We start from the raw sequence: 54,772 nt of genomic DNA on the forward strand, positions 1-54,772 counted from the left end.
CTCGGCAACAGCGCCTGGCAGACCCGGGAAGAGACCGCGCAGATCCTGCGGGCGCTGGCCGCTGCGCAGCCCTGAAAGCGCGGTTTTCACGGCATCACGCCCATTCAGCACGCTCGATTCCTGAACACTTTCCCCACCCGGCGGTGCAGGCTTTCAACAGGAAAGGAACGAGAAAGGCTGCCTGCCTACATTGAGCCTGCCCCGGCATCGTGCCGGACGTTTCTTTCATCGACGGACCTGCCCATGCACTGGAGCATCCTGTGTGACTTCGATGGCACCATCAGCCTCGAAGATGTCATCGACTCGCTGCTGGAGAAGTACGGCCAGCCGGGCTGGCAGCAACTGGAAGACCAGTGGAAGGCGGGAAAGATCGGCTCGCGTGAATGCATGCAGGGCCAGGTGCGGCTGTTGAAGCTGGACCCGGCCACGCTCGACGCGCACCTGGACCAGGTGCAGATCGATCCGGGCTTCGCCGCCTTTGTCAGCCGCGCCGAACAGCTGGGCGTGCCGCTGCGCATCGTCAGCGACGGGCTGGACTATGCGATCCACCGCATCCTCGCCAACCACGGCCTGTCGCGACTGCCGGTGGTGGCCAACCACCTGCGCTGGTGCGAAGACCATTGGGAACTGGAGTCGCCCTACCAGGCCGAAGGATGCCGCAGTGGTACCTGCAAGTGCACCTGCGCCGCGCAGGCGCGTGCCGACGAAGCACCACGCGTGCTGATGATCGGCGATGGCAGCTCGGATTTCTGCGTCTCCGAAGATGCCGACTTCGTGTTCGCCAAGCGCCGCCTGATCACCCATTGCACGAAGGCCGGCATCAAGCATGCCGCCATCGATACCTTCCACGATGCAATCGCACTGTTGCCGCGCTTGCTCGATGGCAGCCTGCTGCAGCCACGTCGCCTCGACGCCAGCCCGCAGCCCGCCGCACTGCCCCTGCTGCTGGCCACCGCCTGAGCACTCCCTTCCAGGCGCGCTCCCCCGTCACCCCTTTCGAACGTCCTTCACGGAACCGAACTGCATGAACATTTTTGACAAGAACGCCGACGCGGCTGCCTCCGACGCGCAGCTGCTGGCCGACGAAGCCCGCTACAGCTCCTTCGGCGACACCGTCCACTACGTCGACCCGCCGAAGATCTTCCAGCGCGGCGAAGGAAGCTACATGTTCGACGGTGCGGGCGTGCCCTACCTCGACCTGCAGATGTGGTACTCGGCCTGCAACTTCGGCTACAGCAACAAGCGCCTGAACGACGCGCTGAAGGACCAGATCGACACCCTGCCGCAGGTCGCCAGCCAGTACCTGCACCCGACCCGCGTGCAGCTGGCCAAGACCATTGCCGTGGACATGCACCAGAAGTTCGGCCTCGACGGCCGCGTGCACTTCAACGTCGGCGGCGCGCAGGCCATTGAAGATTCGCTGAAGATCGTGCGCAACGCGCGCGGCGGCAAGAGCCTGATGTTCGCCTTCGAGGGCGGCTACCACGGCCGCACCCTGGGTGCCTCGTCGATCACCTCCAGCTACCGCTACCGCCGCCGCTACGGCCACTTCGGCGAGCGCGCGATGTTCATCCCGTTCCCGTACCCGTTCCGTCGCCCGAAGGGCATGACCCCGGACGAGTATTCCGACCACTGCGTGTGGCAGTTCGAGCGCCTGTTCGAAAGCGAGTACAACGGCGTGTGGGATCCCAAGGTCGGCCAGGCCGAGTACGCCGCGTTCTACGTCGAGCCGATCCAGGGCACCGGCGGCTACGTCATCCCGCCGCGCAACTTCTTCACTGGCCTCAAGCGCGTGCTGGACAAGTACGGCATCCTGATGGTCGTCGATGAAATCCAGATGGGTTTCTGGCGCACCGGCAAGCTGTGGTCGATCGAGCACTTCGGCGTTACCCCGGACGTGCTGGTGTTCGGCAAGGCGCTGACCAACGGCCTGAACCCGCTGTCGGGCCTGTGGGCGCGCGAAGAACTGATCAACCCGACCGTGTTCCCGCCGGGCTCCACCCACTCCACCTTCAACTCCAATCCGCTGGGCACCCGCCTCGGCCTGGAAGTGCTGAAGCTGGGCAAGGAAATGGATTACGAGCGCACCGTGCCGGAGAAGGGCGCGTACTTCCTGGACGGCCTGCGTGGCCTGCAGAAGCGTCACCCGGAGATCGGCGACGTCGACGGCCTGGGCCTGGCCCTGCGCGCCGAGATCTGCCAGACCGACGGCTACACCCCCAACAAGGAACTGCTGGACCGCATGGTCGACATCGGCCTGGCCGGTGACCTCCTGCACGACGGCAAGCGCATGGGCCTCGTGCTCGACGTGGGTGGCTGGTACAAGAACGTGATCACCTTCGCGCCGTCGCTGGACATCAGCTACGAAGAGATCGACCTGGCGATCACCCTGCTCGACCAGGCGCTGACCAAGGCCAAGGGCTGAGGTCGATGCGCTGCCGGTTCCCGTGCCGATGGAGATGACGTCACGCGCATCCAGCACCGCGCTGGAACCGGCCGCGCTGCTGGAGGGCTTCCTGGCCCACCCGCCGCTTGGATTCGAGGCAGGCCTGCTTCCCAGCGGCCTGCCGACCTTCCGTGCGCCGCTCGACCTGACCACCACGATGGACGACGACCTGCGCGGCAAGCTGCTTGGCTTGCCGCTGTCGCGCCTGTGGCGGCCCTGGATTACCTGGAAGACCCGCTTCGTCGGTGCCACCAGCACCGAGTACACCCCGTTGCCCGCGCACGTCGCACCAGAGGCATTGGCCGAGGACGTGACGCGTCAGGCGATCGGCGATACCCGGCTGCTGGTGGTCAAGGACCTGGCAATCGATTCGCCGCTGCTGGACGACGCGGCCAATGCACACAGCAGCGCCTTCCTGCAGGCGCTGCTGGCACGCGGCTTCGTCGAACTGGAAGGCATGCCGCTGGCCTGGGTGGCGATCGATTTCGATTCGATCGATGGCTATCTCGGACGCCTGTCGTCCTCGCGCCGCAAGAACATCCGGCGCAAGCTGCGCTCGCGCGATGGCCTGCAGATCGACTGCATCGCCACCGGCGATCCGGCCCTCGCCGACCCGCAACTGCAGGCCGAACTGTACACGCTGTACCTGGGCGTGTTCGCGCAGAGCGCGGTGCATTTCGACCAGCTCGACCTGCCCTACTTCCAACACCTGCTGGCCGACAGCCAGGGCCAGGGACGGATGTTCCTGTATCGCCACCAGGGCCAGTTGATCGGCTGGAACCTGTGCTACATCCACGCCGGAAAGCTGGTGGACAAGTACATCGGCCTGGCCTACCCGCAATCACGCGAGCACAACCTGTATGCGGTCAGCTGGATGCACAACCTCGAGTACGCGCTGCTGCACGGCCTGAGCCACTACGTGGCCGGCTGGACCGACTCGCGGATCAAGGCCGAACTGGGCGCCCGCTTCACCTCCACCCGGCACGCGATCCACGCCCGCTCCCCGCTGCTGCGCGCTGCCCTGCGCAAGCTGGCACCGTACCTGCAGGGCGAACCTGATGGAGGCGGTTGAACGATGTCGTCGCGTTTTCCGCTGATCCTGGACCTGGACGGTGGCGTACTGCCGCTGCCACAGGCGCAGACCCTGGCGCTGCCGCAGTGGCACGATCCGCTGCGCTTCGCCTGCAGCACTTCAACCCTGGACCGTTTCGCCGCTGAAGTGCTGGCACCGCTGCCGGCCCAGCTCGGCACGGTGATGCTCGGCAGTGGCGACTTCCACCACCTCAGCCTGCCGCTGCTGCGTCGCATGCGCGCGCACCAGCCGTTCCAGCTGGTGGTGCTGGACAACCATCCGGACAACATGCGTTTCCCGTTCGGCATGCACTGCGGGTCGTGGGTGAACGCGGCCAGCAAGCTGCCGCAGATCTCGCACATCCATGTGCTCGGCATCACCTCCAGTGACATCGGCCTGGGCCACGCCTGGGAGAACCATTGGCGCCCGCTGATGGGCGGGCGCCTGACTTACTGGTGCATGGATGTGGACGTGGGCTGGGGCCACCGCCTCGGCAGCGGCCGTGCATTCCGACGGTTCGAGCACCCGGAGGCACTGGTTGCCGCGTTCGCCGCCGAGCAGGCCAAGTCGCCGCAACCGACCTACCTGTCGATCGACAAGGATGTGTTCGCCGAGGACGTCGCCCGCAGCAACTGGGACCAGGGCCGCTTCCAGCTGGAACACGCGCTGGTGGTGATCGAAGCGCTGCGCGCCGGCGGCCTGGTCGGCAGCGACATCACCGGCGAAGTGTCGCTGGCCAATTACCAGAGCCGCTTCAAGCGCTGGCTGTCGTCGCTGGATGGTCAACCTGACGTCAGCGCCGAGGATCTGCCGATGTGGCAGGCACGGCACCAGCAGGTGAATCGCGAACTGCTGGCGGCGATGGCCGCCGTGCCGACCGCCTGCTGACCGCGCCGGTCGTGCCGGCCGCTGGCCGGCGTGGCTTCGGTAGTGCCGGCCGCTGGCCGGCAACCTCATCGTTCCCAGGCTCGCCGGGATGCCGGCCAGCGGCCGGCACTACACTGGACTCCCGCCCCGGAGCCTGCGATGCCCCAGACCGTCATCCCGCAACTGCGCATGCGCCATGCCGACACCACCCTGCCGTTCTACGTGCAGGGGCTGGGTTTCGTGGTCGACTGGGAACACCGCTTCGAACCCGGCTTCCCGCTGTTCGCCCAGCTCACCCGCGACGGCCAGACGATCTTCCTCACCGAACACAGCGGCGACTGCGAGGTCGGCGGCGCAGTGTACTTCATCGTTGAAGACGTCGACGCCCTGCACCGCGCCTTCAGTGCCGCCAACGTACCGATCGAGCAGCCACCGCACGACACCGGATGGGGCAGCCGCGAGATGCTCCTGCGTGACCCGGACGGCAACCGACTGCGCTTTGCCACCCACGTGGACTGAACGATGCGGGCTTGAGGCGGATATACGGAACATATATGCTTCATATATCCATTCCGCCAGGACCGCCCATGGGCATCGTCAACATCGATGACACCCTGCACGACCAGCTGCGCCGTGCCTGCACCGTCTCCAGCCGTTCGATCAACGCCCAGGCCACCTTCTGGATCCGGGTCGGCATGCTGTGCGAGATGAACCCCACGCTGAGCTTCCAGGACATCGTCGCCAGCGAACTGCGGGCAGCCGGGGTGCAGCCGCAGGCGCTGGCGCCCGGGCGGGCCTGACATGACGATGATCAAGCAGCCGCACGAAATCGCGTTGCTGTCCGAATCCGGGCGCCTGCTGGCGCAGGTATTCGCCGCGCTCGACCAGCTGCCGCTGCAGGGACGCAGCACGATGGAGATCAACGACTTCGTCGAGCGCATGATCGTCGATGAGCTGCAGGCGCGGCCGGCCAGCAAGGGCCAGTACGGCTTCCCGTATGTGCTCAACACCTCGATCGACAACGTGGTCTGCCACGGCGTTCCCAGCACCACCGACGTGCTGCGCAATGGCCAGATCGTCAACCTCGACATCACCCTGGAGAAGAACGGCTACATCGCCGACTCCAGCACCACCTACCTGGTCGGTGAGGTCGACTACGCCGCGCGCAGGCTGGTGCAGGCCACCTACCAGGCGATGTGGAAAGGCATCGCTGCGGTGCGCCCGGGAGCGCGCCTGGGCGATATCGGCCACGCCATCGCCCGCCACGCGCGCAGCCACGGCTACAGCGTGGTGAAGGAATACTGCGGCCATGGCATCGGCCAGCAGATGCACGAGGAACCGCAGATCCTGCATTACGGCCATCCCAACACCGGCATGGTGCTGGAAGAAGGCATGGTGTTCACCATCGAGCCAATGCTCAACCAGGGCAAGCCGGCCATCCGTCAGCAGCCGGACCAATGGCCGGTCTACACCCGCGACGGCAGGCTGTCGGCGCAGTTCGAGCACACCGTGGCGGTCACCCGCAGCGGCGTGCGCGTGCTGACCCTGCGCCCCGGCGAAACCCCGCAGTGCGCGGTGGACGCGGCCTAGAGCGGGCGCAACAGCAGCAGCGTGGCGAGGCAGGACATGAAGACCGCCACGGCGGCATCCAGCACCCGCCAGGCGCCCGGCCTGCGGAACACCGGCTGCAACAGGCGCGCGCCATAGCCCAGCGTGCAGAACCAGGCCACGCTGGCGGCGCAGGCACCGGCGGCGAACGCCCAGCGCAGGTCACCGGGGTAGCGCGTGGACAGACTGCCCAGCAGCACCACCGTATCCAGATAGACGTGCGGGTTGAGCAGCGTGAACGCCAGGCAGGTCAGCAGTACCTGCCGTCCGCTGCCGCCCTGCGCCTCGGCGGCGGCCAGGGCACTGCCACCGCGCCACGCGCGCAGCCCCGCCCGCAGGCCATACCAGAACAGGAAGGCCGCACCACCGAAGCGCAGCACCTGCAGCAGCAGCGGCCACTGCAGCACCAGCGCGCCCATGCCGCCAACGCCAGCAAGGATCAGCGCGATATCCGCGCCGGCGCAGGCCAGCACTACCGTCCCCACATTGCGCTGCTGCAGGCCCTGGCGCAGCACGAAGGCATTCTGCGCGCCGATGGCGATGATCAGGCCGGCACCTGCGAACAGGCCGGCGGCGGTAGCGGCAATCCACATCGGGACAGGCCAGGCAGCGAGGGGACGCGCAGGGTGCGGCCAACAGCCTTGATTAGACAAACTGATTTTTCTTTATCCTGTGCAGGAAAACTGAAGAGGCACCGGCATGGACCTGGTACACCCGCAACTGGCCGCGTTTGCCGCGGTGCTGGAGGAAGGCAGCTTCGAGGCTGCGGCACGCCGCCTGTCGATCAGCCCGTCAGCACTGTCGCAGCGGATCAAAGCCCTGGAGGACAGGCTCGGGCAGGTACTGGTGGTGCGCCAGGCACCCTGCCGGCCGACCGCCGCGGGTGAAGCGCTGCTGCGCCGGGTGCGACCGATGCAGGCGCTGGAGGCCGAGGCATTGGCCGAGCTGCTACCCGAGCGTGGCAGCGACGCTGCGCGCACGCCGATCCCCCTGGCGGTCAACGATGACTCGCTTGATACCTGGTTCGTACCGGCCATCGCCGACCTGCACCAGCGCCACGGCTATCTGTTCGACCTGCGCATGGACGACCAGGACCACACCCTGCAGCTGCTGCGCGATGGCAGCGTGCTCGGCGCGGTCACCGCCGAAAGCCAACCGGTGAAGGGATGCAACGTGCACCCGCTCGGCGCGATGCGCTACCACGCCATCGCCTCGCCCGGCTTCGCCCGCCAGTACTTCCGCGATGGCATGCAGGCCGCAACCCTGGCGCACGCACCGATGCTGGTGTTCAACCGCAAAGATGAACTGCAGTGGCGCTTCGTGCGGCGCCTGACCCGCGCGCGGCTGCAGCCGCCGCTACACTACCTGCCCTCCTCCACCGGTTTCGTCGAAGCCGCCGCGTGCGGACTCGGCTGGGGCATGGCTCCGGAAACCCTGGTCGCGCCCGCCGTGCGCGCCGGCCGCGTGGTGGTACTGGAACCCCGCCGCTGGCTCGATGTGCCGCTGTACTGGCAGCATGCCGCCGTGCGCTCAAGCACGCTGCAGCACATCACCCAGGCGCTGCGCACTGCGGCCAGAGGCACCCTTCGTTGAGGACAAACCGATGATCGCAGACCCGGGCTTCACGCTGCACGCACTACCGTTTGCGCACTTCTTCACTACTGGGACGGCATGGGCGTGATCGGCCGACGCACAAGGATGCACCGCGCGAAGGCCGCGCTGGCGCTGGCAGCCTGCCTGCCATTCGCTGCCGACGCGCAGCCCACCAGCAACGCACCGGCATTGGACTGGGAACAGGCACGGCAACGCCTGGAGCAGGTCTCCGATGCGTTGGCCGCTGCCGACGCCGCCGTGCGCAACAAGCAGGACCTGCAGGACGCGACCCGCCTGCTGCGCCTGCCGGAGATCACCGGCGAAGTGCGCCGGCTGCAGTTCCAGAAGACGCTCACCCTGCCCCTGGGTTCGCTGGCTCCGGTGGCCGAGGCCTTTGGCATCGACTCGCCGCTGTCGTTCACCGAACGCGACTGGCGTACCCGCCCGGTGGTGACTGCAGTACTGCCGCTGTACACCGGCGGCGTGATTCCGGCCGCGCAACGTGCGGCCAGTGCCGCCCACGAACAGGCCAGCGCCGAGCGCGAAGCACAACGCCAATCGCTGACCGTGCAGCTGGCCCAGGCCTATTTCGGCCAGCGCCTGGCCGAGCAGGCGGTGGACGTGCGCCGCGATGTGCGCGATGGCCTCAACCGCCACCTGTCCGACGCAGAGAAGCTGGAACGCGAGGGCTTCGCCACCCGCGCGCAGCGCCTGCAGGCCACCGTGGCCCGCGACAAGGCCGAGCGCGAATACCAGAAGACAGTGAACGACCTGGCCACGCTGAAGGCCGCACTGGCCACGCTGCTGCGCAGTGGCGGCGAGGTGCAGCCGGTGTCGCCGCTGTTCGTGCAGCGCGTGCCACTGGAACCGGTGGCCAGCTTCGAACGCACCGCGCAGGCGCGGCAGCCGCAGATCGCGCGCCTGCGGGCGATGGTGGCGCAGGCCGAACAGGGCGTGCGCGTGCAGCAGGCCAAGCTGAAACCACAGATCTTCGCCTTCGGCCAGTACGACTTCCGTCGCCGCGACGAGATGCTGACCGATCCGGACTGGGCGTTCGGCATCGGCCTGAAGTACACCTTCCTGTCGCCGAACTCGCGGCCGGCGCAGATCAGCGCCGCGCGTGCGCAGCAGGACCAGGCCGAAGCGGGCCTGCGCGAGGCCGAGAACCAGGTCGCACTGGGTGTGCGCAAGGCCTGGAACGAGCTGGAAACCGCACGCCAGCAGTACGTGCTGCTCGACAGCAGCATTGCCCAGGCACAGGAAAACCTGCGCCTGCAGGAGCTGGCGTTCCGCGAAGGCCAGGCGACTTCGCTGGATGTGATCGACGCGCGGCTCGGCCTGGGTGGCGCCCGCGTCGAGCGCGCACAGGCCGCCTACCAATACGATATTGCGCTGGCACAGTTGCTGGAGATCAGTGGACAGATGGACCGTTTCGAAGAGTTCCGGCGGCGGGCGGACGAGGTGATCGACCATGAGTGATGTGCTGCACGACGATGCGACGACGCCCCCGGGCAAGCGCCGGTTGGGACCGATCCTGGTAGTGGTGCTGCTGGTCGTGGTGGTGCTCGGCCTGTGGCTGGCCTGGCGCAGCCCGGCCGACCAGATCCAGGGCATGGCCGATGCGGACACGATCAACGTGGCCGCCAAGATCACCGCGCGCGTGGCCGAACTGAAGGTGCGCGAGGGCGACCGCGTGCAGGCCGGGCAGGTGCTGTTCCTGCTCGACAGCCCCGAAGTGGCCGCCAAGGAACAGCAGGCGCACGGCGCTTTGGCCGCCGCACAGGCAGTGGCCGACAAGGCCGACGAAGGCGCGCGCAGCGAAGACATCCGCGCCGCCGAAGCGAACTGGAAGCGGGCCGAAGCCGGTGCGACGCTGGCTGAAGCCACTTACCAGCGCGTGCAGAACCTGTTCAACGAAGGGGTGATGACCCGGCAGAAGCGTGATGAAGCGCATGCCCAGGCCACCAGTTCGCGTGAACTGGCCCGTGCCGCGCGCGCGCAGTACGACATGGCCCTGGCCGGCGCGCGCGAGCAGGACAAGCGTGCCGCGCAGGGCCAGGTGCAACAGGCACAGGGCGCGGTGGCCGAGGTCAACGCCGCGCGTGTCGAAGTGGAAGGGCGCGCGCCGGTCGCCGGCGAAATCAACAAGCGCATGGCCGACCCCGGCGAACTGGTGCCGGCCGGCTACCCGGTGTTCACCTTGGTCGACATCGACCGCATGTGGGTCGCCATGAACCTGCGCGAATCGCAGATGCAGGGCCTGAAGGTCGGCAGCAAGCTGCAGGGCAGCGTGCCGGCGCTCGGCCTGGACGGCGAATTCGAGGTCTACTTCATCAATCCGGCCGGCGACTATGCAACCTGGCGTACCACCCGCCAGTCGTCCGGCTACGACGTCCGCAGCTTCGAGGTGCGGGTGCGCCCGGTACGCCGCATCGAGGGCTTCCGCCCCGGCATGAGCGTGCTGTTCGCATGGCCCCAGCACTGAGCCCCGGCCGCGGCGGCTTCGCCGCCAGCTGGCGGCGCGAGCTGCAGTCGCTGCGCGGCAACCGCGCCGACCTGCTGCTGGTCACCGTGCTGCCGCTGCTGATGCTGGTGGTGATGGCGTGGATGTTCACGCCTTCGGTGATGCGCGACATCCCGATCGCGGTGGTCGACCTCGACCACAGCAGTGACAGCCGCCTGCTGCTGCGCATGCTCGATGCCAGCCCCGGCGTGCGCGTCGCCAGCCAGCCGGTGGACCTGGAAGACGCACGTTCGCAGCTGCGTCGGCTGGATGTGTTCGCCATCGTACTGGTGCCGCGCGATGTCACCCGGCAGGCGTTGCGTGGACGCCAGGGCACGGTGTTTGCCTATTACAACGCCACCTACATGACCACCGGCCAGTCGGCGTCGCGCGACATCGGCGACGCGGTTTCCGCATGGAACGCGCGCCTGCTGCGCGAGCGCATCGGCCTGCAGGTCGGCCCGGGCAAGCTGCGCGCGGCACCCATCGCGGTGCAGTCGGACATTCTGTACAACCCGGCACGCAGCTACGAGCTGTTCCTGCTGCCGTTGATCTTCCCGGCGGTATTGTCGCTGGTACTGGCACTTGCAGTGGCCGGCAGTCTTGGCCGCGAGATCCGCGACGGCACCCTGCCCGCCTGGCTGGGCCGCGCGCCGTGGGCGGCGATTGCCGGCAAGGTCGCGCCGTACATCCTGCTGTTCTCGGTGTATGGCGCGCTCGGCATCGGCTACCTGGCCTGGCTGCGTGGCGATGGCGTGGCCGGCAGCGTATTCCTGCTGCTGCTCGCACAGCCGCTGTTCTACCTTGCCACGGCCGCCTACGCATTGTTCTTCGTCGGCGTCACCCGCGACATGGGTACCGCGCTGTCCGCAGTCGGCCTCAGCATCGGCACCGCGTTGGCCTTCTCCAGCGCCACCTTCCCGGTGCTGGACGGCCCTCTGTTCACCCGTATCTGGCATCAACTGCTGCCCCTCAGCGCCTACATCAAGCTGCAGACCCAGCAGCAGTTCATCGGTTCGCCGCTGCAGGTTTCGGTGTGGCCGCTGGCCACGCTGTTGTTGATGGCGGTGGTGGCAGGAGGCGTCGGCGGCCTGCGCCTGATCGCCTTTGCGCGCACACCTGCCGCCGCACAGCCCGCAGGGGCCGACGCATGAGCGCACTCTGGCGCAGCCTGCGGCAGACCCTGATGGCAGTGCTCTGCGACCGCTACGCGATCGTGGTGATGGTCGGGGCGGTGATTCTGTACTCGTTCTTCTATCCAGCCGCCTACCGGCACCAGGTGGCCGGCAACCTGCCGGTGCTGGTGGTGGACGAAGACCACAGCGCCACCAGCCGCGAGCTGCTGCGCAAGCTCGACGCACTGCGCGTTGCGCGTGTGGTCGGTCAACCCGCGGACGTCGACAGCGCACGCCGGCAGCTGGAAGCCGGCCATGCCGAGGGGATCGTCGTGATCCCGTCCAATCTGGAGCGCGACATCCTGCGCGGCCACCCGGCCAAGCTGGTACTGCTTGGCAACGGTGCCTACCTGGGCCGCGCCAGCTGGGTGCTGGGCAGCGTGGCTGACGCGCTGGGTGCGTTCGGGCGTGATGCCGTGGTCGGCCAGGCCGCCTTCATGGGCGCACCGCAGGCACCGCCGGTCACGCTTGTGCAGCGCCCCCTGTACAACACGCAGGAAGGCTATGGCAGCGCCATCGTTCCCGGCGTGGCCGAGCTGATCGTGCACCAGACGCTGCTGATGGGCATCGGCGTCCTGCTCGGCGGCCGCCGCCTCGCGCTCGGCCGGCGCCTGCGCTTCGACCTGCCGACCCTGGCCGGCATGGCACTGGGCTTCGGCCTGATCGGCCTGTTCGGTTTGTTCTGGTATGCCGGGTTCACTGCCTGGGTGCAGGACTATCCACGCGGAGGCAACCCGCTGGGCCAGCTGCTGGGTGGCACGCTTTTCATCGCGGCGACGGTGGCCTTCGGCCTGTTCGTCGGCAGCTTCTTCCGCACCCGCGAACGCGCCTTCCAGTACATCATCGCCACCTCGATCCCGCTGTTCTTCCTCGCCAACCTGTCGTGGCCCTCGGTGATGACGCCACAACCGCTGGTCTGGCTGGCGCAGCTGCTGCCGACCACCTCCGGCATCAACCTGATGGTGCGCCTGAACCAGATGGACGCCAGCCTGGCCGAAGTCTGCCACGAACTGATCACCCTCACCGTCCTGCTGCTGCTCTACGGCAGCCTCGCCACCTGGCGCCTCCTCGCAAAAAAGGGGACGGAGGGGATTAAGTCGTAAGCGGCCGGTTGGGGGATTACGACTTAATCCCCTCCGTCCCCTTTTCCTGCAATGAAGAACGCCGGCGCGAGGCCGGCGTTCGAGTACTGCGATGTGGAAGGGGAAAAACGGGGGCCGTCGGCGATCGATCAGCGATAGACGCGTTCGCAGCGGCGCTCGACCACGCGGTCGCCGTTCTTCTGCTGGCTGTTGCCCTGGATCTGGCGGCCCGCCGCACCACCGGCAACAGCACCGGCCACGGTAGCGAGCTTCTTGCCATTGCCGCCGCCCACCTGGTTGCCCAGCAGGCCGCCGATCACCGCGCCAGTGGCCGTACCGGCGATGCGGTTCGGATCGCGCGAGTTGCGCTGCACTTCCACGTTCTTGCAGACCACGCGGCTGCCATCGTTGAATCGGCGTCCCTCATCGCGCGGACCATAGGTCTGCGCGCCGGCCACCGACGAAGCCGCCAGCAGGGTGCCCAGCACAAGCAATCGGGTCGAGGTCTTCATGGCGATCTCCTAGGTTCCGGTATGGCGCAAGTGTCCTCCCGCGGCTGGCAACCGGAAGTGAAATGCGCGTGTCCGCGGCCTCATCGGCCATCGCGCGTTCAGGAAGAAAATCCGCGCCCATCACGATCAGCCAGCGTGATGGGCGCCGTCTCCTTGCCGGCATTGCCCTCTGCTAGAACTCTTCCCACCCCCCGGCATTGGCCGCCAGTGTCGGCTCGATGCGCGGCGACAGCGTTGCCGCCCTGCGCACCGGGGTGACCTTCGCGGCCACCGCAGCCAGGGCCGGACGCACGGCTGCAGCCGCCGTTACCGCGCCGGTGCGGAACACCGAAACCGCCTCGGCCAGCAGGTTCGCCTGCTCCTCCATGGAACGCGCCGCAGCACTGGCCTCTTCCACCAGTGCCGCATTCTGCTGCGTGGTCTCGTCCATCTGCACCACCGCCTGGTTCACCTGTTCGATGCCCGAGCTCTGCTCCTGCGAGGCCGCAGAGATATCGGCCATGATGTCGGTCACGCGCTGCACGGAAGCAACGATCTCGCCCATCGTGGTGCCTGCCTGTCGGACCAGGGCCGATCCATCGGCGACCTTGCCAACCGAATCCTCGATCAGCCCCTTGATCTCCTTGGCCGCACCGGCCGAGCGCTGTGCCAGCGTGCGCACCTCACTGGCCACCACCGCAAAGCCCCTGCCCTGCTCGCCGGCACGCGCGGCTTCCACCGCCGCGTTCAACGCCAGGATGTTGGTCTGGAAGGCAATGCCATCGATGACCGAGATGATCTCGGCGATCTTCTTCGACGAGGCCTCGATGGCCGACATCGTGGTGACCACCTGGCCGACCACCTCGCCGCCCTGCGAGGCGACACCGTGCGCACCGATGGCGAGCTGGTTGGCCTGGCGGGCGTGCTCGGCGTTCTGCTTCACGGTGGAGGTCAGTTCCTCCATCGACGCCGCCGTCTCTTCCAGGTTCGCCGCCTGCTGCTCGGTGCGCCGCGACAGATCGGTGTTGCCCGAGGCGATCTCGCCTGCCGCCAGGTTGATGCTGGACGCGCTGGACTGGATGCGGCCGACAATCTGCTTGAGCTGATCGACGGTGGCATTGCAGTCATCGCGCATGCGGGCGAACACGCCGTGGAAGTCGCCCTGCATGCGCACGGTGAGGTCACCGCGCGAGATCGCCTGCAGCAGGGTCGACACCTGCACCAGGTTCTCGTCGGTGGTCTGCATCAGGCGATTGAGCCCGGCCACCATGTCGCGGAAATCGTAGGCGAAGCGATCTTCATCGCCGCGCAGGCTGAAGTCGCCCGCCGCCGCGGCCGTCGCCAGCCGGCGGATCTCGCTGTTGATCGCCGACAGGCTGGCCTTGGTCTCGTCCATTGCCTGGGTGATCGCCGCCTTCTCGCCCGGCAGCGGATCCATGTCCACCGACAGGTCGCCACGGGCGTAATGCTTCATCACCTCGATCAACCGATTCTGTACCTGCACGTGTGAGCCGACCAGCGCATTCGTCTCGTGCACCATGCGCCCGTAGTCGCCGGGGAAGGCACTCTCGTCCATGCGATAGCTGAGGCTGCCCGCATCGTGCTGGCGGGCCAGCTCGCCCTGCGCCGCCATCACCGACTGCAACTGCGCCTGCATGCGCTGCATCGACCTGAGCAGCTGCGTGACCTCATCGTTGCCGGAGGCGTCAATGCTGCTGTCCAGCCGCCCATTGGCGATGCCGTCGGCCAGCTTCACCGCGCCTTCCAGCGGGCGGGTCAGGCTGCGGGTGATGGCCCACGCGGCCAGCGAGCCCAGTACCAGGCTCAACACGCCGAACACGATCGACAGCGTGCCGGTCCAGGATTCGGTTGAACGGTATTCCTCGCGGCTGCGCTCGGTCAGTGTCTCCTGATGCCGCAGCAGGGTCGAGATCGCTTCGTTCCACGCGGTTGCCAGCCCCTGCTCGGCAAGCAGTTCCTTGGCCGCGCCGTCGAAATCCCCGGCCTTCATGCGCTCGTGAAGATGCCGGGTGGAGGCGTCGGTGGCCTTGCGTGCCGCGTCGATTTTCGCCACCAGGGTATCGCCGGTCGCGTCGCGCGGAATCCTGATGTACCTGGCCCAGATACCGTCGTAGGTCTGCGACAGCTCCTGCGCCTTCTGATAATCCCTGTCAAAATCCTCGCCGCGCTTGATCACCATCAGCCGTCGGTGCATCAACAGCGCGTTGTTGGTATCCAGCATGTCGTTCAACAGCCGCATCTTCACCATGTTGACGTCCACCACTTTCTCGAACTGGGCGGACTTCAGGTGATTTCCGTACAGCGCCAGGCCAACGATGGCCACGATGAACAGCAGCAGCAATCCAAACCCGGCACCCAGCCGGGATCCCACTCGGAGGTTGCGTAAGGCGAGCATCTCAATTCCCTTGATCATGGCCGTACGATCGATGGCGGCGCAGCGCAGGGAAACTTTATGGTCGGAGATTATTATATCGATCCAAATATATGGAACTGTGCATACAGGCATGAAACGCGCCGGGACCAGCAATCGCGATGTCTTCCGGGTATATCGGAATGACGAGGGGCTGGTGATATCGCAAGCAATTCACGAAACCGGCTGTGGCAACCGCATTTCGATGAGTCAATCAACAGAATGCTCGATGCCACGGGGATGCCACGGACACTGCCGCACCGGCATCAGGCATTTCAGCTCCAGCTGCCGCCTTCAGGTGAGATCCAGACCCATCCAAACGGCGCATCCGAAAAGAACCAGAATCCGTGCTCATCGAGATCCTGCCGATCTCTTGCGGCCGGCCATGCGCGGCGAAGCGTACCCAAATACTCATTAACATGCCCATCGGCGAAGACGCCTTGTGAAGCAAGCTTCAGCTAGCCTTCCACCATCAGCATCTGCACCATCGAAAAGAACGCTTCCGTCTGCTGCTCGAAGGTGACGCAGAGCAACGCTACCCCTGTTCCACCTGGAGAACACCAGAAACAGGTCTCGCACGCAGTGGACGACATGCCCCTCGCCATGGTGGACGCAGCTCCCTCCTTTTGCATCAGACGCCACGGCATCGAATGATCCGCGGGTGCGCTGCTCACTGCCCCTTCCAAGACAGCCAAAATCACCTTCCAACCAAGCGGCGATCTCCCCGGCACCGGATCCTTGACCGTATGTCACGGGGTCTGAATCGGCAACCCGTTCATCTCATGAGACCACATGCCTGTCGCCGTCCCAGCATGGAGAGAAGACCGCGTTCATGACCATGTCACTCAACCCCGAAAAACAGTGCCTTCATCGGCACCAGCCGTCGCGAAGCCCTTTCCCGCTCCTCACGGATGGTCGCAAACCTGTTTGAGGAGCGAGCGAACACGCTTCCAGCATAGCGTCTCGCACCGGACTCAGGCATCGGTGACACGCAGAGGGCCGCGCTCGGCATCCGTGAAGAATCGGGTATCCATATCCTGAGCGGGCTCCATGCCTCCGTATACAGTTTCCGCTCCACTCAGCATTTTCAACTGCAGAAAATGCCGTTGCAGTTCGGACATCGCTGCACCGACATCCACCCAATCCATATCGAATGAAAAATCGATGCTTACCCTTCCTTCAAAGCCAAGGACACGAATCAACAGCGTAGGAATACGGAGGACTGCTCCGACCCTGAGACCCTTGACTGTGTAGATCACGCATGAGCTGCACGCGACTTCATCGGAACTTTCTGCAGACCGCTCGCCAGCCGCCATCGACTCGCCCTCCAGTTCAGTCCACGAAACGGACTCGGCCATGTGGCCGATCCCCTCCAGTACTGTGGGTACGCGCCCCCTTGGAACGTCCTCCATGACAATTTCAAACGCGTCTCTCATTGACTGTCCTCTTCAGTTGCCGGTTACAGCCGATCAGGTCCAACCGCCCCGGCTCACATTGCGGAGCCATCCGGCGATCTTGCAGAGACACAATCACCAGTACTCACGGATGTTCATCCAGAACATTGCGGAGCTGCTCATCCACGCTCCATCGATCCGGGCGTAACTTTGGCTCAGCCCATCGAGCCCCGTCTGCCAACCATTGCCTCCTGTATTCCAGACAGGAGGCACTGTTGCAATCCTGATAGCCGTGCTGCACCCCACAGCAAGGGCACAGCTCAAAATCGGGGGTTCTACCATCCTCACCCCACGGCGGCATGTCAGACATGTAGCCACAGACTCGGCAACCCGCTTCATTCCGCATGTGAGCAGCCTGAACCTGATGGACATCCGGGCGCCGCCAAAACCGTCCTGAACGTTGAAAGACACATTGAGTCAAAGCCCAACATCAAACGTCAGCGCCGAAATAGAACAGCACGCACTCCCTTTCATCCTGCCCAACCAAGCTTATGGGGAGAACGGTATCACCCCCATCAACCGAGATCTCCACGTGCATGTCCAGATCATCAAAGGTCATGAGCTCATCAATCAAACCTCTGGTCGTCTTGCCACGAACCACCCAGGAAGGCTCACTCAAAATCCACCCCCATCACTTTCAAATTCAAATCAAATGCACCAACCCGGGCATCTCGACTATCCAGCAGGTTACCTTGGGCAAAAAGAAAACCAGACGGCTTCACATTCGTCGCAGACAAAAATCTGAAGACCCCCTGCTTGACGTGAGCCTCAAGTGCTTCACCTTGCTTACAACGTGGACAGATCACCCAACACCCCACCGCACAGGATCCGCACATAGTACGATTTCCATGCGTAGACCCATGCCATGGTCAGGCGCTCCCGGACCACTCCCGGTGCTGATAGCTTTATTGAGGGTCAGCAGAGTGCCGCCGGCACCGCTACAGTGGGCGCATGTCGCTCATCCTGCAGATCGAAGGCTGTACCATTCACGACATCCCCAGCCTGTACGCGGAGATCAACCGCGTGTTCATGGCCGGCGAGGACTGGCAGCTCGGGCCAAGCCTGGACGCCCTGGATGATCTGCTGCATGGCGTCCATGGCGTGTCGGCCATGAGCGGGCCACGGTGATCTGGAGTGATATCGAGCACAGCCGCGCCGCACTGGGACGAACTACCACATGCCAGTGGCTGCAGTCCAAGCTGGAAGCCCCGGGCACCTTCAACACGCGGACCATTGCGCGCCAGCTGGACGCCCTGCAACGGGGCGAGGGCCCAACCTACTTCGAGATCGTGATGGATATCTTCGCCAGCCACCGGCAGATCACTCTGGTCCCGGCCTGACCCCGTGGCTGTGCGGTACCCGCCTGCCACCGGTGGCGGCAGCCCTGTGCCCCAGCAGTTACCATGGACGGCCCTGTACCCGCCCCGTTGCCGCTGCCCTCCGGCGCGAACGGACGCCCCGGATTCACGAGCCCCATGTCCAAAGAAAAGTCCGCCGAACACACCCCGCTGATGAAGCATCATTAGCGTCTGTTCATTTTCGAGCGCGAAAGCCTTGCTGGGCAAGGCCCGGACAGCCAGGCCAATACTCTGACCTGACCGCCGCAACACTATCGCAACAACTCTTCCCTCTTACTTACGCGCTGTGCGGCCACCCGTCATCCCCAGGCCCAGTCACCGGCATCCGCCTTGACCGCCCAATGCCACGCGCCTTCTGCCCCTGTCACGCGATCGGCAATCGGTTTGACTTCTTGCCCTTGTGTGTGCTATGGCTTGCAACGGGGCAGGGTTTCTTACTCTTTTTCCCTGCCTCATTAAGCCCCCGAGCTGCAGGCCTCCTCCCCCGGTCGTTCGGGGGCTTTTTTTAGCTCGCTTGCGCTTTCCTGAAAATCCACTACCCCTGAAAGCATCTATCTACCTTTCTGGGAGGAAAGCATGCAACCGCGCTTTACCATCGCCGTCGTTCTGGCTTGCCTGACACTGGCTGGGTGTTCGACCGTTCAACCCAAACCCAAGCCCAGCAGCCCCTGGGTTTTCCAAACCCCGAAGCCGCACGGCGCCATTTACCGATTCTTCCATCCGAAAAACGAACGGATGTGGAAGGGGGTTTCCCCAGCGCTGCGGGAAAAGGTGGAAGCCGTCCAGGCCCAGCTGGCCGCGGAAGGGTTTGATGTGCGGCCCGTGGAAGGGTATCGAAGCCCCGAGCGCCAGGCGGCCCTGCTTGCCTCCGGGTCTGGCGTGACCAGCGTTGGGGCATTCTCCAGCTGCCACAACTTCGGACTGGCCTTGGATGCCGCCGTGTTCATCAATGGGGAGCCCAGCTGGAACTTGGACGATGCCCATGTGATGGCCGGCTATCAACGCTTTGGGGAGCTGGCGGAGATCGTGGGGCTGAACTGGGGCGGCCGATGGACCAGCCCGAAAGACTATCCGCACGTCGAGCTGAAAGCCGAGTGCGGCCAAGCCAAGTGGGCCTACCGGCAGGGGCGCAAGCCGGGCGCGTTTCCTTCGGTGACCGGGGAGCCCTCTTCGGAAGTGCTGGCCCGTGCGCTGGCACCGGCTTGGTGCCCTGCGGGGATGGAAACGGCGTGCTTGGCCTGGGGCAATGAAAACCGGATGGCCTGGAACTGGTTCGCGCCGGCACGGGTTTGCTTTGCGACCTTTCCTAACACCTTGAAAAAGATCGGATGATCACCTTGCGGAAATGAAATCGCCTGCTATGGATGAAGTATCAATCCATACTCGGGAGGGTTTTCATGTCTTCGCTTCGCGCATCCATCTTAACGGCTTTGATGGGGGCCTCGTTGTTTGCCTCCCCATCGTTTGCTCAAACCGCCACGGGAACCGGGGCCACGGCTTCGGAACCCAACTCGACGGCGACCGGGGAATACGCCCAAGCCTCAGCCCCGAATGCCACTGCAACGGGGGCCTATGCCAATGCCTCCGGGAACGGGGCCATCGCCACGGGCGTTCAAGCCAACGCCTCCGCAGACAACGCGGTGGCGTCGGGCACGAATGCCCAAGCGTCCGGTGCGAACTCCATTGCGACGGGCCAAGCCGCGAATGCCGCGGCAGCGAGGACTGTTGCCATCGGCACTTTGAGTTTTGCTGGTGGCGAAGATGCGGTAGCCGTTGGACAACAAGCCGTCGCGACCGGTGTTAAATCGTTGGCTCAAGGGGTGCAGGCGCAAGCCAGTGGGGATCTTTCCATGTCCTTTGGCTATTCCAGCCGTTCGCGGGGCAATGCATCGATTGCTCAAGGCCACTTGGCAGAGGCAAACGCTGACCATGCCGTCGCCATAGGCACCTCTGCCGTTGCCGATGCATTTCAGTCACTTGCGTTAGGCGTTGGGGCTGAAGCACGCGGGCAAGACTGCGTTGCCCTGGGCTCACATAGCCGCTGCTGGGCCAGTGACGAAGTCAGCGTGGGATCCACGTATGAGGACGGGGGCCAGAGCACCCGCCGAATCACGAACGTTCGAGCCGGCACCTCAGACACCGACGTCGCAAACCTCGGACAGGTCCGTCAGGCGGCCCAAGCGCTGGGCGGCGGTGCCACGTTCGTCAACGGCAACTTTATCGCGCCCATCTATCAGTTCCGCAGCGGTGCCACGCATCAAACCGTGGGAGCCGCATTGGACGATCTGGACGGACGCGTGACTTCGCTCGAGCAAAACCCAGGCAGCGGCTCTGGCACGCCAGGCCCGCGCGGCGCGGATGGGTTGAGCGCTTACGAGGTGGCCTTGGCCAACGGCTTCCAAGGGAATGAACAAGATTGGCTGGCAAGCCTGAAAGGGGAGCCAGGGGTCCAAGGGCCTGCCGGCACCGATGGGGTGGATGGAACCGCCGGGACCGGCGCGGGCTGGACTGTAAGGGCGGGCAAGAACGTCGAGGTGACCGACAACACGGACGGCACCCAAACCGTGGCGGTCAGCGACAACGTGCAGTTGTCCGAGCAGGGCTCTGTCCAGGTCGGCCAGACCACGGTCAACGCCCAAGGCGTGACGATTCAAGGCGGCCCTTCGGTGACGACTGCGGGCGTCAACGCGGGCAATCAGCGCGTGACCAGCGTGGCTCCGGGGCGCATCGAACGCGGGTCCACGGATGCTGTGAACGGTGGGCAGGTCTACGAAATGCAGCAGGTGTGGGATGACCGCTGGGTCGATACGGACCGCCGCCTTCGGCACCAGGATCGCCGCATCAACGGCTTGGGCGCGCAACTCGGCGCGATGAGCCAGATGGCCACCGCTGCGGCGCAGAACGGGGGCACGGCCGTTGGCCAGGTGAACCTGAACGTGGGCGTGGGATTCTCGGGGGGCAGTGCTGCAATGGCCGTGGGCTGGGGTGCTCGGGTGTCTGAAAAGGTCAGCGTCTCGGCGGGCCTGTCCTTCGGCTCTGGCAACAAGCCGGTAGCCGGCTTCGGGTTGAGCATCAACTTGGGGCGCTAAACGATTGCGTGGTGGAAAAGGAGGTGATCGTATCTCGGCAAGGGCCCTTCGGGGCCCTTGTTCGTGCCATGACTTGACGAATCGGTTCTTTCTTTTATGGGTATGTAGGTATACCCATCGATGGAGGACCCTTGAACTGGAAACGCAATCAGAAATACCTGCCCCGCCCACGCCATCTCTACGGGTTGTTCTTTGACAACGGGTGCTGCTACGTGGGGCAGACCGTCGATTTAAAGCAACGCGAGCAGCAGCACCGCAGTGCTCGTGGGGGCTGGCAGGGACGCCGATTCTCGTTCGTCCCGCTGTCGAGCATGACGGGCACCCAGGCCGATGCCGAGGCTCACGAATACGCGTGGCGCTACAAGGCCTTTCAGAAAGGCTGGCGGATCTACAGCAAGCCACCGGGCATTCTTATTCGCGATCCCAGCAGGCGCACCACGGGTTACATGAAGTCCTTGGCGGCGGGGTATGCGTGGCCCGAGGCGGTTCCGCGCCGCTCGGCGGGGGCTCCGTCGTCCCTGGCTTGGGGGTTCTTCAAATGGCTGTTCCTCTACCCCTTCCTTTTCGGCGTGGCGGTGATGGTGCTGCAGGCTGTGGTCATGGCCGCCCTGTAAAGCAAGGGCCCCGGCGGAAGCCGCGGGCTGCCCTGCCGCACCCTCCATGCGCTTTTGACGTTGCTTTGGTGTCAAAAAGAACGCGGCCAGTGGCCGCGCCTCAAAGCAAAAGCGGTGTGGAGAGAAAAGCACATGGGCGGCATGGCCGCCCAGCCTGCTGCTCACAACGAGAAGCCCTGCCTGTGTTTCGGGGACTGCGCTGGCAGCTTGGGAGAGGCCTTTCGCGCCCGCCGCAACGGCTCCAGCACTTCCAGCAGCCAACGGGCCTTGCGCTCGCCCTCGCTCATCTGCGGTTTTGGGCGTTCCGCGTGCTCCTTCAGCAGTGCGTCGAGCTTGCCCTGGATGCGCGTTCGCTGAGCGGCTGGGCGTTGAGTGTTGGGGCGTGCAACCGCCCCAAGGCCCTGGACAACCGGCCGTTGCGGATCGTCTTTCAGTCCCGCGTCGAGCACGGTCTCTTTGAGGCGTTCCAGCCCCAGGCGTTCGCTCAACCGCTCCACGTCATCGGACGTCGCATACATGCGGTAGGAACCCTTCGTGAGTCGGGTGTAGGCCACCAGGGCGCTGTGGGCGTCGAGCATGCCCAGGTTCGCCAGGTGGTAGATCTCCCGCTTACCTTGGCCCTGGCTCTTGTGAACCGTCCCGGCATAGGAATGCGTCAGTGCTTTCATTTCGAAGCTGTTGAACGTCAATCGCCGGCCATCGGCCTTGGTCTCCGAGCGAATGGAAACGCTGATGTCGTAGCCGCCCGCCCTTGAGGGCTTGATGTTCTCCACCACCGCCTGCGTGCCATTGATGACCCCCAGGTCCTTGTTCTTCGCGGTGAAGACGATCTGATCGCCTTTGGACAACGCCAAGTCGAACTTGCGCCCCTTGTCCCGGGCCTCGATCACCACTTCGTCCTGGCCCAGCTCTCCCCGTTCTTTCAACCCAGCCCGGATGCCCGCATTGAGCGCGGCCACGTCTGCACGGGTGTGGGCGATGACCAACTTCTCCTGCATCGGGGTTGGGTCTTCGAAGTATTCGTGCAGCAAGCGCTCGCGGGAGTCCTTCTCCGTGGCCGTTTCGCGGATGGTGCCGAGCAACCGGGCCTTGATTTCGTTGCCCTTGTCGAGGGTCTGCGCCCGGGAACGGCTGGCCTTTTTCAGATCGATGATCTGGCCGCTTTCGTCCGTGGCGTAGAACGACAACGCGGTTTCTCGGTCTTCCTGTTTGCCCTGGCGTCGGATCTCCGTGAGTTTGGCATCACCCACCGCGCTCTTGGTCAACTGAAAGCCGGACCCAGCTCCGATGGGCTGAAGCTGTTCCACGTCGCCCTGCATGATGACCTTCGCCCCCGCCTTGGCGGCGTAGCTGAAAAGCTTGTGGGTGTTGCGCGCATCGACCATGCCTGCCTCATCCACCACAATGACGTCCGTCTTGCGGAACTGCATCTTTCCTTTGTCCAGGTCATGGAGCATCTGCGCCATGCTCACGCTGGACATGCCGCTTTCCGCCTCCAGCTTCTCGGCCGCGGCGTTGGAAACGCAGACGCCCAGCAACTCGAATCCTTGGGTTTCGTAAGCTGCCCGAAAACACTCACTGATCGTCGTTTTACCGGTTCCGGCGAGCCCAGAAAGATTGACCACGCCCCCGCTGCCCTGGGTGATGTGGTCCAGCGCGTGGCGCTGCTCCTTGGAGAGCTGAAAGCCCTTGGCCTTCTCGTAGTCTTCCACCACCCGGTCCACGTCGGCCTGGGGCACGTGGTGATGGGTTTCCTTGGCTCGCTCAATCGCGAAGGCCACCACCTCCTGCTCGATCTGGAGCATCCACGGGGCGCAGTAGCGCTCCTGGGTATGCCGCCTTGCCAGCGAGTCGCCCTTGTCGTCGTCGTGCAGGCGCATGGGGTTGACCAGCACCAGGCCGTGCTCCTTCTTGAACGCTTCAACCAAGCTGTAGAGCTCTGGCACGGTGACGCTGCCGGCGTATTCCTGGCCCAAGACCTCCAGGAGATTGTGGTCGCAGAAAATGGCGTCCGTCTGGTGGAGCCGCTCCAGCAGTTCTGCCGGGGATTTTTGCTCCATTTCGTGCGCGTTGCCCTTGGCTTGCTTCAAGCTTGCCGTGGATACGTCGAAGTCTTTCAGCGTGTCCTGCCAGTGCGCGATCAGCTCGTGGTAGGGCGGCTCGTCCTTGTCTTTGCGCGTGGCCAACGTGGCCTGCTGATTAGACACGTTGTGCTTGGCTGCGTAGGCCAGGATTTCCTTGCGGCGGTTGCCGTAGCGATCCGTCACCTCCTCGTCCAGACCCGCGATCCGAGCGTAGACGCGCCCGGTTTCCTGGCCGTCGTCGTCCGGTTCACGGATTCGGTCCACCCCATAGCCCAGCGCCTTCATGCCCTGGTAGAGCTCGGTCTTGTAGACCTCATCCATCGCTTTGCGGTAGCGGTAGATTTCTTCAGCAGAGAGGCTGGCCTCTTCGCCGTCATTGCCCAGCGAGAGGTTGTAGAGCAGGTTGTGGGTGTGGAGGTTCGGGCCCATCTCCCCGGTCGCTTCATCGGCTCGGGAGGCGTAGTGGTGATGGCTGCTCCAGATCAACCCATCCACCCCAATGACGTCTTTCCCGGCCTTGTTGCGCCGGGTTTCGGACATGGCTTCAAAGGCTTCCATCGCCCGCTGGACCGCGTTGCGGTGCGCGGCATGGATGGCCTCTTGCTCTGCCGGATCGGACGCCAGTGCAAACGCCACGCTGATATCCAGCGGCGCGCTGATCGTCATGTCGTAGCCGATGCGATGGCCACCGGCCAGATACGTGACCACCTTGCCGTCTTTGTCGCGCAACGGGGCCTTGCCGGTCTTATCAAAGCGGACTTTGACCTGGCCGCGATCCCCGGCTCCGTGGCATAGCGCTCGCCCGGTCTTGGGGTCAAATCCATCCGTCAGCGGAATCATCAGCTCTTCCGTGGCGCGGACGCCTGCCAGACCCAGGTGCTGGGCCAAGCCGCCATAGAACTTCGATTGCGCCTCTTTGCTCGGCGCGGAGCGGCTGTAGTAACCCACGGCCATGCTTGCCTGCTCGGCTTCTTCAGAGAGCTTTTCCTGGGCCAAGAGGTAGTAAATCGACGCGGAACCACCCTTGGTCCCCCCGGCGTTTCGCTTCAGCAGTGTGGCGTTGATCATGAGTTCTCCAGGTTCTGGGTATCCCTTCAGATCTACCAAAACCCAGCGACTCCACAACCCCACTACTTGCGGAAGATGGCTTCCAGCTCGTCGTCTGAAACGGCGCGGAGCTTCGGCGGCGTGGCACCACGTTTTCGCAGCTCCGCGGCGGCCTGGTCGGCGGTCATCTTCAGCACGCGCTGGACCTCGGCTGCGCTCTGCGCGTCGCTCTCAGGCATGGGTTTCTGCTCCACCGGGCGAGCGCCCTCCTCTGTCCAACTCGCCCGTTCCTGCCCATCTCGAACCTTGGGATAGCTCACGCCTGGCCAGTTGAGCAGAAGCGGATCCCCGGTGGTCTGGACGATGGCTCGGATGCCCCAGCCCTCGGAGCCATAGGCGCTGCCATTGCGTGGGCCCAAGTCGTCAGTGAGCCGCCCCGGCGGAACAACGGCTTTCGACTCCTCGTGGACGGTTGCTTTTTCGTCGTGGGTCCGCCAAGCCACGGTGCGCTTGCCCAGGTTCCGGGAGACTTTTTCCCGGGTCTCGCCGATTTGGAGATGGCAAATAATGTGTGTGCCGACCAACCCTGAAAAGGCTTGCGCGGTCTTGTCCCCATAGACCCTCTCGACCTGTGACCAATCCTGCACGGCCATGCAGGCCACCACGCCTTTTGAGCGTCCCAAGGCCAGCAACGGCTCGATGTTGAGCTTGCCGGCGGAGGTGAGCTCATCGAAGAAGAACCCCAGGAATCGCCCGGTTTCGTCATCTGGCAGCGAGGGGCCGATGATCTCCGGCACCGCGCAGTTGATCATGGCGGAGATGTAGGCCTTGGTTAGCACCTCATCAGGACCTGATTGAACAATGACCTGCTTGCATCCCGTGTAGTCGTCCTTGATCCAGTCCAGCATGGAGAACATCTGCCCAGGCGTGCGCTCGGGCCATGCCAAGGCCAGGCGCTCGATAACCGCGGTGCCGTTGGCGAGCACGGCGATACAGCTGCTGGTGGTGTTCGAATCGGGATTGGAAATGAGAGCGGCGGCTCGGGGGTAGTAGAGCGACAGTGCTTTAGCCATCGGTTCAGCGGGGCGGGCAAGCAACGCGGCCAACTCTGCCCACCCCCAGTTCTTGCCCTTCGTGGCCTGGAGTTCGCGCACGCACCCTTCCAGCAAGGCTTGCGCCGCAGACGCCCAGAATGCGCCGCTGCCCTCCTCCGGGGGGATGATGGATTGGGAGAACGCGGCAGCCTGGGTTTGCGTCGCCACGTCACGGCCCACGTCCCAGATCCAGCTTCGCTTGTCGAACGGACAGACAATCGCTGGCCGTTCAAAGATCGAAGTGAAGTCGCCCTTGATGTCGTAGATGAATGCCTTTTTGTCGAGCCGAACAACCTGTTCCAGCAGGTGCTTCAAGATGACTGACTTGCCCATTCCCACGCTGCCGTAGATGAACATGTGACGGGCCAGCAGCTTCTTGCTGACGGTCCAGTCGGGGTGCAATGACAAGGCATGCAGCTCGCCCCGCTGCTCCTTCTTCGTCAGCGAGCGTCGGCGGGCCTCGGCCAGGGCTCGTTCCCCCTGCAGCAGTTCAGCGCCGGACACATGCCAGATGTTTGAGCGCGGGATTAACCCCCGACGCGTCACCCAAGCCGACGCCCACCCGGCCAAGCAAGCGGCGACGCCGACCCGTGCCAACGTGCCAAACGTGGCCTGCTCCTTGGCCACCTCCCAGAATGCGGCGGCAGGCTCTCGGAATGAGATCGTGCCGGTGGCAAGGTTGCCCAGCGCTGCCAGGCTGCCAGTGAGGGCCTGGTTGAAGTTCATGAGCGTGTGACTGCTGGGCACCTGCCAGCCCAACCAAAGCGCTGCTGGGAAGACCAGACCAGCCACACACGCCCCAGACAGCAGGGCCTGGGGCCAATAGCGGACGGCCCGACTTGGTTCGATGCTCGACGGGACCGTCCAGCTCCAGCAGTCATAAATCGTGGACTTGCTCACGTGCCTTCTCCCGGTGAGCGTCGCCCGGCTTGCGGCCGGCGTTGTCGAGCCGCCCAGGGTCCGCGCCTGCGGCCATGAGCTCCAAGCAGCATTGCGCGCGTTTGTGTTGGGCCGCCACATGTAGGGGAGTTTCCCCGCGGGGGTTGCCCAATGCTGGATCCGCGCCGGCCTCAATCAACCGACGAACGATGCCGGGGTGGCCGTGGCGCGCGGCGAGGTGTAGCGGCGTCTCGCCGTTGGCGTCGGGCACATTGGGCTCGGCCTGCATGCGCAAACAGGCCTCCACCCCCTCCAGGTTCCCGGTCGTTGCGTTCTCGCAAAGCCACGTCTGCCAAGGGGCTCCGTATAGCCCCAAGTGCGGGGCATGCGCATGGGCTGCTGCCAGCACCTGGCTACCATGCATGGTGTCCAGCGCTTCTCCATAGGTCGCCTTGACGTGGTCCGCCGCCAACCGGGCTTGGGCATCGGGGACCTCAAACCGCCGGAGCAGTTGGGCGATGTCCAGAGGCGGCTGAGACGGCACCGGCAGTTCAGGCAGGACTCGGAGGGCCTGGAGCCGTTTCGCTGCGGAACGATTCGACTGAACCTGGTCGATGGATTCCCTCAGCTCTCTCAACAGCCCCTCCCGCTGCTCGGCCGGGAGCAAGGCGTAAGCGGTGGCCAGGGGCTTGTGGCCCAGCACGCCGGCATGGATGGCTGCGTCGAGCGGGTGAGCGGACAGGTCCGGATCGACCTGAAGCAATGCGGCGTGGCCGCCCTGCCCCAGCTCCAGGGAAATGCGGTTGGAGAAACGGCTGGGGGTCAGCACCCAGTCAAAGCCCGCGTCGGTCTGGGTGTCCAACCCGAAAACCTGGGCCTCTCGGCAAAACCGCGTGGCCAGGTCCAACAGTTCCCGCGCATCGGCGCCCGCGGCGGCCTCGTGATGCTTCCCGTAGAACTGGGCCAGCGTCAGGGGGTGGAGGATGGGATGAAGCAACGGCTCGTGGGGACGATTCAAGAAATCGCCCCCACCTGGGTTGCCTGCTGGGTTGTCGTGTTGGGGTTCCATCCCCTTTGCATACCGTCTTTTTCGGTTTTGGCAATCAGCAAGCGATCTTGAGGATGAAAGCCGCGCCAACCAAAACACCGGTTTGTAGGAAAAGCGAAACGGTGTGCAGATCCATCTGCTCCAAATCCCCCCTCAACCAGGCCATCAAGCCAGCAACCCTGCCACGTTGGCGGCCACGTAGCTCACCACCGAAAACGAAAGCAAGGTGATCAGCAGGTTCCCCACGTTGTCCACGGCGAACTCGTAAGCATCGGCAAAAATATACATAAGGGCCTCCCCCGGTTGTGTTTGACTGATTACAGTCAACCACATCCCATAAAACTGGCAACCCTAAAAATCTCGATTGATCGACACTTTTGATGTTTAGTCAAACCTTTTTTTCTCTCTTCCCCAGATGATCAACCCCCACCCCGCTTCTTGCTTTGAGCCGCTTTTTCCGTTTGCTTTTATGGCTAGATCGATCCACTCACAAACAAGGGAACGTGCCCAACAAAAAGGGCCCCGAAGGGCCCTGGATGCGACACGGGGAATGGACCGTCATTGACGGTAGATGTTCTTCTGGACTTGGGCCTCGTGCTTGTCCCAGTCGAAGCCCGCCTCATAGCGCTTCATGAAGTCCGCTTCCTTCTTCGCGCTGGCGGCGTAGTGCGCGTAGCCCAACTTACCAGGCCCCATGGTTTGCTGCCGCTGGGCCGCAGTCAGCATGGGGATGTTTTCCCCCAAGGATTGCCCTCCGTCCTTCTGCTGGCGCTTCTGTCGCCATTCGTCCACGGTGCTGAACACCACTTGGGCGTGCTTGTCTTTGGGCGCGTCTTCAGCGCGCTGCTGCACCTGTGCGTGCAACCGCTCACGCGCGTCGGTGATCTCGTCGGGCTTGGCTTGCTTGGCCCAGTCCAACACGGCTTGTTGCTTCTCCTGGATATCGGCCTGGTCCTTCGCCAGCGACTGGTCGAAGGCTGCTTTCTTCTGCGGTTGGTGGTCGTTTGGACGCTCTCCGGCCAGCTTGGCTCGCCGTTTATCGCGAGCGCCCAGCAGGTCGTTCAAGGCATCGAGGTGGGCATTGCTCATAAAGTCCTCCTTCAAGGAAATGGGTGGTTAGGTCAGCATTGATCGATTTTGGGAAAGGGCAAGGGTTGCCTTGCCCTTTTTGGGCTCAGTCGTTGGGCATCATCTCGGCCAAGTCCGTGCGGCTCACGCCTGCCCGGCAGAGCGAGACAATCGCATTGCCGCGTGCAGCGGTCAGGGCCGGGTATTCCTCTTCCAGGAAGAGCGGCAGGACCTCCCGCTTGCCCCCTGTGGGCATGTCGATGTCCCGTGCCAGCTCCTCTTGGCCCACCGTGTCTTCAGCCCCGACGCGCCATTTGCGCCCCGTCGCCGGATCCACGCGAAGCGCGCTCAAGCGGCCTGCGCCCTGCATCAGCATTTGCTCGTAGGCCGCTGCGTAGGGGTGGTTCGGGTCGTTGAGAACGCTGTGGCGGAAGTTGGTCAAGCCACCCGAGAAATCGATGCCACGCGTCGGCTCCTTGAAGGTGGTCAACTGAGCCTTGCCCAGCCGCTTCATCAAGTAGTTGCGTGTGACAAACGAGTGGTTGAGCGCGATGACCGATTGCATGGTGTTGGCCAGCAAATCGGCTTCGTTCTCCGACCCGTAGGTGTTGATAAGGCTGTCGTGGCCCTGCACCGCGATCACCGGCATCAACCCCAGGCTTCGGGAGGTGCTGAAGAGCAGCACGTCGTCCGAAGTCAGCAGCAAATGCGCCTCGTCCATCATCAGCAGCACGTCGGTTTGGCCCGGCAGCATTTCGCGCCACTTGTCGCCGTGCGCCCCGCGTGCCCGAATGCCGTTCATGACACGCTGCTTGAGCAACCGCTGCATCATGTCGCCCGCTTCGCCGAACTGGGTGGGGGGCAGGAACAAGCCCACGAACTTCCCGTAAAGCGCCTGAGAGACGTCCACTTCCCCACGTTCGACGGAATGCCACGGGATGTCATCTGCCGTCCGGAGCTTTTCACCCCGAAGCAGTTTTTCGATGAGCCCCCGCGAGTTCAACGTGAAGGACTGGCGCTGCTCTTTATGCATTGCAGGAACGCCCAGCAATGCCCATTCCAGCGAGCTTTGCAGCTGGGACATGGGACGCAGCAAGTCGGGATGGACGGTCTCGGACCGGGTGGCCAAGCGGTTGTGGTAGTCCCGGGAGTAGGCGGCATAGGCCTCCCGCTCTTCGTCAGTGCTAGACGTATCCGGGCGCTCCAACCCCAACCAGTTCACCAACTCCAGCACGCGAGCGCTGGCAATCTCCCCGCCACGCGGCGTCGGCACCACCTGCTCAACCATCGCCAACAGCTTGGCATGGTGGAATGGGGTGTAGAACCAGTTCCGGGAAGCCTCCGCCACAATCGCGTAAGTGCCCATTTGCTCTTCCACGCGAGCCAGCGCCGCTTCCAGGTCTTCCAACCCCAAGCCACGCTTCTCCAACTCCTCCCGCTCCAGCAGCATCATCAACCGGGCGTGCTCCAACCCTTCCAGCTTGGCGATGCAGAAGTCTCGGTAGGCCTGCTCGTGCTCGCATGCGGCCTTCAGGATGATGCCGGTGTGGAAGAGGAACGCGTCGCCGCCGTCGCTCCAGAGCTTGGACTTCTCATCGACCTTGCCACCGGTCGCGCCGCGAAGGGCCTTGGTGATTTGGTCGGGCTCCAGGCCCTCGTAGGGGGCCACCGACATGCCTGCGCGCACGACGATATCAAACGCGTCCTTGCCCAAATCGGAGATGATCGCGCCGTCCTTCGCGTCGAGGATGAGTGCTCCACCCCCGCTGCGCTTCGCATCAAGAACGGTCTCGCCCGCGGCGCTCCCCTTCATTTCATTCCGCAGTCCTACGGCCAATGCGGACTCGCGATAGCGACGGGCCAACGGCCGCAGCACGCTGAAGGACTTGCCCGAACCGATGCGCCCGTAGACGATCAGGCCTTGGGTCAGGTCGCGCCAGGACAGCATCATCACCGTGCCCTTGTCCGGCGCAAAGCCATGGCCGCGGTCGTTCAGGTGACCAGACGCTCGACCCACCTTCAAAAGCGGGGTCTTGTCGCGCAACGCTTCGGCAGCCTGCTGCTCGCGGGCCTTCACGTGGGACTTGGACAGGGCACCCTGGGTCGCCAGGTTGTTATCCATGTTCTGCAGGTAGAGGCGAGCGGCCGTTTGAACGAAGTTGCCTTCCGTGAACTGCAAGGCATACATGGCCGCAATCACAAACGCCACGGCCACGCCCATCCCGTCCGGGAGAAGGGAGCCAATCCCAACAAGGGCCAAGATCACCACCATCCACTTCATCATCTGAATGAAGCGCTCGGCGGTTCCGCCCAGCACGCCCCGATGGGGATGCGAGGCCGCACTCAGGAAGGCCGCAAACAACAGCAGGCCAGGAATGGTCAAGATCAGAAGAACGATGCCCGCCATTTTGGCAAAGCCCGCAGCGACCGCCATCATCCCCGCTAACTTGCTCATAGGGTCAGCCGCTGTTTGCTGGACCTGCTCGATGCTGGCCGCGTCCACGTGGAGCGCGGACGACAACGCCGCCGAGGCGGTTGCAATCAGCACGGGCAGCACCATCAGGGCCAGGCCCTTGAAGGCTTCCTTCATCCCTTCCGCTTGCTTCAACGCAACAAAGTAAGGAATGGCAGCGAGCAGCACCACGTAACTAAAAGCGCCAATGAGCGAGCCCAAGAAGTATTGAACCGCACCGATCAGCGGGAAGGCCAGATACATCAGCGAGGTTGCAGTGCTGTCGCCGCCCAGCGCCATGTCGTCCCCCAGCACGAAGCCTTCGGCACGACGTCCTTCCTTGGTGATGATCATGCGGGCCTGGGTGTTGCGCAGATCCTCCGGAACCTTCGGCCACCACGGATGGAACTGGTCCAGATCCAGTTCTTCGGGCACAACCAGTGCCATCTCTTTCTCGTCGAAAACCGCGCCCGCTTGGACCGCCATATCTACATCCTCTGGGGGAACGTCCAGCACGCGGCTCTTCACGCGGTCGCTCACGTCAAAGCGCCCGACCAAGTTTTCGTAGCGGTCATTGCCGTCCAGAATGATTTGCTCCAGCGTGCTCGACGCTTGATCGTCCTTCTTGAACAGCTTGCGGCCAATACCGACCGTCCAATCCATCAGCGATAGCAACATGCTCAGTGCCTCCCGTTGTTGTTGTTGGTTTGAGATAGCGCCTCACACGCCACGATTTCCTGAGGCGTGATGGTGCCGCTCGTCCATTTCTTTTTGCACTCGTTCAACGACAACGAGGGCGCAAGTTGGATTGCCGCCGGCGAAGGGCGTGTTCCTTTCGCTTTGTTGACGACCAATGCCCCAAAGCAAAGGGCCACGCACGCGGCGGAGGTGACAAGGAAGCCGGCTTTGGACACATGTTTTTCGCTGGCGTGCCGAACCTGGCTGGCGCGCAGGGCGTCCATCCTCCAGGCATCAAAGTCCTCATCGTTTGCCACCGGCATCTTCCGGTCCGCCCGCAGGTAGTAATACGAGGTCAGGACGTTTTCCCTGCAATCGGAGAGCCCAAAGCTTTCTGGGTTACCAATGAAGAAGCGCCCATGCAGGTTGAGCCACTTCGATCCGAAGTGGAGCCTTCCGGGCTTTCGATACTGCGTAAACAACCACCCAAACATTTTTCCTCCCATCTTTCATGGATACACATTCTTTCTAGCAAGGCTTTCGATAAGCGCAAGCACTTCACCTGATCTTTTCTGCCCACGCATCGATATCGCTGTTGGCTTGGTCCTGCCAATCGTTTTTCGGCTCGGGTTTAGCAACAGGCTTGGGGGCCGGCTTGGGCTTTGCAGCCGGTTTCGAAACGGGCATCGGCTTTGACGCCGGGGCAGTTGCCGGGGTCTGGGCCTTAGGTGGCTCTGCCAGCACCGGGGCTTCCACAACCGGGGCAGCGACCGCGGCCTTCTCTTCCACCGGGGCAGTCACAGGCTTGGGCTCCTCGACCTGGGGCGGCGCGGATACAACCGGAGCAACTGGCACGGCGACGGGGGCCGGGGCAGTCACTGCTGCAGCCGGTTTGTCTTGGAGCGGAACGGTTTCGCTGGAGCGGTGAGTGATCCACCACGCCAACGCCCCACCCAGCACAAGGACGGCCACGCCCGACCCAGCCAGAAGTTGCCAACCCTTCTTGTTGCTGCCCTTCGCAGCCGCCTCACCGGACGGCTTGGCGGGGCTGGCCTTGGGGGCTTCCGGTTTCACCGGGGCCCGGGTCGCCGTCGCCTTGGGAGCCGCTGCCGGGGCTTGAGCCGGCTTGCTCGGAGCAGAGGCCGGAACAGACGGGACCACCCGCTCGACAGGTGCTGGAGCGGCAGGCGTTGCGTCCGCGGCTTCACTGACGGCAGACGCAGGAACACTGACCGGCTCCACGGCGACCGGCGCGGGGACGGCTTCAGGTTCTGGCGTCGGCTCGGGCTCGACCTCGGGAACCACTTCCTCAACAACCGGCTCGGGCGCATCGGGAGCGGAATCGGTTTGAACGGGCTCGGGCTCAACCACCCGCGGCTCGGGCTGGGCAGTCGCTTCTTGCTCGACCAACGCTTGGGCGCGCTCGGCCTCCAAGCGTGCGTTCTCGGCGGCTTCGGCTTCCTTGCGCGCCTTGGCCTCTTCCGCACGCCGGGCCAACGCTTCTTGCGCCTCTCGCCCCTTCTCAGCGGCCACCGAGGCCGCTTGCTTGGTTTTGTCTGCCAAGGCTTTGCCAAAACTTGCAGCCAGTCGGCCTGCGGTTTTCAAGTTTTCTTTCGTCGCATCGCTGACGAGCTTCTCCGCGTCCGTGGGCGCGGTGGTCTTGGCTTGTGCTGCTTTGGCGAGCAGCTCGCGCTGCTTGCGTTGTTTGATGAGTTCTTCGGGTGTCATGGTTCCTCCCAGGCGCTTGAAAAAGATTTGCGCCAGGGGGCTTTCGCCCCCCAGCTCTCGGTTGGCTTAGCGAACGTCGGGGATCGGCGAAACCGTGATGGCGTAATCGCCCCGGCCGCACTGGTCATCGACCGTGGCGTTCTGAAGCGCACCGCGCTTTGCCAGCTCAACGACCGGCACCTGGCACACGGCGGTGTCCGCACCGCTGAAGCTGACCGTCAGCTTTTCTTTGCTGGCCTTCAGCAACGCGGCCAGCTTGTCCAGCGTGGCAGCGGTCTTGGCGCTGACCGGTTGCATGTCAGCGGCCGGGTAACGGATGACCAGCTTGTCCAGGGCTTCGGCCTGGCCGTCCTTGGTTTCGACGGTCTTGGTATGCACCTGAGCATCCAGGCCAGCTGCCTTGGCTTCGGCTTCCAGTTCGCGGAACTCCTTGAGCTGGGCTTGATAGGACGCAATGCCTCCGACAATCGCCCCAGCCGCGCACGCGGCCGCGGCTTTGTCCTTCTTGCCGGTGAGCAGAGCCAGGCCAGCACCGGCGGCGCAGCCAATCCCGCCCGCCTTGAACAGGCGCAGCTTGTTGGTCTTTTGGGGTTCGGGCTGGGTGCTGTCCTGGGCAAACGAAAGCCCCGGAGCCAGCAACGCGGCGATGGTGAGAGTGAGGATGAAACGCTTCATGGGTATGCCTCCTTATGAGGTAGTTGGGAAAGGGTTAGAGTTTTGGAGGCAGGAACGCCGAGGTAGCAGCAGAAGCTCGACTGGGTTCGGCAGCCGGTTGCTTGGAGAGGGTTTCGGCGTCGGGTTCTTGCTGCGCCAGGAACTGGGAAAACGCTTGAAGGGTTTTCACCACCAGGTCCTCATTGGCCTGAAGCGCCGCGCTCTGCTCTGCTCGCAAGTCCGCCAGCGCGCTTTCTAGGGCAAGGGCATTCCGCGTTTCGGATTCGCGCACCACGGCCCGGATGTCGTCCAGGGCGTCGCGGGTGTCCAACCCCTGCACCACGCCCCGGTTCTTTTCCAAGACCGCCAGGCGCAAATACTTGTTGAGCGAAATACCCTGTTCTTTCGCGCAATACCTCGCGCTCTCCAGCTCGTCGCTGGCGATGCTGAAAGATTTGGTTGGAAGCGACGGACGACCCACTTAACCCCCTGCAAAGAAAAATCCATACCCATGGATTAGCAGGAGTTTTTGGAAGCGCAAGTGGGCTAAGCCGATTTTCTTCTGTTTTGCTGGGGTGCCGGCCATTTTTCAGCCGAACGGTTGGCCAGGTTGTTAGCCAAGGTTAAAAGCAAGGCGCAGCAAGGCTTGGGCGGGTGGAAACGCGCAGCGTTTCTAGCCAAGCCGGAACCCATCGGAGGTGCGACTTGTGTATGGCCTACTCACTTCACCCTTCGGACAACCCTGAACGGTGAATGGGCAGCCAACCTCTTTCCCCGTAGTCCTCCCCAAGTTTTCGCTCCCCTGCTCTTGCCCTTCCGCTTTTCCCCGGTAGAAGTTAAGGAAAGCCCCAATCCTCAACCCAACCGGAGACCCCTATGCCCCTCGCCCCCGCCACGCCCCGCCGCTCAAAAAAGTTTTCACCAGCCCCCGCAGCCTCCCTCCCCACCCACCCAGCTCCCCACCTCCCCACCGACGCCGCACCCCCAGTCTCAGAAATCCGGGACCGCCGTTTTCCCCACGCCCCAGCCCTGTTCCAGTTCGTTTTAGTCAAGCGGACGCCAGCATGGGATCCCGTGAGTGGTTGGGTTCAGTCACGCTGCTCGGGTGTTCGGAAAGCCCTGTCTCCATCCGTTTTAGTCAACTCTGCTTGGGGGTTTGGATGGTCGAGTGCGGGGGTTCTCGCGCTCGGTTCGCATGCCCTGGAAACACTGACCCCATCCGTTTTAGTCAAGCGCTCTGACCTTGCTCTCGTTCGCTGTCCCCCGGCCTTCGATCAGCGGCTGGGGGTCCAGTGCTGGGCTGGGAATAGATCGGGCAAGCAGGTTATGGGTTTTGGATCGGCGGTAGCTGGGGAGGATCGACAGGCTCGGCAAAGCGTTTTAGTCAAATCTTTTTCAGGCTCCTGCAACGCCCCACTGCCCCCGTTCCGCGATCCGGTTGCTGGGCCTGCGTTGAACGGCTGGGGGGTGTTCCGTGCTTGAGCTGACCCCCTTCTTGGACGCCATCGCCCGAGCCGATGCCCCGCTGGAAGGCAAGGCCAACGGGTGGCAACGCAAGGCTGTTTTGGCCGAGTTCGGCAACGCCTGCGCCTTCTGCTCCGCTCCGCTGGACCTGTCCTCTCCCAAGTCATGGACGGCTACGTCACTGGTGCCCGCTCAACTGGGCGGCCCCGCTGGCGTTGTCGAAAACTGGGTGCCTGCCTGCCGTCCCTGCGCTGCTGCCAAGGGCCTACGCGATGTCGTGAGCTGGTCGGACTGGCAAGCGTCGGCGGACCCTGACCGGGTGGCCTTGCTGCTCGAGCGTCGGCGCTCTGCGTTGCTCTACGCGGAGACCCATTTCACCCCGTTGAGCCGTCACTCGAAGCGTGAGCGGCTGCTAGCACACCTGTCCGCCCGTTTCGACAAGCCCCGTTTCAGGGTCTATGGGTGGTCAGGCGTGGTGGATGCGGAGCGCGTCGGCTTGGTGGGCTGGAGCACCCGGTCAGGCGATGCCTTGGCACTGAGCGAGGCCCTGCTGGCGTTACGAATGAGGGACGGGGCGGAAGTATTGACTGAGGGCCAGGTGACCCTTCTACGGCTTCCGGTGGACGCGCTCCTGCCAGCCGTGTGGGCGCTCATCGAGGCCCATGGGATCGTCGTGCCGTTGGATGTGCCAAGCGATGGGCCGCTCAATGCAGATGACTGGCGGGAATGCTGGCGACACCGAGTCATGGACCCGGTCAGAAACCACAAGCGGGTTCCGATGACCAGCAGCCAGGCGCTGCCTCATGCTCCCCGTGTGCTGTCCACGAACCCAGATTCCGTTCGTCGCCTGGCCCAGTTGCAGGCTGCGAAACGGGCGGACAGGTTGGAAGAAGCCGAGTTGCGGTATCGAGAAGCGATGGCCCGGAAGGCCAAATATCTGGAGCGGGTGAGGCGTGGCCTGGAGGCCCCGATGCCGTTAGACGAATACCGGGCGTGGGCCGATGAGGTGCGGGCGCTTGGGGTGACATGGGCTCGGATGGTCACCCAGAGCCGACAGGACCTGAATCGCCCGCCGGCCCACACCGATGCCCCTTACTCTGGTCGCTCAATGACAAGGACATAGGTTCCATCCTCGCCATCGAGGTCGCTGTCGGGCGATTCCGGAATCTCATTACGTGCGTAGAAGGCAGCGAGCTTCGCGGTGAGGCTGTCCACGTCCCCCCCGCCACGGACCTTCTTGCCGACATTGCAATACATCAACCGTTCGAAGAACAGCCCCCAGCGCATGCTGTCATCTAGCTTCTTGTATGGCGTTTTCACCTTCTTGCTGCCGTTGTCATACCACGCGTTGGTGTTCAGTTTTGCCGGATCAGGCCGCCAGAACAGGCAATGATGGAGCGCCTCGGACCGCAGATCACGATTGATAAACGTAGGCAAGCAATAAAAGATCTCTGGCGTGGAGCTCACCAACGCGAGCTGGCCTGCCGGCTGATCAAAGGTCCACTTCAGGCGATCTTTTCCGACTGCCCCGCTGGTAGCAAGCTTGGCTCGCTTGAACTGCAACCCAACGATCTTCGAGCCAACTGAGAGCTTCTCATCTGCTGGCCAGACCTTCTCTTGGGAAGATCCGATTGCCCAGATGGCATATCGAAGCCCCACGTTCTTCAGATAGGCCTCAATGCCAGCGACAATCCACGCCTCATATTCCCGCTCGAGCGGCGATGCATACTTAACACCCAGAATCTGCTTCATGTCCGTCCTTGGCTTGGTGATTCCGAACTAATACACCAACAAAGGGGCGTTGCGCCACCCCCGCCAAGACCTATTCTCGGTGGACAGGGAGATAAACCACGTCTCGCCGCATGCCTTTTCAACCAGGTCCGGGTTCCAGCCCTATTGGCGAAAGGCCAACCAGGCGACGCCGGCTCAAACTAGTCGCAGCTCGCCACTTCGATGGTCTCATACGGGCTGCCATCCACGAATCGATACAAGTAGCGAACACGCCCGCCCAAGGCCACGAACGCACGTCCCTCTGGGCCTTGAGCGCAGACCCCACCCTTCGCCGCGTTGCGCATCATCGCCCTGGCTTCGGCATCCGATTTTCCGGACTGAGCCAGAACCTGATTCATCTGTTCACGGGTATACGAGAAGCTGGCGGTGTAGGTGATCGTGTTGCCGCCGGCGACCACGGTCTGCATCGTCAAGTTTTGGTTGATACGCATGGGCAGCGAAGGCGCAACCGCATCAGCCATCTCACGGGCGAGCTGGGCCGCTGTGGGCGCAGCATAGGCATTGACCGTTGCACCGATACACGTGACCACCATCACCACCACTCCAGCAAACTTCCTTTTCTTCACGATGACTCTTCCCTATTACGTCATGGAACGCTCAGCGAATCGGGGACAGAAGCGCCCACTACCGTGCGTTGCGAATCTTTTCCATCTTCCCTGCGAGTCGCATGAGAGAGTCATAGGCCTCCAAGTGAGAGCCATACCCGATCATCAGCTTTTCAAGATCAAACGGGCTAGTGAGCCGGAGGAGCGCTAGCTGCTCGGCATCCTCGATAGCGACCCTCGGCTTAGCTCTCAGAGACGCTTGCGCACGATTCAATGCATGCCACTGCTCACGCAGCTCCTCGGACTTCCTCTGCTCCCCGCGGGCGGCCAGCAAATCTGCCTGGGCGAACAGCGCCCCGGCCACCACCTGGAGAACCCGCTTGTCTTTGCTTGATCGATGGACGAAGAACACGATCGTTCCGACGACCAGAATCGCTAAAGGCAGATACCCTTCCATGGTCACACACTCATCTCCAAGAACAACTTCCATTGTCGCAGGCGAGTCATCCGTGAACAATCCGCTATTCGAGACACGGGGTGCGTCCCGGCAGGCTCACGTCAATGACGCCCATGCACATGCCCCACCTCACGGATCCACCTCCGCCCGGGAAGCGTGAACCTCTCTCATAAGTGAGGGATCGGAGTCTCTCCTGACGCCTCTTTCGACGTAGAAGCCTGGAGATTGATGCTCTATGGAACCGTCCGCCAAGCATTCTTCCACTCGACCGAGCAACTTAAGCTGCTCATCGTGCTCATCAGAACCGCAGTCGCAATCGTCTTCGTGCACCTCCCTGAGCCAAATCCCATCTGCTTGGACGCGGAAATGCCATCCTTGAAAGACCCCAATATCTCGAATCTGGAGTCCTGGGTGCTCTACTCCAATCTCGGACACGGCGATTAGATTGTCCGGGCGTTTTTGAACAATCACTCCTTTTACATACCGTCCACGTCCGCCAAAGTAGACAAGTCCATCTACCTCTACCACGAGGCCATCACACGCCTCCAGAATCCGCGTAAGACGCGGGAGGGACGAGGGCTTCGAACTGGTCCCGTAATAGACGCCGGCACTGCATAGGAAATGGGTTAGACGTTCCGGGTCGGCCGGATCGCGAAGGTCGCCGAGCCAAAACGGTCGATACATCGCTGCTGTAGGTGGCATGTGCTTTCGGACATGCAGTTTGTATTCCGGCAGAGGAAGCGACCTTTTGAAAAACGGTATCGAATCATCCTCTGGGCCCACGCGGACCCAGGGCATCTCAAGCAAATCAGAGAATACCGGATCAACTTCGGGCTCGGGGAAAAGGTCTTCTGTCGAAAGGCCGTTCGCATAGCTCAACAAGACCGCCACCGGAACGACCAGATGTGCAAGCAAAACGGCCTCTGGCAAACCCGACGGCTCCAAGTGACCCACCATATAGGCATCCTGGCACACGTATCGAGGACGTCCCTCCTTGGTCGCGATCTCTGAAAGATGCACGTAGCCGATGCCCGCAGACCTGCACGCCTTCTTGCTGATCAGATACACGTGACCATCCCCCTCGGCAGGGATAAACTCGGCCAGGTCTGAGATCAACACCACTGGATCTTCGTGACAATCCTCAACCATTTCACCATGTGGACGAGACACGAACTCATGGCTCGCGAACCATGCGGCGACCCGTGCATCGCCCGTTGCGTCCAAGAAGAATGACCTCCAACCGTAGTGCTGCAGAATCGCCTGGTCAGTAGCAAGGTCTTTTCTGTCTTCCCAACCCTGAACATGTCGCCGCAGCATTCGTTTGGCATAGTGGCTCCACCTGATCATCAGATCCGGAACACAAGGGGACCGAGAGAATGACGTCACGACCGATGTGGAGCCGCCTGTAGGCGGCCAATGCTTACACTGTCCCCGATACATTGCGTCCGGCCCAGCTTCGGCAATAGCGGCCTCTAGCGCCTCAACGGTCTCACATCGAAATGTTTTAACCATGCCTTCGATCCTTGGGCTACTGTGCTGATCTAAAGTCTACCTTGCTGAACGCCACCCTCAGCAAGATTGCCGAACCACCCTGCATAGGGAGAGTTCTTCACCAAGTGTCGGTTCCAATCCCTCTCCCCATCGGTCCACCACACCGGGCCACGTTCGCCCAAGCCCGTTTTCGCGCTGTCCACGGCGCGCCGGGCGGCGGCGAGTGCTTCCCCATCCTGGTTGGCTTTTGCTGACTTCACGGCACGCCGCGCGTCCATCAGATCGTGGACCAGGCGCGCCCTCTCCGGCTCACTGAGGCCCGGGTTGGTGGTTCGCCAGAGGCGCCCTCGAACGATGAGGTAACGGCCGTCTGGGGTGGTAGGTGGAGTCATGGGGAAGAGTGTATGGGGCCAGCGGTGACGGGGGAGCAGACAAAAGAAAGGCGGCACCCTGGCCGCTCTTGCTTCTATGCCTCCCTAGCCCCCGCCCAACAAAAAGCCCCGGCTTACCGGGGCTCTTCTTAAGCTTCGTGGGCTTGGCTTCGTAGTGTGCCGTCAAAAGCGCACCGGCTGGCGGGCTGCGGCGTTTGCGGCAGGCAAAGCGATATCGAGGCCGATAGCGCGAGTCATGGGCTTGAACGATTCCACCGCATCTTCTGCTTCGTCCTCTGTCGCGAAGAGCACGTTGCCCTTCAGATTGTCACCGACCTCTTCACGCAGAGCAGCCAAGGTTTGGCCGAAGCGGGAGCGAGGTCCCTGATTCCTGGCGTCCACCCTCCAGCGCTCAATCACTTCGAAGCTCTTTTCGTGGCGATGGCCGTTCTTATTCAACTCTTCCATCACTTGATCGAATGAAGTCAAGTCAAAACGAATCGCAGAAAGCATAACAGGATGCCCATACTTCCCGCCGCTGGAAGCAGCTTGGGTGATAGCGATAACTTGGCTTCCGTCGGTCGCAAGAGTGTGAATCTTCATAAATATCCTTGTTTGTTTTCAGGTCAGCGGTATTGCCTCCCTACAAATCCAGGTTACGACAGGGCGTAAAAATGTAAACCCAAAAACAACACATTTATTTGGCTAAAGTGCAGAACTGACGGGCAACCGCAGAAAACACAAAACCCTGAAACACCTCACGTTTTCAGCCAAGCACCGGGCCCGGCGGAAGCCGAGGCCCCACCTGCCTTTTCTCCACCACGCTTTTGCTTTGAGCCGCATTTGCCGTTGCCTTCTCTCTCCTAGAGCTCAAAAGAACGCGGCCCGGGGCCGCGCCTGAAAAGCCCCCTCCGGGGAGGTTAGGACATGGGCCGGGGCTTCCGCCCCAGCCACCGCTCAACTCTCCCACACCCCAAAAACCCAGCCACCACCCAAAGGGGCACCTACCCCTTCCCCCCCCGCTTGCCGAACCCCAGGCATAAAAAAGGCGACCCTCAGGCCGCCGTTTCCCTTCCCCCGTTTGTTCCCCGTTTCACCGGCTCTGCTCCAGGCACCGGTCCACCAACTGCCTCATCGCCTCGCCCAGCGAGATCCCGGCCACCCGGGCATCCTCCACTAGGCGCTTGGCCACCTCTTCGGTCACCTTTGGGTCCGGCAGAATCGCGCCGTAGCGCCTCCCATCCGGCCCATGCTGGGCACGGGCTCGGGGGCCGAACGGCTGTCGGATGTCAGCATGAGCGGCCACCAGGGCAGCCAGGGCAGCGGTAGGCGTGAGGCCTTGTTGGCGAGCCAGAGCGCGGAACTGGGCGGCCTTGTCCGGGGCAATGCGAACCGTGGGCAACCGGCGCGGGGCCGGCTGCTTGGGTTGGATGGCGTAGGGGTTACCCGCCATAGGGTGTCTCCGGAAATAGGTTGTTCTTCCGCCTTTCCAAATCTTCTTTGTAGAGCTTGAGAAGCTCGCGGAAGTCCAAGACATGCGCATCGCGTTCAATCAGAACGTTGCATGCATCGATGTAGATCAGTTGTTTCTGCGGTCCAGACAACCGGCGCGTAACCGGTTGTTTGGGTTGGATGGCGTAGGACTTAGGCATCCTCGCCCTCCTCCTCGCCCTCTTGTCCGTAGACCCAGACAAAACGGGCTTCATCCACGATGCGCATGTTGCGCCAGCCCAGGTTCTGCTCCAGATCTTCCATGCCAGCCTCGGCTTCGGCGAGCGTCGAGTATTCCGCGTTGTCGATGGGCTCCCAGTTTCCGTTGGAGTAGTTGGCCTGGATGATGAAAGTGTTGTTTTGCATGGTGGTCACCTTTTTTGGTTTTCAGGTCAGCGGCATTGCCTCCCTATGAATCCAGGTTACGACAGGGCCGAAAAATGTAAACCGCAAAACCCAACCTTTTTCTGACTAAAGTTAAAATCTGACGGGCCAAAAGCAGATTTTAAAAAACTTTGCAGCACCTCACATTTTCGCGCCAAGCCCAGGGCACGGCGGAAGCCGATGCCGCCTTTCCCTGCCTTTTCTTCCACGACTCGGCGGCAGCGCCGACGGCTCTTGCCCTGGCCGCTTTTGACTTTCTTTTTTGCTTCAAGGGCTCGAAAAGAACACGGCGATGCCGCGCCTGATAAGCCCCCTCCGGGAATGTGGAAGGCATGAGCCAGGGCTTCCGCCCCAGCCACCGCTCAACTTTCCCACCCCACGCCTAGCTCATCCGCACCAAAGGGGCACCTGCCCCTTTTGCCATCCGTCCAGCCAAATCCCAGGCACAAAAAAGGCGGCCTCGGGCCGCCCATAGAACTCGCGTTCGTTGTGGTTTCAGCTCGTTGGCACCAACGGATGCCCCAGGCGCATGTGCGCTGGTCCCAGCCGCTGGATGCCTTCGAACCGCAGCCAGTAGTCCTGCTTTTCCCAGAGCCAGGCCTCCTGCACTTCATAAAGTCGGTTGTAGAGCACCCAGATAAGCCTATCCCACTCATAGTTGGTGGGCTTGGGCACCCAGGTCACCGCACTCCCTTTCTTCCCATTGGGACGGTTCCCCTTCACTTGGTAACGCAGGCCTTGGTAGAGGAAGTCGTAGCCCCGCTGGACCGCCGTTGCGGCCCGCATGCTGACGGAGTAGTCGGCCAGCGGGCAGCCCAGGAGAACGGCCGCGTCGTGCTCAGATAAGGCCGACGTGATCGAGGGGGCATTGCCGAACGCTTTCTCCCAGGCCAGGGCGGTCTCAACCAGCTGTTGGCGAAGGTCTTCCACTGCTAGCGGGCCGCTCTCGTCTTTTCCACCTTGCCCGCCAATCGCATGAGCGAGTCGTAGGCCTCATGTTGAGAACCGTATCGGGCCATGAGGTGCTCCAGGTGACGGGGGTCAGTCAGGGAAAGTAGCGCCTGACGCTCCGACTCTTCGATAGCTATGCGTGGGCGGGCGGCGACCGTGGCCTGGGCCCGAAGCAACGCATGCCACTGCTTCCGGAGTTCGTCGGCCTCGCGCTGGTGCCCTTCAGCCTCCCGCAGCTTGACCTCGGTAATCAATGCGCCAGCAACGGTTTGCAGGACCTTCTTGTCCTTGTTCGCCCTGTGGACGAAAAACACCACTACACCCAGGGCGATGAGAACAACGGGGAAAATGCCTTCCATGGGGCTTGATCTCGTCTTTAGCTGTTGAATGGGATTGGGGCGCTTCAGCGCTTCTTGCGGGCCTGGCCCACAATCGCCTTCCTCACCTGCCGGCGCACCGGATCCAGGTCGTCGGTCGCCGTGGTCACGACTAGGCGGCGCTTGGTTCTTTTGAGCTCCTGGCAGGCCCAAGACGCCAGCGCGATGATGGCTGTCGTGACGATGGGCTGCTCTTCCCCGGTGACGTCCTGAATCTGCTCCCGGAGCTTGGGCGGCACGGTGACCATCGTTCGCTCCACACGCGCCCCGTTCTCGTCGCGGTAGTCAAACATGGTGGAGTCGCGTCCCACCTCCAGATGAACCCTCTGGCCGTCCCGGATGTAGGGCCGCTCCTCGGAGTAGTCGAAATAGGTTCTCCGCCCAGGCGCGTCCCCTGCAGCCACCATCAGCTCTGCCAGCTCTTCTTCGGAGAACTGGTCCAAGTCGATGAGCGGCGCATACGTGCGTTCCGGCTTGGCGTGGACCACTTTCGCAGCCTTGGACAGGTCTTTGCGGGCCGGTGCCTTCTTGGCAACGGCGTTCTTGGCGGGGGTCTTCTTGGCAGCCATGAGATCCGGCAGGGGCAGCATTGGGAGCTCCATCATGCATGCCCCCGGCCCGGGTTGGCCAATCTTTTTTGGATAGCCTGACCCACCCGCAGAATGTCCTCTCGCGCCTTGTCCACGCCAGTGCCGCGCATGGAGAACACGGTCTCGCCAAGCTCGTAGTAGCTCGCCAACGCCGCCCGCTCGGGAATGACGATGGCGCCTGCCAGGCTGGGATCTTCCAGCCGGCGGCGGTGCTCCGCCCGCTTGAGGTTGACCCGATTGGCGACCGGCAGGAAGGGCTTGCCCTGACGTCGCAGCGTGTCGATGGTCCGCAGGTAGACGACGTAACTGCCCCCGTCGAGCAGCGTTGGGACGATGTAGAGGTCCGCGTCCGGCAGCTGGTCTTTCACTGGGGCGCTGGGCGGCAGGTCTTGAATCTCCAGGTCGAAGCCTGGGGATGAGGCACGGCTCACGGTGAACGGCGTTTCCCCGTCGCTCATCGCTGACCACGCCACGGAACCGCATTGCGGGTCGCGGTCGTTGACGAGCACGCGGGATTGGCCGGCAAACGCGGCGGCGAGGTTGAGCGAAAGCGTGGTGCGTCCCACACCTCCCTTGAAACAGCAGACGACTAAACGCATGGCTTGAAATCCTTTTTGTGGGTAGGTCATGCAACACACTACAATGCAAACCTAATCCCGCAAGGACCCTGCAGCTAGGGGGTTTTAGCCGTGCAGACGTCGTTGGTTCAGCGATGCGTGGGCCCGGCGGGAGCCGGTGCCATCCCCGCCTTCTCTTCCCCTACGCTTTTTGGCGCCGAGCAGGCGCCGGCCCTTGCTCTTACGCTGCTTCTGCTTCTGCCACGTGCCGGTAAGACTGGACAAACGCCGGGTGGTGGCGGTGAAGATCCGTGTTGAACCGATCTGCCCGGGCGTTGTCGGCAAACCAGCGCTGTAGCGCCGGAGCCATGATCCCACCACACGCTTCTACCAGGCTCTGGCCCTCGCTGATCCGGCGCCGCTCCAGCTTCCCCGTGTGCCCCCGTCGCACCACGAACCGCTCCCCGATCTGAACCAGCGGATTGGCCCCGGCGTCCATAAGCGCCTCAATCATTGCCGCATAACGCGTCGCCAGGACCGGGTCCGACTGGATGGCCTTGGAATACATGAGGGAGGCGACGGCCAACGCAGTGATGCCAGGATCGCCGGCCACGCCAGCGTCGAGGTCGGACGTTCCCTTGAGTGTGTGGAGCCACCCATAGAAGGCCAGCGGGTCGTTGGTTTGGATGGCCCTGATGAGGCTTTCGGTCCCGGCACTCATTGCCCACCTCCCAGAACCCCGATGAGCACCAGGGCCACCAGCACGTAGAACGGCACCAGCACGATGCTCCACCACGCCTTCGAAACCTCTTGCAGCACGCTTCCTTGGCGATGCTCCGCCGGCAGTTGATAGAAGCGCATCAGGGCGCGCCCGGCGGAGATGGGGTTGGCGACCAGGTCCCGGTAGAACACCGCGGTGCTCAGGACACCGACAAACAGCAGGGCCATGTTCAAAATGCTCATACGAAGCGCTCCTCTTCCTTCTTCCAACGCCGCTCATGGCGGGCGCGGGTGGCCAAGCGCTGGATCCTGCGGTGCTTGTCGGCCAGCTGATTGAGGCCATTGGTGCGGTCCAGGAACCGCGCGGCGGTGTGGAGTTGGAAATGCGCCAGGTCAGTGCTGGCAGGCTCGACGGGATGAATCTTCATGTCGTCACTCTCTTTTTGTGGATAGGTCGGTTTACCCATTAAACCGCTCCTACACCACGATCCAACCACATCGCCAACCGATGTCAACCCATTGATTCAAAACATTTTTGACTAAAATAAGGAACTGCTCTCAGGGCTTGTCAAAACGCGGTTGTGTCGCATGCTGAAATGCATGACACCGCAAGCCCGCCCTCGCCGTCGTTCTCCTGCCCCAGGCTTTGGCCTGGTCGAGTTGCTGCTCGCATTGGGGGTTGCCACGGCGATGGGGGCCGCCGCGTTTTGGGTCTACCCCCGCGTCACCACCCGGGTCAACGTGGCCTCGGACGTCGAGAACGTTCGGGACCTGGCCAGCCGCGTTGATCGGTCTCATGGCGTCATCGGCACGTTCCGCGGCGTCAGCACGTTGAACGTCCTTGAGGATGGGCTCGCTCCCACCGACTTCCGCCAAGCCAGCGCAGCGACCATGAGCAACGCGTGGGGTGGTGCAGTGACTGTGTCCCCGGCCACGGTGCGCTTGGCGGGGGATGCCTTCTCCGTGGGGCTGTCCGGGCTTCCTGCGCGGGCCTGCGTGCCGTTCGTCTCCGCCCTTGCGGGCGACGCGAACGTGCGGGACGTGATCGTGGGCAACACCAGTGTTTTGTTGGGCAAAGGCGGAACCTTGGACATCCCCGGGCTGGGATTGGCGTGCGGGGCCGATGGGGCCGTGGTCGACGTCGTCTATTACTCAGGCCTGGTCGCCGGGTCGTCGGTGGCCGTGGTGCCCACGCTTCCCACTCCCTCCACGCCCGCGTTCCCGGCCCCTTCAACGCCAACCCCGGCTGGGCCCGTATCCACCGCTCCCAGCGTGCCCGATGCAGTGCCGGGCGTTCCTGGGAGCGTGTCGCCAAGCCCTGGGGTTGCTCCTTCCCCGGCGGTTCCGCCGCTTCCTGTTGCGCCCAGCGTTCCGGTGCCTCAGCCGCTCCCAACGCCGGTCCCCACCCCGGCTCCGCCGGCCTTGGTGCCGTGCCGGCAATCGGAAAGCTCGGCGGCCCGGGCGAGCTGTCCGGCGGGCACGTGGGGCACAGAGACGGTGCGCACGCGCCAGGTCTGCGCTCCCGGCGACGTGGATCCAAACTCAGACGCCGCGTGGGAGCATCCCGAGGCGTGGGTTCAAGCCCAGACGGTGGCGGCCGTGACGGCGAGGGATTGCCAGGCCTGCCCGGGGACCACCCGTGAGGAACGCGATCAATGGCTCCCCACGTCGCAAGCCTGCCCGTCGGGTCAAACCGGCACGCACACCTGGGAACGGCAGCAGGTGCGGTCGAGGGACGTGTTTACCCATTGCCCGTTAGGCACCACCGCTCTGCCCGGCCCCACTTATGGCGGCTGGTCCAACTGGGTGGATACAGGGGCGCGTCGCAACGAGGTCAACACCTGCAAGCCCACGGCTGCTCGCTGCAGCGACGGGAGCTTGCAGGTCGTGGCGTGGCACTCCGCCGATGGGCAGGACGTTCCGCCCCCCTCGGGTTCGAGTGGCATTTCTTACTGGTATCCCGATGCGGTGGTGCGCCTGACGCCAGCGGAGAAAGCAAAGCTGGACTGGGCCATCGCCAACGTGCCCATCCACCGGGTGGAGACGCCCGCACCGATGCCCGGCAACTGGCCCGCCAACGTGAGCGAGTCGGCGTTCTACGAAGAGCAATGCAACGCGCTTTCGGACGCCGGGAACATCCGTTATGCCTACTCCTACGATTTTGAGTGTGTCTCTAACATGGGCATGCATTACTGCGACTACAACTGGACCAGCGGAGGCACCTCTTTGGCCGTGTGCCGGCAAGCGTGCGCGTCCGACCTGGTGGGCAAGAGCAACAATCCCTATCGCTGGGAGTGGCCCGAGTCGTCCGTGGTGGCTTCGACGCCCTACACGACCTGCACGGGCCAGCCCGGATGCACGCCCAACGGTGGGTTTGGCACCCAGCAAGGCCTGCCGGCGTGCAACGAGCACAACGTGGGCCAGACCTTGGCGTTCAACTGGTATCGCCAGTTCTACAACCCGGTGCGGGTGGACTATCAAGAGATTACGTTGACGTGCCGGGGGCCAACCTGACATCGAGCTAGAGCCCGAGAACAGGTGACGCGCCCTTAGAAGGGATTCACCACTGGTTTCTCGGGCTTGGCAATACCAATCGTCAAACTCTTAACCTTGATCGCACCAATCGCATAGCGCAGGTTGGAAGGACACATGTCCATCACCACATCCGACAGCGAAGCTGTGACCGCTTCTGCATTTGGGCGATCCTGCTTCCACTCGTAGCGAATCGCTCCCGAAGAAACCTTGAAGTTCTGCCCGCCCTTGTAGACGCACTGCTCTTCTTTCATGGAGTTGTCCACCTTGGGCTCACCATACTTCCTGGTGATCAACGACTTGACGCTATCCACGATCCGATTGGAATCACCCAGATCAATATTTATCGATTGCAACTGCCCTGCGACGAACGTAAGAACCGCCTCTTGAGGCTGGTCACTCAAAGGACTGACGATCTTCGTATTAAACTTATCCTCGCCCGACACTGGACTTGAATGTTTGTATTCGTAAGGCTCCAGAGGAGCGGCAAGGTAAACCCCGTCAGTGGGCGAAAGGCCCTCAACGGCGCTGCGCGACACTCCAACCTCAAGCTTTCCAATACCTATAGGCCCCTTGGCAAAACATGCAATAGGCACTAGAGCCAATGCTGAGACTACGATTCGGATAACCTTCATGACTCCCCCTGATTGAGTTTCCGCACGCTTACCTAAGCGCGTTGCAAATGACATTAGGCGGCACCAGCTGGTCTTCCTGACCCAATGAACGGCGCGGTCGTAAGTCCGGCGTGGTGCTGCTTAGGTAGGCGAATATATCATTCAGACTAGGCGGCCAGTTGCAGAGAGCATCATCTGGGGAGGGCCGTTCTATCCCACGCCCGCTTGACCCACCCGAACACTACGGCCAGCACGCCGATCAACAGCACGCCCCAGAGCCAAACCAAGTAAAACGCTGCGGTAGCGATCTCCCCAAACTGGGGATGCTCCGCATACTTGAACCCCAGAACGGCGGCCGCCACCACCGTCACCACGCCCAATCCGCCCCCGAGCAGCGCCCCTTTCAGGAAGCCGTGCTTCCGAAAATACGGCATCCGCCCCGTGCGGACGTGCCAGTCCCAGAGCTGCTGAGCCCGGATGTGGAGCGCCAGGCAAAACGCCAAGAACGCGAAGACGAGCGCACCGGGCACACAACAGACCAGGCCAATGAAGAAGTCGCGCTTCATCACCTCCAGGCCGGCCGCCAGCCCAACCAGGCCCAACGGGCCCAAGATGACGCTCGGGAGGATCAGCGCGGATGGGCCCGGCGGCGCATACACAACTTGCTGCGGCGGATAGCGGTTCATATGGTCCTCCCCTGTTGGATGGCTGCACGCTTGATCGGGACCGGCGTGCAGTCAAGCGGCGGACTGCGGCCCGTTTAGCCCGCAGACGTCCCTTCGTCGGTCACTTCGACCACTTGCCAACCTTCTCCTTGCGGGCGGAACAGGGCCCGCAGCTTCGGCTTGAGGGTGCTCGGCTCGGGCTTAGTGGGCTGGCCACCGATGGACCCCTGCGCTTTTACCGACCCGCCCACCATGCATTCTTGATCCCCATTGGGCTTCTTCTCGCAGTCGAGATCCAAGCCGCCCGCGTCGGTCACTTCAAACCGCCAAGAGCGCTGGAGGGTTGCCTGCCTCCCCTGCTCGGTGAAAAAGCCTTCCACGACCTTCACCCCGTCCTCCTTCGTGGGGCCCTTGTCGCCAGAGCAGGCCGTCAGGGTCAAGAGTGCCGCTGCTGCGGCCACGATCAGTGCGTGCTTCATGTCATGCGTCCTTGTCTTTGGAGGGGGTGATGCCGATGTTCTGGGTCTTGTAGCCGATCTCCAGCCGGTCGATTTGGAGAACGATGTCGGGCAGGCCGTTGGGCTTCAACCTGCCCTCCACGACCTTGAAAAAGATTCGGTCTCCCGCGGCGTCGCGCCCCACCCGTCGCAGCTCGGCCGCGTCTTCCGGCTTCAATCGCAGCGCGGCGTGGTAGCGCCCGCCATGCTCGACCCCGACCACCGCACTGCCCTTGCCCAACGGCGAAGGGCCGATAACGGCCGTCGGAAGAAAGTCAGGCGAGCGGGGATACCAGTCGTGGTTCATGACCAGCACGTAGGCGTGGAGAATGTTGGTCTTGGGGTCGATCTCCACGTCGATGTAGGGCCGCAGGTAGAACGCATCGGTAGAGGCGATCTGCCGCGCCTTGGCCTCAAACGCAGACGCCGGGTCGCCCTGCAGGCCTATGCGTTTGAACTGGTGCCCCCATGAGCCGATGCAGTGGGCCCGCATGGCCGGTGTCAGCGCCGCGCCGGCCTTGGCTTGGGCAAAGAGGTCTTCTTCGCACATCTTGTGACCACCCGACGCGGTGGCCGCCAAGCCCCACCGGATCCGGGTGTAGCCGTCGAGCATCGGAGGGTCGCCGTCGTCCCAATAAGTGCCGGCGGGTTCCAAGTAACGCTTGGTCGCAGGCGCGGAGGCTGCATCTTTCCCCGCCTGCATCAACCCCTTGCCAATCTTTCCCAGAATGCCGTGCTGAGCGGTGGCGGTGCCGCTGGCCAACGCTAGGCACACGGCCACGGCTGCAATCGCTTGCTTCATGCATCCCCCTGATCCCGGCCACCATGGCCTTGTTTGCCATTTTGGCAAATGCGGTGCAGCATGGGAAGCGGCAGACTGAGGGATTGTTCCCGGTTCGTGATCGCCCATGCCTGCCCCTCTCGCCCCAGCTCACACGTTTGGCCGCCGCTTACGCGAGGCCCGGCTGGCCAAGGGCCTGACGCAAGCAGAGTTGGGAGCCGTGCTTGGGTTGGACGAGGAGAACTCCGCCGCTCCCAGGATTTCTCGTTACGAGAGAGGAGATCGGGTGCCGGATCCAGCCACGATGGAAAAGCTGGCCCAAGCGCTGGGCTTGCCGGTCGCCTATTTCCATGCCACCAACGATCTCATGGCGGAGACGTTGTTGGTGATGTCGCGGCTTGACCCAGAGCAGCAGCGAGAGCTGCTGAAGAAGGTGAGGGATTACGCCCAGAGCCGCGGCGTGGACATCGATCCTCCCGAGTAACGTCAACGATCTCAGGGAAGAGGAGACATGCTGAAACGACTTCGACGCTGGTGGCTGCGGCGGGATGCGCCAAGCCCGATGGCACCGGAGCAGTTGCAGGCGCTGATGGACATCAACCTTCTGGAAATCCAGTTGGCAGCGTTGGACGCCCTCAGGCCCTCGACGCCAGCCGCGGAGGCGACCAGGCTGCGATCCCATGCTTGGCTCGCGTCGGTCCGTGGCCAAGGCCCGGTCGGGACACCGAACTGGAGCGAACTGCGGGCAGAAGCGCGAGCACTGAACCGTGATCTGGCGGCCGCCCTGGCTGCCGCGCACGTCGCTGCGCCTTCAGAGACGTGAGACGAGCCTATCGCTCCATGCGAGGCGAACGAGCTCCGACGATGGCCAGGGTGCGGGGGTCATCAGAACTCGTAACCGTCTGGCACGCCCGAGGGGATGCCCTGCATGGGGCCCGAGTAGCCCACCTGCTGAACCAGGTTCTGGGCGGTTTGCGACATGCGATCCAGGCGTTCCGGGACTTGGTCCAGGGCGAACAGAACCATGCCAAAAAGGGCGATGTTGAGCAGTTTGTTGAAAAGTTTGCGCACGAGCGGGGTCCTCCGTGGTTGTCAGGGGTTCGGGTTTCAAAAAAGTTGGTGGTGTTGGGCGATGCCGAACAAGCAAAGCGCCCAGGTGGCCGCAATCGTTGGAGGAGCCAGGCAAAGCGGCACGCCGAGGGCGATGTCCGACAGCTTGGCCTTGGGGTCGGTGACCATCTCCCATCCCAGCTTGGCCGCCCCCATCCCCGACATGGCGTCGAACAGGAATCGCAGGAGCGCTGAGGTGGTGGCGACGGAGGACCGGGCGGGCGCTTGGGTTTGGCTGCGGGTATTCATCAGAGCGCATCCAGTCGGTCAGCAATGGCCAGTCCGGCGACCAATCCAGCCAAGAGGCAAAAAGCAAAGAACGTCAACATGGGGTTTCCTTTGGTTAAAGAGCATCGGCGCCCTTCTCTGATCTCAAGGTAAAAGAAAACCAACTTTTCGCAATAGATTAACCCTACATTTTTCTGACTAAAAAACAAAAATGATGAGCAGACGCAGAAAATACAAAAACCTTGAAACACCTCACATTCCCAGCCCCGCGTCGGGCCCGGCGGAAGCCGAGGCCCCACCTGCCCTTTCCCCAATGCGCTTTTGCTTTGAGCCACTTTTGCCGTTGCCTTCTCTCTCCTAGATCTCAAAAGAACGCGGCCCGGGGCCGCGCCTGAAAAGCCCCCTTCGGGGAGGAAAGGCCCAGGGCCGGGGCTTCCGCCCCAGCGTCCGCGTGGCTGTCCTTGGCCCCATGCCCGCAAAAGGCAGTCCGATTCGTCAGGCGCTGGATTGGATGCATCGCCAGACCAACTGGCGAACGGCTTCTGGCTGACGAATGCCGATTCGGTTGGCGTCGATGAGCAGGGCCATGGCGACCTGGGGAGCCACCTGCACACTGGGAAGCGCGGTTTTATAGCGCTCTCGCCCCTTTGCCTCTCCGGCCCACGGCGTCGGGCATCGAGGGGAAAACGGTTCTCGAATCTGGGCGTGTTGCTCGATGAGTTGAGCCAGTGCAGCGCGCATGCTCAGGCCTTGCGCGGCGGCCAGGGCTTGAAACGCGGCTTTGCTGGGCGCGTCAATCCACGTTTCATGGATGGTCTCCACAAGTGGCATGTTGTTCCGCTTGGGTTGTAGCGTGTAGCGGCTCATCCGCTCCTCCTCTTCTCCTTCAGGTCTGCTCTTACATACAACCCCGAATCCATAAAAACGAGGGCCATCTCACGAAACGAAACGCCCGCCGGAAACTCTTGACTCCAGACCACAATCCCATCTTTGAGGTAGCTGTATTCCTGGCGAGTCACTACGCCAAAGCCATCTTCTGAGTCGCACATGTATTTGACCCGGTGGCGGTAACCGGCGTTCTCGATTTCAATCAACTCTTTCATTCGAACCCTGCTTGTGAGGGCCAGAGGACGTAGCGCCTTGTCATGCGGTCCTCCGGCTGGGCTTGGCCATCCATCCTTGGGCGGCCGCCTCTTCAGCGGTCAGCAACGCGGAGGTGCCCAGGAAGCGCGTGAGCTGGTAATGGCCGATGGTGTGCGGATACCGCTGCAGGTGGGCATGCATGGCTTTGTCGAAGTAGCACGTGGACCCCGAGCGGCGTTGATAGGCGAAATAGCGGCGGCGACGCGTTGCTGGGGGCTTCATGCCGAACCCCCGCAATCGTCGCAACGCTGCATTTCTGCCGGATACGTTGAGAAGGGATAGGCCCCTTTCTGCCCCACTTCCCCGCAGCACCCACACCGCATGAGCCCCCGGGCGGTTTGACAAATCGCGGCCTCCGGGCCTTGCCAAACCACGCCGACCACGACGGCTTCCCACGAGCTGCCGCTCCGGGCAACCACGGTGAGCCTGTCGCCGTTCTGAACATTCTGGGTGGGCACCCGGGCGCCCCATTCGCCCGACTTGAGTTGGAGGGGCCTGGCGTGGTGGTGGGCCATTAGAAGCACCCCCGACAACCAAGGGGAGCAAAGCCTGACCGGCCAATAACATAAGCAATCATACGAAAACCTTTGAAGAGGGGGCACTCCCTCGCTACCCACTCAAACTAAGCCGCCTACAAAAAATCGCAATACTTTCACCCTACGTTTTATCGACTAAATATCAAAACTGCCAAAATGGCAGCAAAGCGTTGAAGAACTTGAAGCGCAGCACATTTTCCAGCCAAGCGCCGGGCCCGGCGGAAGCCGAGGCCCCTCCCGCCCCTTCTCCACACAACGCTTTTGATTTGAGCCGCTTTTGATTTTGGCGTTGCTTTTTTCTTTTCAAGAGATCAAAAGAACGCGGCCTGGGCCGCGCCTGAAAAGCCCCCTCCGGGGAGGGTTAGGACATGGGCCGGGGCTCCCGCCCCAGCCCCGCTTTGCCTTCCCTTGATTTCAACGCCCACAAAAAAGCCCCGGTTTCCCGGGGCTCTGTCTGCAACGCTCAATGGCAATCAGGCCTTGAACGGGTGCGCCGGCCATTCCTGGTCCGGGTGCTTCTTTTTCCACGCCTTGCCTTCAGCGGTTTCGGCCCACGCAAGGAAGGCCTTCGGCTGACGTCCAGTGCCAGCCCAGGTGGTGCCGTCCGGGATCTGGAACTTCGGGGCGCGACTGATGCCGGCGCTCGCGGAAACCGCCTTGCGTGGCTCAAGCAGCGCCTTCAGATCGTTCTTCTGCTTCGTTGTGTAATGCTGCCCAAACTGCTGCAAGGTCTCATAGACTCCTGCAAAGCTGGCCCCGGCTTCAGCGGCGACCGCTTCGCTTTCGGCTTTTTCCATTTCGGCCAGCAAGGCCTCGGCCTCGGCCTTTTTCTTTCGGATTTGTTCAAGCGTAAGTGCCACGGCTTTCCCTTGGGGTTGGTCAAACCCCGATCCTGCCCTTTTGCGAGACCGCTGTAAATCCTCAACGGCCCAACCCCGGCTCTCCCGTGGCAACTGCCACGG

At 63.0% G+C, this 54,772-nt stretch carries 62 protein-coding genes and 1 pseudogene (1 of these 63 only partly in view); 22 read left to right on the top strand and 41 right to left on the bottom strand.

Annotation, left to right across the window (positions count from 1 at the left end):
* From J3A72_RS18100 to map, 8 genes are all read left to right on the top strand, one after another.
* Nucleotides 1–75: the final stretch of a DegT/DnrJ/EryC1/StrS family aminotransferase gene (locus J3A72_RS18100; protein ID WP_075076199.1), read on the top strand. It extends 1,134 nt beyond the left edge of the window; 75 of the gene's 1,209 nt are visible here — the last part of the coding sequence; its start codon lies beyond the left edge, outside the window; it ends in the stop codon at nt 73–75.
* Nucleotides 76–243: 168 nt separating this feature from the next.
* Nucleotides 244–960 (top strand): MtnX-like HAD-IB family phosphatase, encoded by a 717-nt coding sequence (locus J3A72_RS18105; protein WP_075076198.1) that lies wholly within the window; start codon nt 244–246, stop codon nt 958–960.
* Between the two features lie 64 nt (nt 961–1,024).
* Entirely contained in the window at nt 1,025–2,425 is a 1,401-nt protein-coding gene (locus tag J3A72_RS18110; protein WP_014646426.1) for an aminotransferase class III-fold pyridoxal phosphate-dependent enzyme, read from the top strand.
* Between the two features lie 28 nt (nt 2,426–2,453).
* Nucleotides 2,454–3,518, top strand: a complete 1,065-nt coding sequence (locus J3A72_RS18115; protein WP_075076197.1) for a GNAT family N-acetyltransferase — start codon at nt 2,454–2,456, stop codon at nt 3,516–3,518.
* Between the two features lie 3 nt (nt 3,519–3,521).
* Complete coding sequence (locus J3A72_RS18120) at nt 3,522–4,406, top strand: arginase family protein (protein WP_046429619.1); 885 nt, start codon at nt 3,522–3,524, stop codon at nt 4,404–4,406.
* 138 nt (nt 4,407–4,544) lie between these two features.
* Nucleotides 4,545–4,904, top strand: a complete 360-nt coding sequence (locus J3A72_RS18125; RefSeq protein WP_014646423.1) for a VOC family protein — start codon at nt 4,545–4,547, stop codon at nt 4,902–4,904.
* Nucleotides 4,905–4,972: 68 nt separating this feature from the next.
* A complete protein-coding gene (locus tag J3A72_RS18130; protein ID WP_014646422.1) occupies nt 4,973–5,185 on the top strand; it encodes a ParD-like family protein in 213 nt (70 codons plus the stop codon).
* A 7-nt stretch (nt 5,186–5,192) separates the two neighbouring features.
* The gene (gene map / locus J3A72_RS18135; RefSeq protein WP_075076216.1) at nt 5,193–5,975 is read left to right on the top strand and encodes a type I methionyl aminopeptidase; all 783 of its coding nucleotides are present in this window, start codon (nt 5,193–5,195) and stop codon (nt 5,973–5,975) included.
* On the opposite strand, the gene J3A72_RS18140 is transcribed toward map, so the two are convergent.
* Nucleotides 5,972–6,586 carry a LysE/ArgO family amino acid transporter gene (locus J3A72_RS18140; protein WP_014646420.1) on the bottom strand — a complete coding sequence of 205 codons (615 nt, stop codon included), beginning with the start codon at nt 6,584–6,586 and terminating at the stop codon, nt 5,972–5,974. The two genes, map and J3A72_RS18140, sit on opposite strands and share 4 nt — an antisense overlap.
* A gap of 106 nt (nt 6,587–6,692) precedes the next feature.
* Between J3A72_RS18140 and J3A72_RS18145 the strand changes: the two genes are divergently transcribed.
* From J3A72_RS18145 to J3A72_RS18165, 5 genes are all read left to right on the top strand, one after another.
* Complete coding sequence (locus J3A72_RS18145; protein WP_046429615.1) at nt 6,693–7,586, top strand: LysR family transcriptional regulator ArgP; 894 nt, start codon at nt 6,693–6,695, stop codon at nt 7,584–7,586.
* Between the two features lie 78 nt (nt 7,587–7,664).
* Nucleotides 7,665–9,065, top strand: a complete 1,401-nt coding sequence (locus J3A72_RS18150; RefSeq protein WP_075076196.1) for a TolC family protein — start codon at nt 7,665–7,667, stop codon at nt 9,063–9,065.
* Nucleotides 9,058–10,071, top strand: a complete 1,014-nt coding sequence (locus tag J3A72_RS18155) for an efflux RND transporter periplasmic adaptor subunit (protein ID WP_049419414.1) — start codon at nt 9,058–9,060, stop codon at nt 10,069–10,071. Before J3A72_RS18150 ends, J3A72_RS18155 begins: the two co-directional genes overlap by 8 nt.
* Complete coding sequence (locus J3A72_RS18160; RefSeq protein ID WP_075076195.1) at nt 10,056–11,243, top strand: ABC transporter permease; 1,188 nt, start codon at nt 10,056–10,058, stop codon at nt 11,241–11,243. Before J3A72_RS18155 ends, J3A72_RS18160 begins: the two co-directional genes overlap by 16 nt.
* Nucleotides 11,240–12,367 carry an ABC transporter permease gene (locus J3A72_RS18165; RefSeq protein ID WP_075076194.1) on the top strand — a complete coding sequence of 376 codons (1,128 nt, stop codon included), beginning with the start codon at nt 11,240–11,242 and terminating at the stop codon, nt 12,365–12,367. Before J3A72_RS18160 ends, J3A72_RS18165 begins: the two co-directional genes overlap by 4 nt.
* 128 nt (nt 12,368–12,495) lie before the next feature.
* On the opposite strand, the gene J3A72_RS18170 is transcribed toward J3A72_RS18165, so the two are convergent.
* The 3 genes from J3A72_RS18170 to J3A72_RS18185 form a co-directional block, all read right to left on the bottom strand.
* On the bottom strand, nt 12,496–12,858 hold the full coding sequence (locus J3A72_RS18170) for a glycine zipper 2TM domain-containing protein (protein ID WP_014036423.1): 363 nt from the start codon (nt 12,856–12,858) through the stop codon (nt 12,496–12,498).
* A gap of 172 nt (nt 12,859–13,030) precedes the next feature.
* A complete protein-coding gene (locus J3A72_RS18175; protein WP_075076193.1) occupies nt 13,031–15,253 on the bottom strand; it encodes a methyl-accepting chemotaxis protein in 2,223 nt (740 codons plus the stop codon).
* Between the two features lie 989 nt (nt 15,254–16,242).
* Nucleotides 16,243–16,626, bottom strand: coding sequence for a hypothetical protein (locus J3A72_RS18185; RefSeq protein WP_140222882.1), 384 nt, complete (start codon nt 16,624–16,626; stop codon nt 16,243–16,245).
* Between the two features lie 496 nt (nt 16,627–17,122).
* Between J3A72_RS18185 and J3A72_RS18190 the strand changes: the two genes are divergently transcribed.
* The 5 genes and pseudogenes from J3A72_RS18190 (at nt 17,123) to J3A72_RS18210 (ending at nt 21,783) form a co-directional block, all read left to right on the top strand.
* Nucleotides 17,123–17,467: a hypothetical protein gene (locus tag J3A72_RS18190; RefSeq protein WP_154806565.1), complete on the top strand. Its 345-nt coding sequence runs from the start codon at nt 17,123–17,125 to the stop codon at nt 17,465–17,467.
* Between the two features lie 206 nt (nt 17,468–17,673).
* A pseudogene (locus tag J3A72_RS18195) lies at nt 17,674–18,062 on the top strand (ribonuclease inhibitor).
* Nucleotides 18,063–18,656: 594 nt separating this feature from the next.
* Nucleotides 18,657–19,412 (top strand): M15 family metallopeptidase, encoded by a 756-nt coding sequence (locus J3A72_RS18200; protein ID WP_053091888.1) that lies wholly within the window; start codon nt 18,657–18,659, stop codon nt 19,410–19,412.
* 65 nt (nt 19,413–19,477) lie between these two features.
* Nucleotides 19,478–21,169 carry a YadA-like family protein gene (locus J3A72_RS18205; RefSeq protein WP_160314184.1) on the top strand — a complete coding sequence of 564 codons (1,692 nt, stop codon included), beginning with the start codon at nt 19,478–19,480 and terminating at the stop codon, nt 21,167–21,169.
* A gap of 131 nt (nt 21,170–21,300) precedes the next feature.
* Complete coding sequence (locus J3A72_RS18210) at nt 21,301–21,783, top strand: GIY-YIG nuclease family protein (RefSeq protein WP_053090785.1); 483 nt, start codon at nt 21,301–21,303, stop codon at nt 21,781–21,783.
* Between the two features lie 161 nt (nt 21,784–21,944).
* Here the strand turns inward: J3A72_RS18210 and mobF are convergent, their stop codons facing one another.
* The 10 genes from mobF to J3A72_RS18255 all read right to left on the bottom strand — a co-directional run bounded on the left by mobF (nt 21,945) and on the right by J3A72_RS18255 (nt 34,996).
* Entirely contained in the window at nt 21,945–24,935 is a 2,991-nt protein-coding gene (mobF, locus tag J3A72_RS18215) for a MobF family relaxase (RefSeq protein ID WP_209572065.1), read from the bottom strand.
* Nucleotides 24,936–24,997: 62 nt separating this feature from the next.
* Entirely contained in the window at nt 24,998–26,734 is a 1,737-nt protein-coding gene (locus J3A72_RS18220; protein WP_245336380.1) for a type IV secretion system DNA-binding domain-containing protein, read from the bottom strand.
* Between the two features lie 151 nt (nt 26,735–26,885).
* Nucleotides 26,886–27,905, bottom strand: a complete 1,020-nt coding sequence (locus J3A72_RS18225) for an ankyrin repeat domain-containing protein (RefSeq protein ID WP_209572068.1) — start codon at nt 27,903–27,905, stop codon at nt 26,886–26,888.
* 195 nt (nt 27,906–28,100) lie between these two features.
* Nucleotides 28,101–28,223, bottom strand: coding sequence for a hypothetical protein (locus J3A72_RS23195; RefSeq protein ID WP_255313069.1), 123 nt, complete (start codon nt 28,221–28,223; stop codon nt 28,101–28,103).
* A gap of 270 nt (nt 28,224–28,493) precedes the next feature.
* Nucleotides 28,494–29,024, bottom strand: a complete 531-nt coding sequence (locus J3A72_RS18230; protein ID WP_049419277.1) for a hypothetical protein — start codon at nt 29,022–29,024, stop codon at nt 28,494–28,496.
* A gap of 85 nt (nt 29,025–29,109) precedes the next feature.
* On the bottom strand, nt 29,110–32,133 hold the full coding sequence (locus J3A72_RS18235) for a TraM recognition domain-containing protein (protein ID WP_209572070.1): 3,024 nt from the start codon (nt 32,131–32,133) through the stop codon (nt 29,110–29,112).
* 2 nt (nt 32,134–32,135) lie between these two features.
* The gene (locus tag J3A72_RS18240; protein ID WP_209572072.1) at nt 32,136–32,627 is read right to left on the bottom strand and encodes a hypothetical protein; all 492 of its coding nucleotides are present in this window, start codon (nt 32,625–32,627) and stop codon (nt 32,136–32,138) included.
* Nucleotides 32,628–32,691: 64 nt separating this feature from the next.
* Nucleotides 32,692–33,861 carry a hypothetical protein gene (locus tag J3A72_RS18245; protein WP_209572074.1) on the bottom strand — a complete coding sequence of 390 codons (1,170 nt, stop codon included), beginning with the start codon at nt 33,859–33,861 and terminating at the stop codon, nt 32,692–32,694.
* A gap of 66 nt (nt 33,862–33,927) precedes the next feature.
* A complete protein-coding gene (locus J3A72_RS18250; RefSeq protein WP_209572076.1) occupies nt 33,928–34,536 on the bottom strand; it encodes a hypothetical protein in 609 nt (202 codons plus the stop codon).
* Nucleotides 34,537–34,570: 34 nt separating this feature from the next.
* A complete protein-coding gene (locus J3A72_RS18255) occupies nt 34,571–34,996 on the bottom strand; it encodes a hypothetical protein (RefSeq protein WP_209572078.1) in 426 nt (141 codons plus the stop codon).
* A 993-nt stretch (nt 34,997–35,989) separates the two neighbouring features.
* On the opposite strand from J3A72_RS18255, the gene J3A72_RS18260 reads away from it, so the two are divergent.
* The gene (locus tag J3A72_RS18260; RefSeq protein WP_209572080.1) at nt 35,990–37,102 is read left to right on the top strand and encodes a hypothetical protein; all 1,113 of its coding nucleotides are present in this window, start codon (nt 35,990–35,992) and stop codon (nt 37,100–37,102) included.
* Here J3A72_RS18260 and J3A72_RS18265 read toward each other — a convergent pair.
* The 17 genes from J3A72_RS18265 to J3A72_RS18345 all read right to left on the bottom strand — a co-directional run bounded on the left by J3A72_RS18265 (nt 37,072) and on the right by J3A72_RS18345 (nt 46,171).
* The gene (locus tag J3A72_RS18265; protein ID WP_099605704.1) at nt 37,072–37,731 is read right to left on the bottom strand and encodes a hypothetical protein; all 660 of its coding nucleotides are present in this window, start codon (nt 37,729–37,731) and stop codon (nt 37,072–37,074) included. The genes J3A72_RS18260 and J3A72_RS18265 overlap by 31 nt on opposite strands.
* A gap of 179 nt (nt 37,732–37,910) precedes the next feature.
* Nucleotides 37,911–38,336 carry a hypothetical protein gene (locus J3A72_RS18270; RefSeq protein WP_130519076.1) on the bottom strand — a complete coding sequence of 142 codons (426 nt, stop codon included), beginning with the start codon at nt 38,334–38,336 and terminating at the stop codon, nt 37,911–37,913.
* A 58-nt stretch (nt 38,337–38,394) separates the two neighbouring features.
* Nucleotides 38,395–38,772 (bottom strand): hypothetical protein, encoded by a 378-nt coding sequence (locus J3A72_RS18275; protein WP_114618607.1) that lies wholly within the window; start codon nt 38,770–38,772, stop codon nt 38,395–38,397.
* 129 nt (nt 38,773–38,901) lie between these two features.
* Nucleotides 38,902–40,119 (bottom strand): hypothetical protein, encoded by a 1,218-nt coding sequence (locus tag J3A72_RS18280; RefSeq protein ID WP_235648847.1) that lies wholly within the window; start codon nt 40,117–40,119, stop codon nt 38,902–38,904.
* A gap of 194 nt (nt 40,120–40,313) precedes the next feature.
* Nucleotides 40,314–40,655: a hypothetical protein gene (locus J3A72_RS18285; RefSeq protein WP_209572084.1), complete on the bottom strand. Its 342-nt coding sequence runs from the start codon at nt 40,653–40,655 to the stop codon at nt 40,314–40,316.
* Nucleotides 40,656–40,817: 162 nt separating this feature from the next.
* Nucleotides 40,818–41,237: a hypothetical protein gene (locus tag J3A72_RS18290; protein ID WP_031421750.1), complete on the bottom strand. Its 420-nt coding sequence runs from the start codon at nt 41,235–41,237 to the stop codon at nt 40,818–40,820.
* A 490-nt stretch (nt 41,238–41,727) separates the two neighbouring features.
* Nucleotides 41,728–42,087: a hypothetical protein gene (locus J3A72_RS18295; RefSeq protein ID WP_209572085.1), complete on the bottom strand. Its 360-nt coding sequence runs from the start codon at nt 42,085–42,087 to the stop codon at nt 41,728–41,730.
* On the bottom strand, nt 42,077–42,286 hold the full coding sequence (locus tag J3A72_RS18300; RefSeq protein ID WP_209572087.1) for a hypothetical protein: 210 nt from the start codon (nt 42,284–42,286) through the stop codon (nt 42,077–42,079). The genes J3A72_RS18295 and J3A72_RS18300 overlap by 11 nt, the downstream gene beginning before the upstream one ends.
* Nucleotides 42,279–42,491, bottom strand: coding sequence for a hypothetical protein (locus tag J3A72_RS18305; protein WP_209572089.1), 213 nt, complete (start codon nt 42,489–42,491; stop codon nt 42,279–42,281). The genes J3A72_RS18300 and J3A72_RS18305 overlap by 8 nt, the downstream gene beginning before the upstream one ends.
* A gap of 56 nt (nt 42,492–42,547) precedes the next feature.
* Complete coding sequence (locus J3A72_RS18310) at nt 42,548–42,718, bottom strand: hypothetical protein (protein ID WP_209572091.1); 171 nt, start codon at nt 42,716–42,718, stop codon at nt 42,548–42,550.
* A 286-nt stretch (nt 42,719–43,004) separates the two neighbouring features.
* On the bottom strand, nt 43,005–43,439 hold the full coding sequence (locus J3A72_RS18315; protein WP_209572093.1) for a hypothetical protein: 435 nt from the start codon (nt 43,437–43,439) through the stop codon (nt 43,005–43,007).
* Nucleotides 43,440–43,441: 2 nt separating this feature from the next.
* Nucleotides 43,442–43,819: a hypothetical protein gene (locus J3A72_RS18320; protein WP_209572095.1), complete on the bottom strand. Its 378-nt coding sequence runs from the start codon at nt 43,817–43,819 to the stop codon at nt 43,442–43,444.
* A 44-nt stretch (nt 43,820–43,863) separates the two neighbouring features.
* Nucleotides 43,864–44,427 carry a hypothetical protein gene (locus J3A72_RS18325; RefSeq protein ID WP_209572097.1) on the bottom strand — a complete coding sequence of 188 codons (564 nt, stop codon included), beginning with the start codon at nt 44,425–44,427 and terminating at the stop codon, nt 43,864–43,866.
* 11 nt (nt 44,428–44,438) lie between these two features.
* Nucleotides 44,439–45,026 carry a ParA family protein gene (locus tag J3A72_RS18330; RefSeq protein ID WP_209572099.1) on the bottom strand — a complete coding sequence of 196 codons (588 nt, stop codon included), beginning with the start codon at nt 45,024–45,026 and terminating at the stop codon, nt 44,439–44,441.
* A gap of 199 nt (nt 45,027–45,225) precedes the next feature.
* The gene (locus J3A72_RS18335; RefSeq protein WP_209572100.1) at nt 45,226–45,705 is read right to left on the bottom strand and encodes a hypothetical protein; all 480 of its coding nucleotides are present in this window, start codon (nt 45,703–45,705) and stop codon (nt 45,226–45,228) included.
* The gene (locus J3A72_RS18340; RefSeq protein ID WP_140222677.1) at nt 45,702–45,947 is read right to left on the bottom strand and encodes a hypothetical protein; all 246 of its coding nucleotides are present in this window, start codon (nt 45,945–45,947) and stop codon (nt 45,702–45,704) included. The genes J3A72_RS18335 and J3A72_RS18340 overlap by 4 nt, the downstream gene beginning before the upstream one ends.
* Nucleotides 45,944–46,171 (bottom strand): hypothetical protein, encoded by a 228-nt coding sequence (locus tag J3A72_RS18345; protein WP_140222678.1) that lies wholly within the window; start codon nt 46,169–46,171, stop codon nt 45,944–45,946. Before J3A72_RS18345 ends, J3A72_RS18340 begins: the two co-directional genes overlap by 4 nt.
* 121 nt (nt 46,172–46,292) lie before the next feature.
* Here J3A72_RS18345 and J3A72_RS18350 point away from each other — a divergent pair, with 121 nt between their 5' ends.
* On the top strand, nt 46,293–48,218 hold the full coding sequence (locus tag J3A72_RS18350) for a type 4 pilus major pilin (RefSeq protein ID WP_140222679.1): 1,926 nt from the start codon (nt 46,293–46,295) through the stop codon (nt 48,216–48,218).
* A gap of 35 nt (nt 48,219–48,253) precedes the next feature.
* Here the strand turns inward: J3A72_RS18350 and J3A72_RS18355 are convergent, their stop codons facing one another.
* The 4 genes from J3A72_RS18355 to J3A72_RS18370 form a co-directional block, all read right to left on the bottom strand.
* The gene (locus J3A72_RS18355) at nt 48,254–48,925 is read right to left on the bottom strand and encodes a hypothetical protein (RefSeq protein WP_209572102.1); all 672 of its coding nucleotides are present in this window, start codon (nt 48,923–48,925) and stop codon (nt 48,254–48,256) included.
* Nucleotides 48,926–49,041: 116 nt separating this feature from the next.
* Nucleotides 49,042–49,536 carry a hypothetical protein gene (locus J3A72_RS18360; protein WP_224119381.1) on the bottom strand — a complete coding sequence of 165 codons (495 nt, stop codon included), beginning with the start codon at nt 49,534–49,536 and terminating at the stop codon, nt 49,042–49,044.
* A 74-nt stretch (nt 49,537–49,610) separates the two neighbouring features.
* Nucleotides 49,611–49,994 (bottom strand): hypothetical protein, encoded by a 384-nt coding sequence (locus J3A72_RS18365; protein ID WP_140222681.1) that lies wholly within the window; start codon nt 49,992–49,994, stop codon nt 49,611–49,613.
* Nucleotide 49,995: 1 nt separating this feature from the next.
* Nucleotides 49,996–50,814, bottom strand: coding sequence for a hypothetical protein (locus J3A72_RS18370; protein WP_049419311.1), 819 nt, complete (start codon nt 50,812–50,814; stop codon nt 49,996–49,998).
* Nucleotides 50,815–50,920: 106 nt separating this feature from the next.
* Here J3A72_RS18370 and J3A72_RS18375 point away from each other — a divergent pair, with 106 nt between their 5' ends.
* Entirely contained in the window at nt 50,921–51,277 is a 357-nt protein-coding gene (locus J3A72_RS18375) for a helix-turn-helix transcriptional regulator (RefSeq protein ID WP_049419313.1), read from the top strand.
* 27 nt (nt 51,278–51,304) lie between these two features.
* Entirely contained in the window at nt 51,305–51,616 is a 312-nt protein-coding gene (locus J3A72_RS18380; RefSeq protein WP_140222682.1) for a hypothetical protein, read from the top strand.
* A gap of 62 nt (nt 51,617–51,678) precedes the next feature.
* Here the strand turns inward: J3A72_RS18380 and J3A72_RS18385 are convergent, their stop codons facing one another.
* The 6 genes from J3A72_RS18385 to J3A72_RS18410 form a co-directional block, all read right to left on the bottom strand.
* A complete protein-coding gene (locus J3A72_RS18385) occupies nt 51,679–51,864 on the bottom strand; it encodes a hypothetical protein (RefSeq protein WP_008268538.1) in 186 nt (61 codons plus the stop codon).
* Nucleotides 51,865–51,900: 36 nt separating this feature from the next.
* Nucleotides 51,901–52,152: a hypothetical protein gene (locus J3A72_RS18390; RefSeq protein ID WP_049419319.1), complete on the bottom strand. Its 252-nt coding sequence runs from the start codon at nt 52,150–52,152 to the stop codon at nt 51,901–51,903.
* A gap of 474 nt (nt 52,153–52,626) precedes the next feature.
* The gene (locus tag J3A72_RS18395; RefSeq protein ID WP_049441131.1) at nt 52,627–52,998 is read right to left on the bottom strand and encodes a hypothetical protein; all 372 of its coding nucleotides are present in this window, start codon (nt 52,996–52,998) and stop codon (nt 52,627–52,629) included.
* Nucleotides 52,995–53,234 carry a hypothetical protein gene (locus J3A72_RS18400; RefSeq protein ID WP_040008402.1) on the bottom strand — a complete coding sequence of 80 codons (240 nt, stop codon included), beginning with the start codon at nt 53,232–53,234 and terminating at the stop codon, nt 52,995–52,997. The genes J3A72_RS18395 and J3A72_RS18400 overlap by 4 nt, the downstream gene beginning before the upstream one ends.
* A 40-nt stretch (nt 53,235–53,274) precedes the next feature.
* Complete coding sequence (locus tag J3A72_RS18405) at nt 53,275–53,496, bottom strand: hypothetical protein (RefSeq protein ID WP_049427013.1); 222 nt, start codon at nt 53,494–53,496, stop codon at nt 53,275–53,277.
* A 787-nt stretch (nt 53,497–54,283) separates the two neighbouring features.
* Nucleotides 54,284–54,670, bottom strand: a complete 387-nt coding sequence (locus J3A72_RS18410; protein WP_057502459.1) for an H-NS family nucleoid-associated regulatory protein — start codon at nt 54,668–54,670, stop codon at nt 54,284–54,286.
* Between the last annotated feature and the right edge of the window lie 102 nt (nt 54,671–54,772).

Origin of the sequence: Stenotrophomonas sp. PvP093 (assembly GCF_017876915.1) — a bacterium.
In the GTDB taxonomy this organism is placed as follows: domain Bacteria; phylum Pseudomonadota; class Gammaproteobacteria; order Xanthomonadales; family Xanthomonadaceae; genus Stenotrophomonas; species Stenotrophomonas muris.

Bases quoted from the DNA above. Each gene is read 5' to 3' on its own strand.
- J3A72_RS18105 (WP_075076198.1), top strand. From the start codon at position 244: ATGCACTGGAGCATCCTGTGTGACTTCGATGGCACCATCAGCCTCGAA.
- J3A72_RS18110 (WP_014646426.1), top strand. From the start codon at position 1,025: ATGAACATTTTTGACAAGAACGCCGACGCGGCTGCCTCCGACGCGCAG.
- J3A72_RS18115 (WP_075076197.1), top strand. From the start codon at position 2,454: ATGGAGATGACGTCACGCGCATCCAGCACCGCGCTGGAACCGGCCGCG.
- J3A72_RS18120 (WP_046429619.1), top strand. From the start codon at position 3,522: ATGTCGTCGCGTTTTCCGCTGATCCTGGACCTGGACGGTGGCGTACTG.
- J3A72_RS18125 (WP_014646423.1), top strand. From the start codon at position 4,545: ATGCCCCAGACCGTCATCCCGCAACTGCGCATGCGCCATGCCGACACC.
- J3A72_RS18130 (WP_014646422.1), top strand. From the start codon at position 4,973: ATGGGCATCGTCAACATCGATGACACCCTGCACGACCAGCTGCGCCGT.
- map (WP_075076216.1), top strand. From the start codon at position 5,193: ATGATCAAGCAGCCGCACGAAATCGCGTTGCTGTCCGAATCCGGGCGC.
- J3A72_RS18140 (WP_014646420.1), bottom strand. From the start codon at position 6,586: ATGTGGATTGCCGCTACCGCCGCCGGCCTGTTCGCAGGTGCCGGCCTG.
- J3A72_RS18145 (WP_046429615.1), top strand. From the start codon at position 6,693: ATGGACCTGGTACACCCGCAACTGGCCGCGTTTGCCGCGGTGCTGGAG.
- J3A72_RS18150 (WP_075076196.1), top strand. From the start codon at position 7,665: ATGGGCGTGATCGGCCGACGCACAAGGATGCACCGCGCGAAGGCCGCG.
- J3A72_RS18155 (WP_049419414.1), top strand. From the start codon at position 9,058: ATGAGTGATGTGCTGCACGACGATGCGACGACGCCCCCGGGCAAGCGC.
- J3A72_RS18160 (WP_075076195.1), top strand. From the start codon at position 10,056: ATGGCCCCAGCACTGAGCCCCGGCCGCGGCGGCTTCGCCGCCAGCTGG.
- J3A72_RS18165 (WP_075076194.1), top strand. From the start codon at position 11,240: ATGAGCGCACTCTGGCGCAGCCTGCGGCAGACCCTGATGGCAGTGCTC.
- J3A72_RS18170 (WP_014036423.1), bottom strand. From the start codon at position 12,858: ATGAAGACCTCGACCCGATTGCTTGTGCTGGGCACCCTGCTGGCGGCT.
- J3A72_RS18175 (WP_075076193.1), bottom strand. From the start codon at position 15,253: ATGCTCGCCTTACGCAACCTCCGAGTGGGATCCCGGCTGGGTGCCGGG.
- J3A72_RS18185 (WP_140222882.1), bottom strand. From the start codon at position 16,626: ATGGCCGAGTCCGTTTCGTGGACTGAACTGGAGGGCGAGTCGATGGCG.
- J3A72_RS18200 (WP_053091888.1), top strand. From the start codon at position 18,657: ATGCAACCGCGCTTTACCATCGCCGTCGTTCTGGCTTGCCTGACACTG.
- J3A72_RS18205 (WP_160314184.1), top strand. From the start codon at position 19,478: ATGTCTTCGCTTCGCGCATCCATCTTAACGGCTTTGATGGGGGCCTCG.
- mobF (WP_209572065.1), bottom strand. From the start codon at position 24,935: ATGATCAACGCCACACTGCTGAAGCGAAACGCCGGGGGGACCAAGGGT.
- J3A72_RS18220 (WP_245336380.1), bottom strand. From the start codon at position 26,734: ATGAACTTCAACCAGGCCCTCACTGGCAGCCTGGCAGCGCTGGGCAAC.
- J3A72_RS23195 (WP_255313069.1), bottom strand. From the start codon at position 28,223: ATGTATATTTTTGCCGATGCTTACGAGTTCGCCGTGGACAACGTGGGG.
- J3A72_RS18230 (WP_049419277.1), bottom strand. From the start codon at position 29,024: ATGAGCAATGCCCACCTCGATGCCTTGAACGACCTGCTGGGCGCTCGC.
- J3A72_RS18235 (WP_209572070.1), bottom strand. From the start codon at position 32,133: ATGTTGCTATCGCTGATGGATTGGACGGTCGGTATTGGCCGCAAGCTG.
- J3A72_RS18240 (WP_209572072.1), bottom strand. From the start codon at position 32,627: ATGTTTGGGTGGTTGTTTACGCAGTATCGAAAGCCCGGAAGGCTCCAC.
- J3A72_RS18245 (WP_209572074.1), bottom strand. From the start codon at position 33,861: ATGACACCCGAAGAACTCATCAAACAACGCAAGCAGCGCGAGCTGCTC.
- J3A72_RS18250 (WP_209572076.1), bottom strand. From the start codon at position 34,536: ATGAAGCGTTTCATCCTCACTCTCACCATCGCCGCGTTGCTGGCTCCG.
- J3A72_RS18265 (WP_099605704.1), bottom strand. From the start codon at position 37,731: ATGAAGCAGATTCTGGGTGTTAAGTATGCATCGCCGCTCGAGCGGGAA.
- J3A72_RS18275 (WP_114618607.1), bottom strand. From the start codon at position 38,772: ATGGAAGGGTATCTGCCTTTAGCGATTCTGGTCGTCGGAACGATCGTG.
- J3A72_RS18280 (WP_235648847.1), bottom strand. From the start codon at position 40,119: ATGATCAGGTGGAGCCACTATGCCAAACGAATGCTGCGGCGACATGTT.
- J3A72_RS18285 (WP_209572084.1), bottom strand. From the start codon at position 40,655: ATGACTCCACCTACCACCCCAGACGGCCGTTACCTCATCGTTCGAGGG.
- J3A72_RS18290 (WP_031421750.1), bottom strand. From the start codon at position 41,237: ATGAAGATTCACACTCTTGCGACCGACGGAAGCCAAGTTATCGCTATC.
- J3A72_RS18295 (WP_209572085.1), bottom strand. From the start codon at position 42,087: ATGGCGGGTAACCCCTACGCCATCCAACCCAAGCAGCCGGCCCCGCGC.
- J3A72_RS18300 (WP_209572087.1), bottom strand. From the start codon at position 42,286: ATGCCTAAGTCCTACGCCATCCAACCCAAACAACCGGTTACGCGCCGG.
- J3A72_RS18305 (WP_209572089.1), bottom strand. From the start codon at position 42,491: ATGCAAAACAACACTTTCATCATCCAGGCCAACTACTCCAACGGAAAC.
- J3A72_RS18320 (WP_209572095.1), bottom strand. From the start codon at position 43,819: ATGGAAGGCATTTTCCCCGTTGTTCTCATCGCCCTGGGTGTAGTGGTG.
- J3A72_RS18325 (WP_209572097.1), bottom strand. From the start codon at position 44,427: ATGCTGCCCCTGCCGGATCTCATGGCTGCCAAGAAGACCCCCGCCAAG.
- J3A72_RS18330 (WP_209572099.1), bottom strand. From the start codon at position 45,026: ATGCGTTTAGTCGTCTGCTGTTTCAAGGGAGGTGTGGGACGCACCACG.
- J3A72_RS18335 (WP_209572100.1), bottom strand. From the start codon at position 45,705: ATGAGTGCCGGGACCGAAAGCCTCATCAGGGCCATCCAAACCAACGAC.
- J3A72_RS18340 (WP_140222677.1), bottom strand. From the start codon at position 45,947: ATGAGCATTTTGAACATGGCCCTGCTGTTTGTCGGTGTCCTGAGCACC.
- J3A72_RS18345 (WP_140222678.1), bottom strand. From the start codon at position 46,171: ATGGGTAAACCGACCTATCCACAAAAAGAGAGTGACGACATGAAGATT.
- J3A72_RS18350 (WP_140222679.1), top strand. From the start codon at position 46,293: ATGCTGAAATGCATGACACCGCAAGCCCGCCCTCGCCGTCGTTCTCCT.
- J3A72_RS18355 (WP_209572102.1), bottom strand. From the start codon at position 48,925: ATGTCATTTGCAACGCGCTTAGGTAAGCGTGCGGAAACTCAATCAGGG.
- J3A72_RS18360 (WP_224119381.1), bottom strand. From the start codon at position 49,536: ATGAACCGCTATCCGCCGCAGCAAGTTGTGTATGCGCCGCCGGGCCCA.
- J3A72_RS18365 (WP_140222681.1), bottom strand. From the start codon at position 49,994: ATGAAGCACGCACTGATCGTGGCCGCAGCAGCGGCACTCTTGACCCTG.
- J3A72_RS18370 (WP_049419311.1), bottom strand. From the start codon at position 50,814: ATGAAGCAAGCGATTGCAGCCGTGGCCGTGTGCCTAGCGTTGGCCAGC.
- J3A72_RS18375 (WP_049419313.1), top strand. From the start codon at position 50,921: ATGCCTGCCCCTCTCGCCCCAGCTCACACGTTTGGCCGCCGCTTACGC.
- J3A72_RS18380 (WP_140222682.1), top strand. From the start codon at position 51,305: ATGCTGAAACGACTTCGACGCTGGTGGCTGCGGCGGGATGCGCCAAGC.
- J3A72_RS18390 (WP_049419319.1), bottom strand. From the start codon at position 52,152: ATGAATACCCGCAGCCAAACCCAAGCGCCCGCCCGGTCCTCCGTCGCC.
- J3A72_RS18395 (WP_049441131.1), bottom strand. From the start codon at position 52,998: ATGAGCCGCTACACGCTACAACCCAAGCGGAACAACATGCCACTTGTG.
- J3A72_RS18400 (WP_040008402.1), bottom strand. From the start codon at position 53,234: ATGAAAGAGTTGATTGAAATCGAGAACGCCGGTTACCGCCACCGGGTC.
- J3A72_RS18405 (WP_049427013.1), bottom strand. From the start codon at position 53,496: ATGAAGCCCCCAGCAACGCGTCGCCGCCGCTATTTCGCCTATCAACGC.